The organism is Butyrivibrio sp. MC2021, from assembly GCF_000621605.1.
In the GTDB taxonomy this organism is placed as follows: Bacteria; Bacillota; Clostridia; order Lachnospirales; family Lachnospiraceae; genus Butyrivibrio.
Map to the genome: position 1 here is coordinate 1 of NZ_JHXX01000010.1, position 57,671 is coordinate 57,671.

At 46.4% G+C, this 57,671-nt stretch carries 41 protein-coding genes (1 of these 41 running past the window's edge); 6 read left to right on the forward strand and 35 right to left on the reverse strand.

Annotated elements, in window-relative coordinates:
* Window positions 1–409: 409 nt before the first annotated feature.
* The 18 genes from T359_RS0113415 to T359_RS0113500 form a co-directional block, all read right to left on the reverse strand.
* Entirely contained in the window at window positions 410–697 is a 288-nt protein-coding gene (locus tag T359_RS0113415; RefSeq protein WP_026517922.1) for a LiaI-LiaF-like domain-containing protein, read from the reverse strand.
* 1 nt (window position 698) lies between these two features.
* Window positions 699–1,313 (reverse strand): hypothetical protein, encoded by a 615-nt coding sequence (locus tag T359_RS21725; protein WP_051545412.1) that lies wholly within the window; start codon window positions 1,311–1,313, stop codon window positions 699–701.
* 17 nt (window positions 1,314–1,330) lie between these two features.
* Window positions 1,331–1,732 carry a hypothetical protein gene (locus tag T359_RS0113425; protein ID WP_026517923.1) on the reverse strand — a complete coding sequence of 134 codons (402 nt, stop codon included), beginning with the start codon at window positions 1,730–1,732 and terminating at the stop codon, window positions 1,331–1,333.
* The gene (locus T359_RS0113430; RefSeq protein WP_026517924.1) at window positions 1,729–2,253 is read right to left on the reverse strand and encodes an RNA polymerase sigma factor; all 525 of its coding nucleotides are present in this window, start codon (window positions 2,251–2,253) and stop codon (window positions 1,729–1,731) included. Before T359_RS0113430 ends, T359_RS0113425 begins: the two co-directional genes overlap by 4 nt.
* A gap of 131 nt (window positions 2,254–2,384) precedes the next feature.
* Window positions 2,385–3,893, reverse strand: coding sequence for an alpha-N-arabinofuranosidase (locus T359_RS0113435; protein WP_026517925.1), 1,509 nt, complete (start codon window positions 3,891–3,893; stop codon window positions 2,385–2,387).
* An 81-nt stretch (window positions 3,894–3,974) separates the two neighbouring features.
* Window positions 3,975–4,748: a response regulator gene (locus tag T359_RS0113440; protein WP_026517926.1), complete on the reverse strand. Its 774-nt coding sequence runs from the start codon at window positions 4,746–4,748 to the stop codon at window positions 3,975–3,977.
* A 23-nt stretch (window positions 4,749–4,771) separates the two neighbouring features.
* Window positions 4,772–7,681 (reverse strand): ATP-binding protein, encoded by a 2,910-nt coding sequence (locus tag T359_RS0113445; RefSeq protein ID WP_242839098.1) that lies wholly within the window; start codon window positions 7,679–7,681, stop codon window positions 4,772–4,774.
* A gap of 161 nt (window positions 7,682–7,842) precedes the next feature.
* Window positions 7,843–8,541 (reverse strand): LytR/AlgR family response regulator transcription factor, encoded by a 699-nt coding sequence (locus T359_RS0113450; RefSeq protein ID WP_026517928.1) that lies wholly within the window; start codon window positions 8,539–8,541, stop codon window positions 7,843–7,845.
* A 27-nt stretch (window positions 8,542–8,568) separates the two neighbouring features.
* Complete coding sequence (locus T359_RS0113455; RefSeq protein WP_026517929.1) at window positions 8,569–9,309, reverse strand: DUF6033 family protein; 741 nt, start codon at window positions 9,307–9,309, stop codon at window positions 8,569–8,571.
* A 122-nt stretch (window positions 9,310–9,431) separates the two neighbouring features.
* Window positions 9,432–12,440, reverse strand: coding sequence for a toll/interleukin-1 receptor domain-containing protein (locus tag T359_RS0113460; protein ID WP_026517930.1), 3,009 nt, complete (start codon window positions 12,438–12,440; stop codon window positions 9,432–9,434).
* A gap of 27 nt (window positions 12,441–12,467) precedes the next feature.
* Window positions 12,468–13,136, reverse strand: coding sequence for an NUDIX hydrolase (locus tag T359_RS0113465; RefSeq protein WP_026517931.1), 669 nt, complete (start codon window positions 13,134–13,136; stop codon window positions 12,468–12,470).
* A 96-nt stretch (window positions 13,137–13,232) separates the two neighbouring features.
* Window positions 13,233–13,976: a hypothetical protein gene (locus T359_RS0113470; RefSeq protein WP_026517932.1), complete on the reverse strand. Its 744-nt coding sequence runs from the start codon at window positions 13,974–13,976 to the stop codon at window positions 13,233–13,235.
* A gap of 135 nt (window positions 13,977–14,111) precedes the next feature.
* Window positions 14,112–15,710: an ABC transporter substrate-binding protein gene (locus T359_RS0113475; RefSeq protein ID WP_026517933.1), complete on the reverse strand. Its 1,599-nt coding sequence runs from the start codon at window positions 15,708–15,710 to the stop codon at window positions 14,112–14,114.
* A gap of 101 nt (window positions 15,711–15,811) precedes the next feature.
* Window positions 15,812–16,684 (reverse strand): carbohydrate ABC transporter permease, encoded by an 873-nt coding sequence (locus T359_RS0113480; protein ID WP_026517934.1) that lies wholly within the window; start codon window positions 16,682–16,684, stop codon window positions 15,812–15,814.
* Window positions 16,685–16,698: 14 nt separating this feature from the next.
* Window positions 16,699–17,589, reverse strand: a complete 891-nt coding sequence (locus T359_RS0113485) for a carbohydrate ABC transporter permease (RefSeq protein ID WP_026517935.1) — start codon at window positions 17,587–17,589, stop codon at window positions 16,699–16,701.
* Window positions 17,586–18,686: an ABC transporter ATP-binding protein gene (locus T359_RS0113490; protein ID WP_026517936.1), complete on the reverse strand. Its 1,101-nt coding sequence runs from the start codon at window positions 18,684–18,686 to the stop codon at window positions 17,586–17,588. The genes T359_RS0113485 and T359_RS0113490 overlap by 4 nt, the downstream gene beginning before the upstream one ends.
* 86 nt (window positions 18,687–18,772) lie before the next feature.
* The gene (locus tag T359_RS22840) at window positions 18,773–18,943 is read right to left on the reverse strand and encodes a DUF6472 family protein (protein ID WP_197027098.1); all 171 of its coding nucleotides are present in this window, start codon (window positions 18,941–18,943) and stop codon (window positions 18,773–18,775) included.
* 27 nt (window positions 18,944–18,970) lie between these two features.
* Window positions 18,971–20,503 carry an ASKHA domain-containing protein gene (locus tag T359_RS0113500; protein WP_026517937.1) on the reverse strand — a complete coding sequence of 511 codons (1,533 nt, stop codon included), beginning with the start codon at window positions 20,501–20,503 and terminating at the stop codon, window positions 18,971–18,973.
* 221 nt (window positions 20,504–20,724) lie between these two features.
* Here T359_RS0113500 and T359_RS0113505 point away from each other — a divergent pair, with 221 nt between their 5' ends.
* The 5 genes from T359_RS0113505 to T359_RS0113525 are packed head-to-tail and all read left to right on the forward strand — an operon-like array spanning window position 20,725 to window position 27,403.
* Complete coding sequence (locus T359_RS0113505) at window positions 20,725–21,930, forward strand: SPFH domain-containing protein (RefSeq protein WP_026517938.1); 1,206 nt, start codon at window positions 20,725–20,727, stop codon at window positions 21,928–21,930.
* 17 nt (window positions 21,931–21,947) lie between these two features.
* Window positions 21,948–23,009, forward strand: a complete 1,062-nt coding sequence (locus tag T359_RS0113510) for a hypothetical protein (RefSeq protein WP_035784531.1) — start codon at window positions 21,948–21,950, stop codon at window positions 23,007–23,009.
* A 23-nt stretch (window positions 23,010–23,032) separates the two neighbouring features.
* On the forward strand, window positions 23,033–23,905 hold the full coding sequence (locus tag T359_RS0113515) for a TPM domain-containing protein (RefSeq protein WP_051545416.1): 873 nt from the start codon (window positions 23,033–23,035) through the stop codon (window positions 23,903–23,905).
* A 40-nt stretch (window positions 23,906–23,945) separates the two neighbouring features.
* Entirely contained in the window at window positions 23,946–25,715 is a 1,770-nt protein-coding gene (locus T359_RS0113520; protein WP_026517941.1) for a GGDEF domain-containing protein, read from the forward strand.
* Window positions 25,712–27,403, forward strand: coding sequence for a GGDEF domain-containing protein (locus T359_RS0113525; protein WP_026517942.1), 1,692 nt, complete (start codon window positions 25,712–25,714; stop codon window positions 27,401–27,403). The genes T359_RS0113520 and T359_RS0113525 overlap by 4 nt, the downstream gene beginning before the upstream one ends.
* Window positions 27,404–27,445: 42 nt before the next feature.
* Here the strand turns inward: T359_RS0113525 and T359_RS0113530 are convergent, their stop codons facing one another.
* From T359_RS0113530 to T359_RS22535, 14 genes are all read right to left on the reverse strand, one after another.
* Entirely contained in the window at window positions 27,446–28,576 is a 1,131-nt protein-coding gene (locus tag T359_RS0113530; RefSeq protein ID WP_026517943.1) for an SLC13 family permease, read from the reverse strand.
* A 52-nt stretch (window positions 28,577–28,628) separates the two neighbouring features.
* Window positions 28,629–28,997, reverse strand: coding sequence for a hypothetical protein (locus T359_RS0113535; protein ID WP_026517944.1), 369 nt, complete (start codon window positions 28,995–28,997; stop codon window positions 28,629–28,631).
* Window positions 28,998–29,015: 18 nt separating this feature from the next.
* Complete coding sequence (locus T359_RS0113540) at window positions 29,016–30,839, reverse strand: glycoside hydrolase family 27 protein (protein ID WP_026517945.1); 1,824 nt, start codon at window positions 30,837–30,839, stop codon at window positions 29,016–29,018.
* 28 nt (window positions 30,840–30,867) lie between these two features.
* Window positions 30,868–32,364, reverse strand: coding sequence for a carboxypeptidase M32 (locus T359_RS0113545; protein WP_035784532.1), 1,497 nt, complete (start codon window positions 32,362–32,364; stop codon window positions 30,868–30,870).
* Between the two features lie 43 nt (window positions 32,365–32,407).
* Window positions 32,408–32,701 carry a hypothetical protein gene (locus T359_RS0113550; RefSeq protein WP_035784533.1) on the reverse strand — a complete coding sequence of 98 codons (294 nt, stop codon included), beginning with the start codon at window positions 32,699–32,701 and terminating at the stop codon, window positions 32,408–32,410.
* Window positions 32,702–33,632: 931 nt separating this feature from the next.
* Window positions 33,633–35,636, reverse strand: coding sequence for a glycoside hydrolase family 31 protein (locus T359_RS0113555; RefSeq protein ID WP_026517948.1), 2,004 nt, complete (start codon window positions 35,634–35,636; stop codon window positions 33,633–33,635).
* Between the two features lie 19 nt (window positions 35,637–35,655).
* A complete protein-coding gene (locus T359_RS0113560; RefSeq protein WP_026517949.1) occupies window positions 35,656–36,534 on the reverse strand; it encodes an SPL family radical SAM protein in 879 nt (292 codons plus the stop codon).
* Window positions 36,535–36,791: 257 nt separating this feature from the next.
* Entirely contained in the window at window positions 36,792–38,402 is a 1,611-nt protein-coding gene (locus T359_RS0113565; RefSeq protein ID WP_026517950.1) for a hypothetical protein, read from the reverse strand.
* Window positions 38,395–38,808: an IS200/IS605 family transposase gene (gene tnpA / locus T359_RS0113570; RefSeq protein WP_026517951.1), complete on the reverse strand. Its 414-nt coding sequence runs from the start codon at window positions 38,806–38,808 to the stop codon at window positions 38,395–38,397. The genes T359_RS0113565 and tnpA overlap by 8 nt, the downstream gene beginning before the upstream one ends.
* Window positions 38,801–38,983 carry a hypothetical protein gene (locus T359_RS0113575; protein WP_026517952.1) on the reverse strand — a complete coding sequence of 61 codons (183 nt, stop codon included), beginning with the start codon at window positions 38,981–38,983 and terminating at the stop codon, window positions 38,801–38,803. Before T359_RS0113575 ends, tnpA begins: the two co-directional genes overlap by 8 nt.
* The gene (locus T359_RS0113580; RefSeq protein ID WP_026517953.1) at window positions 38,970–39,557 is read right to left on the reverse strand and encodes a hypothetical protein; all 588 of its coding nucleotides are present in this window, start codon (window positions 39,555–39,557) and stop codon (window positions 38,970–38,972) included. The genes T359_RS0113575 and T359_RS0113580 overlap by 14 nt, the downstream gene beginning before the upstream one ends.
* 421 nt (window positions 39,558–39,978) lie before the next feature.
* Entirely contained in the window at window positions 39,979–46,689 is a 6,711-nt protein-coding gene (locus T359_RS0113585; protein ID WP_026517954.1) for an InlB B-repeat-containing protein, read from the reverse strand.
* Window positions 46,690–46,761: 72 nt separating this feature from the next.
* On the reverse strand, window positions 46,762–53,586 hold the full coding sequence (locus T359_RS0113590; protein ID WP_026517955.1) for an InlB B-repeat-containing protein: 6,825 nt from the start codon (window positions 53,584–53,586) through the stop codon (window positions 46,762–46,764).
* A 445-nt stretch (window positions 53,587–54,031) separates the two neighbouring features.
* Window positions 54,032–54,208 carry a hypothetical protein gene (locus T359_RS22535; protein ID WP_155840129.1) on the reverse strand — a complete coding sequence of 59 codons (177 nt, stop codon included), beginning with the start codon at window positions 54,206–54,208 and terminating at the stop codon, window positions 54,032–54,034.
* A gap of 132 nt (window positions 54,209–54,340) precedes the next feature.
* Between T359_RS22535 and T359_RS22215 the strand changes: the two genes are divergently transcribed.
* Window positions 54,341–54,796, forward strand: coding sequence for a GNAT family N-acetyltransferase (locus T359_RS22215; RefSeq protein WP_081795587.1), 456 nt, complete (start codon window positions 54,341–54,343; stop codon window positions 54,794–54,796).
* Window positions 54,797–54,803: 7 nt separating this feature from the next.
* On the opposite strand, the gene T359_RS0113610 is transcribed toward T359_RS22215, so the two are convergent.
* From T359_RS0113610 to gpmI, 3 genes are all read right to left on the reverse strand, one after another.
* Window positions 54,804–55,355 carry a GNAT family N-acetyltransferase gene (locus tag T359_RS0113610; RefSeq protein WP_026517956.1) on the reverse strand — a complete coding sequence of 184 codons (552 nt, stop codon included), beginning with the start codon at window positions 55,353–55,355 and terminating at the stop codon, window positions 54,804–54,806.
* A gap of 3 nt (window positions 55,356–55,358) precedes the next feature.
* Complete coding sequence (locus T359_RS0113615) at window positions 55,359–56,168, reverse strand: class I SAM-dependent methyltransferase (protein WP_035784534.1); 810 nt, start codon at window positions 56,166–56,168, stop codon at window positions 55,359–55,361.
* 306 nt (window positions 56,169–56,474) lie between these two features.
* A protein-coding gene (gpmI, locus tag T359_RS0113620) for a 2,3-bisphosphoglycerate-independent phosphoglycerate mutase (RefSeq protein WP_026517958.1) crosses the window boundary here: on the reverse strand, window positions 56,475–57,671 show its 3' portion. Its footprint extends 378 nt past the window's final position; the window shows 1,197 of its 1,575 coding nt (coding positions 379–1,575); its start codon lies off the right edge, out of view; it ends in the stop codon at window positions 56,475–56,477.

Sequence of the window (57,671 nt, forward strand, 5' to 3'; positions counted from 1 at the left end):
TTATCAGCACCTGCAATCATAGGGAACAACATGGTTTGTTCAAAAGAGATTTTCTTTTTTCTGGTAAAATCAGAAGCTGGATTGGTCAGAAACTCATCCCTTCGCTCCAACAAGAATGAAAAGACAGAGAAAAGATTTTTGTGTATTTCAGTAACAGTAAATGGCATGCCAGCACCTCCATAAAAATGTCTTATAATCAAGGCGCGACAACATTTTTTGGCTGACTTGTCAAGCATTTTTTACCGAAAAATGCAAAAAAATCAGATGGTATTTCACCTCTGATTTGTGATAGATATTTAATTTGTAAAGTGACGGAGCTTATCTAAATGACATTGGGACGGGGTTGTAGGGCCATTTTTTCAAAAATGACCCTACAACCCCGTCCCCCAGGTCCGTTTCCCATATTTGTTTAGACTATATACTGCATACACAAATCTGCGCAGGCCATTCCCATGGCAAAGAAGGCCACAAGGAACATCAGCACAATGGCTCCTTTGTCGTAGACTATAGTCTCCTTGGCGAAGTTGGATAGAAGAACTTCGATGCCGAGGCAGATGAGGATCAAAGGCCAGAACTTGAATATGGTTGTATAGCTCAAGGCTGAATAGAAAAGATGAATGATAAAAAGCACTCCGAAGGCAATAAAGCTGATGCCTGTGGTTATGGTGCCGACTCTGTGAGTTCTTACAGTTTCCATATCAGGCCTCCTTTGTTTCCTGGGGATTCTCAGGGGTCTCGGGCTTCTTGGGAAGCTCTGCGATGAGCTTTCCGTCGTAGTCAAAGGTGGCAGTGATCTCTTTTTTCCTGCCCTGGATCATCTTCACGCCGAGTACAATAAGAAGGATGGCAATGGCAACCTGCGGTACTTCCCTAAGGAAAGGATAGATATCATCCCAGTAAGCCTCGGGAATAAGGCGAACCATGGCGTCAAAGAAGTAGTTCCAGAGCTGTGCCACACCAATAATGATCAGAATGGCTGCAATCCACTTTTTTACAGTGTCGGAAGGAATGCGGAAGGAAAGGCTCTTCACATCACCGAGCTCATCCCATACACATCTGTCTTCCATGGCATAAAACTCTTCGTCGGGCATTCCCGCATAGTTTCTGGCATGGAAGAAGCCGTAGAACCACACAATAACTCCCACCACTGACAAAAATTCAAAGGAGCTCAAGAACACCATGGGAGCAAAGGATAAGAAAAACAGTGCCATCAGCGTGAGGCCGTTTTTCATAAAGCCCATGTACATCTCAGCCGCTCCGGGCAGGAATGAAAATATAAAGGTAAAAAACTTACTTTTTCTTCTCTGTTTCATAATATGTATCCTCCGTTTTACTCAAATAAATCATCTATATATGAATCAAAATACTTTTTCGCCTCTTCAAAATAGGTCTTGTCCCTCTCGGAAATAACTTCCTCCCTGGTCGGGGTCTGCCTGTTTCCCAGGACCGCCTCTCTTGAAGGCACATCTTTTCTCTGCCGGTAGGCCTCTTTCGGGGTATAGGCGGGAATGGAAGGAACTATGGCAAGTAAAATGATGGCTGCTGCCACACCAAAGCCGACTCTCACGCAGTAGGCCGCAAAGCTCAGGGTCTTTTTCTTCTGTCTTTCAACCAGTGTGTAGATGACCTTGTCTTCAAGATCGGCGGGGGCTTCATAGAGGCCTTCGTCTTCCACACCAGCTATCAGCTTGTTCAGTTCTTCGTCGCTGAGATAATGGATCTTGTCGCTCATGATATCAGTTCCTCCTTCCTTATTTTTTTCTTTAGCATTTCTCGTGCTCTGTAAATATGGGATTGTACCGTCTTTAGCGGCGCGTCGGTCTGCTGTGATATCTCCCTGGCAGTCATCCCCCGGTCAAAATAGAGTATCGCCGGCGTTTTATAGGGTTCCGGCAGTTCGCTGCAGCTTTTCCGGAGCCTTTCCATGGTGTCTGCCGCCACCAGCTGTTCCAGGGGTCCGTCCCTGCTTGTGGTGGGATCCTCGGGCATCTCTTCCTCTGCGGTGGCCACCGCCCGCCTTTCCGCTGCCCTCAGGTAATCTACGCATTTGTTGCCGGCAATCCTGCAAAGCCAGGCCTTCTCAGATTGTCCGTCAAACTCAGAAAGGTGCTGATATGCTGAAATGAAGGTTTCCTGGGTGATATCCTCCGCGGTAAAATAATCGCCTGTCATTTTCAGACATACAGAGAAAACCAGATCTTTGTATCTGCTCATCAGCTCTATTAACTTTTCCTTAGAATCTGTTTTCCCCACTGTATTTTCCTCTCTTCATTTAATATAACGAAATACAGATAAGAAAGTCTGCAAAATTTTTAAAAAAAATTTTTATCCTAAAAAAAGTGCCTGCCCAAAAGGACAGACACTTTAATGTTCTAAGAAATATATCAGATCTCAATCTCAAGATGAAGTACGCTGCTGGCAGGGATTGTAAGTCTGCCCTCAGACTTGCCCTCGAGCCTTATGTCATCGAAGGCCTTAACTGTTACAACATCAGGATTCTCAAAGGTGTTGTGAAGGTGGATCTCACCTCCCACGATCTCGCCCTTGATGGACTTGATCTCTGTATCTGTGAGGCTGAGGCCGATCTCGTAGCTCTCTGTTGCGGAGAGGTTGGTCACTGTTGCGTGAATCTTGCCGTCCTTGCCAAGGGATACAGACTCTGTCAGGTTAGGAACCTTGAACTCATCCACAAGACCGATCTCCTTGGTCTCGATGAAGCTCTCAAGGAGCTCTGCGTCCTGATGATGCTTGTACATGTTAAATACATGGTAGGTAGGGGTCTTAACCATTTTGTCCTTATCTGTAAGGATCACAGACTGAAGAACGTTGATCATCTGAGCGATGTTGGCCATGATCACCCTGTCACTGTGCTTGTTGAAGATGTTCAGGTTGATACCTGCAACCAGCGCATCTCTGATGGTGTTCTGCTGGTAGAGGAATCCCGGATTGGTTCCCTCCTCAACATCGTACCAGGTGCCCCACTCATCAACGATGATGCCCACCTTGTGGTCCTTGTCATATCTGTCCATAACAGCCTGATGGCCCTTGATAAGAGTCTCCATGAAAAGAGTCTTGCTGAGGGTCTGATACCACATCTTCTCATCGAAATCTGTGGCAGCGCCCTTCTTCTCCCAGTTCTCGGGAACGGTGTAGTAGTGAAGTGAGATGCCGTCCATGAATCCGTGAACGTTGCCTGGAGCCTTGTTAAAGCAGGTGCTCATAACGCCCTCTGTCCAGCCGAAATCCCCTGCATTGGCGCCGCAGGCAACCTTGTTGATGTGCTTGCCGGGACGATAATCTCTTACATAGGTCTGATATCTTCTGTAAAGGCCTGCATAGTACTCCGGAGGCATATTGCCGCCGCAGCCCCAGTTCTCGTTGCCCACTCCGAAGTAGTCAACGTCCCAGGCTTCCTTTCTGCCATTGGCTGTGCGCAGGTCTGCCATGGGGGATACGCCCTCAAAGGTCATATACTCAACCCACTCCTGCATCTCCTGAACGGTGCCGCTACCCACGTTACCGTTAACATAAGTCTTGCAGCCCAGCTGTCTGCAGAGTTCCATAAACTCATGGGTTCCGAAGCTGTTATCCTCTACAACTCCGCCCCAGTGAGTGTTGATCATCTTTTTACGATTCTCCTTGGGACCAATGCCGTCCTTCCAGTGATACTCGTCGGCAAAGCATCCGCCGGGCCAGCGAAGTACAGGAACCTTGAGCTCCTTAAGGGCCTCCAGCACATCCTTTCTCATGCCGTTAACATTTTCTATCTCAGAATTCTCGCCAACATAAAGTCCCTCGTAGATTCCTCTTCCAAGGTGCTCGGAAAAATGTCCCTGGATCTCGGGATTGATGTGGCTCTTCTTGTTTGAAGGGTTGATACAAAGCTTATACATGGCTTCTCCTTTTTTTGTCAGATTAAACGATAAACATCACTAAAATCAGCATACTATAAACCCATGCATACATCAACCACTCTAATATTTTGAAACATTTTCCAGCTTTTTCTTCTCAAAAAACTCATCTATACTTGCCAGCAGGTCCGCAGGGGGCATGGTCTTAAGTAGATACCCCTCAGGCTTAAACTTAAGAACCTGCATAACGCTCTCTTTGTCGCTTTTGACCGTAAGGAACATGACCGGGATGTTGCTGGTGGAGGATTCGCTCCGGAGCATCTCCAGGACCTTGGGCCCTGTGGTCACCGGCATCTCATAGTCAAGAAGAATGAGGTCCACCCTGTTCTTGGCAAGGAAAGTGATGGCCGCCACGCCGGAATTGACCATGAAGACCTGATAGTGGTCCGATAGCCAGGACTTGATGGTCCTAAGCATGGTTCCGTCGTCGTCCACCACAAGGATCTTCTTTTTCTGAAGACGCTCGTCCTCCTTGGCCACGACCTCCATCATCTGTACCCCAAGCTGCTTCACGTTGACAGGCCGCTCAAACACCGCAGCCACACGCTCTCTGGGGACGTTGGTAAAAATCTTGGTGATATCGTCATGGGATCCGATTATGCTTATGGATATGTCATCCTCAACGACCTTGTCCTTGATGTACACAAAGACGTCCTTCATGTCCTCCGGTTCGTCCACATAGAAAAGAAAAACCGGGGGCCTGTTCTCTATTCTCTCTATTGCGGTGACGTCAGGCTCAGTCTTGATAACCTCAAAGCCGCTGGCCTTAAGCTCATTGGCGATTGAGGTGACCATAAAGCTTTTTCCGCTTCCGATAAGTAAAATTCTGGTCTCCATAGATTATCCCTCTCTAATCTAGTTTACAATATTTCAAGCAAGCCGTCACGGTCAACCGCAGATATTAATTCCTTTACTTTTAGGTATTTCTCTTTATACTCAGCGGGGATCCTGTACCGGGACAGCATTTCCATGATGCCGTCAGCGGTGTCAAAATCATAGGCATCCAGGAGCTCCTTCATATCCCTGAAGGCACTGAGTAGCTGATCTGCCGGTATCTCCGGAAGTTCCTCCTCAGAAGGTCCCTGATCCGCTGCTGCCAGCTTCTCCTTATAACTTCGGAAAAGAGAAAGAAGCTCCGGAGTCTTCTCCTTTATCTCCGCTTCATCCTCTGCATTGCCGCAGTCCTCCAGGTGTCCTGCCATTTTCGACAGCTCCATGGCACCGATAAGCCTTGAGGAGCTCTTAAGAGCATGGACAAAAACCGTGAAGTTCCTGAAATCCTTATCCGCAGCGTACTTTTCTATGGCATCGGCCTTGGAGTCTATGGTGGTGAGATACTCTTTTACCACATTCTCAAGAACTTCGATGCTGCCGCAGTTCTTAAGAGCTTCCCTAAAGTCAACTCCCTCTATATTCCTAAGATAGGAATCCTCCGGTATTCCTGCTGCCGGATCATCACTGCTATTCTCAGCACTTTCGGCGCCGGCCTCAGATTCCTCCACAACCTGAACCTTCTCCTCCGGCAGATATTTCCTAAGCATATCCTCCAGCAAAAGACCGTTCACCGGCTTGGACAGATAGTCGTCAAAACCGGCTTCCATGTATATTTCCCTGGCCCCCGAAACCGCATTGGCAGTAAGGGCAATGGTGGGAACGCCCTTGCACAGATTCCCCTCCAGAGTCTTCATGGCTTCCAGGGTCTCTATTCCGTCCATCTCGGGCATTCTGTGATCTATGAAAATAGCGTCATAGCGCTTCTTTGTCACCTTCTCCAGGGTCTCTTTGCCGCTCTCCGCAGTATCCACCTTGATTTTGGTGGTCTTAAGAAGTCCCTTTATTACAGTGAGATTCATGACAGTGTCATCCACTACCAGAATCTCAGCTTCAGGGGCTCTGAAGGTCTCGTGATACTTCTCGGCGGTCTGAAGGAATTCCTTGTACCTTTCCTTGAAATTTCCGATCTCTTCCCAGGAAACCACCTGCTGCTTAACTTCAAAGGAAAAATCGGAGCCCTCTCCGTAGACGCTTTTTACCACAAGCTTGGTATCCATAAGGGCCAGGAGCTTCTTTACAATGCTCATGCCAAGGCCCGTACCCTCAATGGTGCGGTTCCTGATCTCCTCGATCCTCTCAAAAGGTGAAAAAAGCTTCTCTAAATCCTCTTCCTTTATGCCTATGCCTGTGTCCACAACCCTGAAGCCCAGCATGATATGATCATCGTCCGCCCTGCGATAGGTCACATTCAGGGTAACTGTGCCTTTCTCCGTGTACTTCACCGCATTGGTCAGGATATTGGTGACGCACTGCTTGATCCTGACCTCATCTCCGATAAGCTGAACAGGAATGGTCTCATCAATGTTAGTTTCCAGCTCAAGCCCCTTATCCGCCGCCTTGGCTGCCACAAGATTGATCAGGTCATTTATAGTGGAGCCGAGATGGTACTGCACCGGCAAAATATCCATTTTCCCCGCCTCGATCTTGGAGAAATCCAGAATATCATTGACTATTCCAAGAAGGGAATTGCCGGCACTTTTAACATTTGCCGCATACTCCAGAATCTGGGGATCCGTAGACTCCCTAAGGATCATCTCATTCATGCCAAGCACTGCATTTATAGGTGTCCTTATCTCATGGGACATATTGGACAAAAAGCTGGATTTGGCCTCACTGGAGCGCTTGGCTACCTCCAGTTCCTTCTCCATCTCCTGCTTCTCATTTATCCTTCCGATGTAATCCTCAACGGCATGAACAGTGGCCTTCATGGCCTCGCTGACAATTGCGATCTCATCTCTTGTGTTAACCACAATACTGTCAACCTTACGACCAACCTCAAGCTTACTCTCATCATCAGCGTTGGCGTATTCATTCATAAAATCCGCCATGACGCCCAAAGGTCCGCCAATGAATACTTTGGTATTAAAATTGGTAAAGGCTGCTAAAGGAACTCCTACGCATAACAGCAAAAGCATCATCTTAATATCAAAGGATAATGCATAGGCATCCATTCGGTATTCCATTTTTTCAAATTGCTTGACGAATTCCTGCTGTTTCGTATCCCCGGAAGACTCTGTTGCCTCTTCTTCCACAGGCTTAGCGATCATGCCTGGACCTTCCGGGTTAGCAGCGTTCTCAATACCCACGGTATCAAAACGCATCATCATCATATGCTTGATGTCCGGGAAAAGAGCTATGATAAATACGGACACGGCAATCCCAAGGATAACTTCAAGAGAAATGATCATGATAGTGATCTTGACGCTGATCCTGGTCTTACGAATCTGCTTTTGAATATCGGAATCATCAAGAAAGGCCTTGGTATAAGCAATACCCAAAGGAAACACCACCTTGAATCTGTCAGGTGTTTTTTGGAAATACAGATACAACAGAAATGCCGTTCCAAATATAAGTATCACTTCCCTTACCATATAGACTCCGATATTGGCTATGACTGCAATTCTGTAATCATTTTTGATAACAAGCATAAAGCAGCACATTTCTATTATCGACGTCATAAACAGGGTTGCCGCCGCCGCTATAAGAGTTTTTATCCTGGTTTTAAAGAAATGATACTGGGAAAATAACGAAAAACACAAAGTCGCCACCAGATAAACAGACATGATATAGGCTTTAGATGTTTCAAAAACAAGTGCACAGCCAAAAGAAATCGCAAAAGCGATCATAGATAATAGGTAGCCATAGAGCCCTCCCATTAAAAGAAAGGGAAGGAGGAAAAATGTAAAATACACTGTTCCACCTGCTTCAATCCTCATAGTTTCTCCGTGGAGAGCATGATAAATACATATAAGGGTAAGCCCAATCCATATGACCAGTCCTGTTAAAAAGACCAGATTTTTCTTGAGCTTATTTACACTGTCCTGATTTTTCATAGGCCGTCCTTTCTGTCAAAGACCAGCCCCAATACAGCAACATCTTAAAATGAGTGCTTGATGATCAGCTCACTTAAGGTCCTGTAGGTTCCTCTTGGAACCGAAAACTCTTTTCCGTCCTCCATAACCAGTGTGTCCTTGGTAATTCTCAAAACCTTGGTAAGGTTGATAATGCTTTTCACCCCAAGAGCATAAAAATATTCTTCCGTAAGCTCATCCATGAGCTCCTTTAAGGTACTTCTGACCATATAGGTGTCATTTTCCGTGGCTATCCTCTTGTAATGGTCCTCGGATTCCACGTACAGAACATCACCTATGGCAACCTTGCAGACCTGATTGCCGTCCTTTACCGTCAGGAATCTTGTGTCCTCCTTCTGGCAGGCTCTGTCCATGGCATCAAAAAAGTCCTCTTTAAGGATGGGCTTCTCCAGATAGTGAACCGCATGGATTCTGAAAGCATCCTTGTAAAAGGCATTGGAGGAGGTCATAAAAACTATATGGGCCTCTTCGTCCTTTTTTCTGATAAGATCGGCAATCTCTATGCCGTTCATCTTGTCGATATAAATATCAAGAAGATAGATGTCATAGTTCTCTTTCTCCATGGCACCTAAAAGCTCTATAGACGACATAAACACATCCACCGCAAAGGTGTGCTGTGGATGTGTTTTATTGTAATCTTCTAACAGTGCTGCTGCTTCTTTTACGCATTTCTCTTCGTCATCGCATATCGCAACTTTGTACATTTGTCCCCCAACCGACGCTCCCCCGGGTCATCCCTTAAAGTCTATGGATTGTCCCACCATTTTCTCTGCGGGCGTCTGAACGCTGTTAGCTCTCTGATTGAAATTGTAATCATCTATCTTTCTGATGAGGTCCTCGATGGAGTCTGCCATGATTATCTCATAGTCCTCCTCATCATCTGTCTTGCCGGACTTACTTCGAAGCTTCTCCTGGGCCTCTTCCTTCTGGGCTTTCTTCTCCTTGGCCTTCTCAGCTTTCTTCTTCTCGGCTCTCTTGGCCTGAAGCTTGTCAGCCATATCCTTGGAGGATTTCTGCATTACGGCAAAGAAGGAAGCGGTTCCGTTGTCATTGACCTGCATTCCGATGGTCTTGACTCCGGATTTTTCGCCCATAATGGACTTAAGCTGCGGCATCTGGGACTGAGCCTTGGAAATAAGTCCCTCATACTTGGCTCTGTACTCAGGGTCCGTAGCCATGCGCTCGATCTTCTCCTCGTCAATAAGCACAACCATTCTGTTGGCATTGCCGAAGGAGCTGGCGTTCTGCTTGGCATATTCCTTCATGTCCTTGCTTACAAGCACAAAGTCCATGCCGGAATACTTCTTCTTAAGTTCCTCATAATACTTGGCGCCTTCCTCGGAAAGCTGCACCTTGCCCAGGGTCTTGCCATAGTTACCTGTGGTCCTGGTGGTCTGTGTATCCTTAGCAGCTGCGGATTTCGAAGTTTCATAAGCGCCGGCAGCGGAAGTGATCTCAGAAATATTACTCATGGTTCCCTCCATTTCCCGGGTGTTTCCCGAATGTGCATCCCTGCATATCAAAAATGACACTAGGTCTTTTCTAATATTATATCGGAAAAATAAGTATGTTTCTTCAATCACTTTATAAAACTTTAATACAATTTGTATTTAAGTCTCTGATCGGAAGTAAGCTTGGCATCGCCGTACTTTTCCTTGGCCTCACTGACGAGATCCTCCAGAGTCTTTACCTTGAATCTGAACATCTCATTGCTCTTGATACTGATAATCTTGTCAGTATCCTCGAAATAAAGGGCGCCATACTCTGCTCTTCCCAGAATACCATAGCTATCCAGATCTATCATTGTCATGGCAGCGGTATTGACAAAGATCAGCAGATTCTTATCCGGGATTTCTCTGACATCGGAAGCATCTCTCCATATTCCGTCTGAAACAAATAAATATTCATTCTTTTCAAGGTCATAGATCTTGAAGTAATTGTCAGAACCCTGCATATAGAGTTTTTTTCCGTCATCGGAAAATCCAAGATAACTGCTTGATTCTCCGAAAAAGCTTATTTCATTCAGCATTTCCATGGAAGCAACATCAAAGACTCTTGCAAATCCGTCTCCGCACTGGATAACAATCTTGGAAAAGTCCTTGTTAAGGGCCGCGCTCTTAACTATATAGTTTTCAAAGACCTCTGAGTACTCCCCGGTTATAAAATCATAACTGTAGATGCGGCCGTACAAATCCCAGTAAAAGACTTTATCGCCAGTCTCATTAATGACACCGTCGTAGAAAAAACCGTTGTCATGCCCTTCGAAATATTTTCCTTCATCAATGAGCTTGCGACTCTCAGCATCGTATCTGCGGAATTCACTATAACAACTGGCCAGGATAACCTTTTTGTCTCCGGAAATAAGCCATTTTGGGCCGTCTTCATCAGATCCGGGAACCTCAATCATATCCCCTGACTCAATGTCAATGAAGATCAGTCCCTTTGAACCGCTTGTTATAACCAGGGTGTCATTATCCAGGAATTGAATATCCATTGTTATCACATCATCCACTGTAACATGATTGACTTCTTCATCAGTGGCAGCATCAAAAATGAAAACCTCTACTCTTTTGCTATCATAGTTGCTTTCCAGGGTGTATCCGTATTTGCTGCCGTCAGGGCTTCTCATGACTGTATAAATAGTTGAATCTGCCTGTAGCAGACTCTCTTTGGTATCATCCTCAACTGCGCTCATAACCCCAAGCTCAGGTGAACGATACCTTGATCCTATTATAATTCCGCCTCCCATCTTGATAGTGGTAAGGCTGTAACCGGTATCAATGGTATTGTCCGCATAGTTATAGCCGGTGGCGCCGTCCACTATATTGATCTTGCCATTGGCCATAGCCACATAAATTGTCTCATCGGCCATGGAAATACCATAATTGACTATGTCATCATCCGCCGCATAGGTGGTGAGGAGCTCTCCGGTGTAAAGGTCAAGAGTATACAGGTTTCTGCTGGAGGAAACCAGAAGTTCTCCCTTCTTACCCTTGGACGTATCAAGAACTCTTCCCTTAATGAATGTATAGCTGGTATCCAGACCACGATGATATCTTATAACATCTGAGCTCCATAGCTCTTCTCCGGTTCTGCGGTCAAATTTCTGAATTGTATCAAAATTCTCTCCGGATTTGATAAGAGAATCCATAGTTGTGGAGGCAATGGCAATCTGGTCATCCGGTGTAATATTTACATCAAGGATTGCTTCCTTTGCCACTGTGAAATCAGTTCTTTTGCCGTTTTCTAAATCGTATAACAAATAAGTGCTGGTTTCTGAATCAAAAGCATCAATCAACTTTCCTCCGGAGATATCTGCTGAGATGCCAAAGAGTTTGTCATCATTGCTGAACTTGATATTGGAAGAATAGAGTACCCCATCATCCTTAAAAGTTTTGACAAGCTCACCGGTTCTGGCATCATAAACTGCTGCTGAATCTCTGAAGCAGACACCCAGATAATTTCCTGAGGGGCTGAACTCGGCAAAAACAGCATAGTCCTTGCCATAGTGATGTTCATAGAGCTTGTTGCCTTCATCATCATAGCCTGTGAAATAGTGCTCGGATATTACTGCCTTGGCAGTATCATTTATGGCAACTGCCTTAATCCTATCCACTACTCCCTCATAAAATACGCTGTCTATCTTAAAAAGCAGGTCTCCGGACTTAACATCCCAATAATATACGGCCTCGCTCAGATCATATGAAATTACCCTGCTAAGGTCACTATTGACACTGAACTTGTTCACCGCCACATCATGGAGAAGAACCTTGTCCTTCTTGAGGTCCCAGCCAACGGAATAGGTGCCCAGGGCATCAGACAGGGCATACATGGCATCAGCCACAAAGGGTCTTTCGTTTCCTTCCGTGGGAAGAGCCTCAAGGGCGATCAGGGCTGCGGTCTTCCTGTCTCCGCCTTCCAGAACCTGCTGCGATGTGGCAGCCAGAACCTTGGACTCATTGGTAAGCTTCTGCTGATAGTTCTCATTTATCCTTGCCAGATTGTAGGCATTGTAAATACCGAATACAACACCAAGAGCAGCCACGCCTGCAGCGATTCCCATATATCTTCTCATGACGCGCTCTCTGTGGCGCTGCTTCAGGGTATCATAGTCGCAGTAAAGAATAGAAGCTGCCAGTCTCAGGGATTCGCTCTTGATCTTTTTTCTTATCTCTCCCTTGGAATTTCCTCTGACGTCTGCAGCCAGTGGCTCCCTTGGATTACCATAGTCATCATATAAAAGCTGTGGAGGAAAAGCGTCCGCCGGCTCGCCCTCTGCAAGAACTGCGAGAACGTTCTGTCTTCCGTGCATGGCGATAAAGGTATTTATCTCCTTCATGACCCAGGCGGATTCCTTGGTCTGTGGTGTACAGATAACCACCAGGAATTCCGATTCTGCCAGCGCTGCCTCGATGTTATCACTTAAGGAGCTGCCGATGGGGAGCTCCTCCTGATCTCTGAATACTCTCTGAATGCCCTTTTTACCCAGTTCCTTACGTATTCTCAAAGGAATCTTGGTAGTCTCAAGGGCCTTGTGAATCCCCTTTGCAACAAACATATCCCTGGGAAGATGTCTGTAGCTTATAAATGCATCATACTTCACTTTTTTCTTACTCCAATCCCAAACAAATTATTCCTTTTTCCATAAGTCGGCGGAAAAATACATAAGTGCCGCCCATGTATATACCGAGTAGAAATGCCCTCTGTCGTCAACACCTGCCTTAAGGATCCTCTGGGCATCCGCCTTGGTAACAAGCGCAAATCCGTCAAAGCACTCCTGCCCCAAAGCGCCTGACTGATCAAGCTTATCCTCCACATCCTGACGAAGGACTACGCACACAAGGCTGTTGCTCTCATCCGTCATACCCGGAGTGCTGAAAAGCAGCGGATTGATGGTTGAGATGCTGTCTGTCTTTTCATTAAAGACAATTCCGGTCTCCTCATGGATCTCCCTGATGGCTGCAGTGTGAACCGCATTGTCGCAGTCCGCATCCTCGGGATCCAAAAGTCCCGCCGGAACTCCCAGAAGAAACCTGCCCGCAGGATATCTGAACTCATAGGAAAGAAGGAGTCTCGGCTCCTGTCCCGGTGTTTCTATCACCACCACACAACTCACGGCATCGGGGAGCATCTTTTTAAACTCCTCCTCGGTCATGGGAGCCACAAGGTTCTCCTTGCTCCTTCTGGTGGCATCAAAATAGTGCTTCCCCTCCCTGTACTGCAGATCAAAAAGCCTGATAAACTTCTTATCCACAACAGTTTCAACACATTCTCCGGTGATATTCGGTGTATTCTCCATGGCATTCTCCTTTTTTTACCCCAAGATATTAACATGAAAACCCCCATAGTTCAAATAAACTATGGGGGTTTGAGGTCATTTATTTATCCAAAAAGATTATTTAACTGTTACAGAAGTGATGTGTGGGTTAACACCCTCATACCAGTAAAGGAAGCCCTCAAGATCAACGGTCTGGCCAACCTCAAGTGCCTGAACAGCCTTGTAAACTGCTGTATCCTTGTCGCAGAGGTAAGACTCTACTGTGAAGCTGTAGGTCTGTCCGTCCTTGGAAACCTTGAAGTAAAGGTCATCTCCCTCAGCGCCTGAGCCGTCCCACTTGTAAAGGAAAGCTGTCTGGCTGCCGTCTGCGCCCTCTGAAGGCTCAACGGTCATTCCCTTGAAGGAAACAAACTGGTTCTGCTTGTTGATAAGCTCATCCTTGCCAAGAAGATCTGTAACGTCCTGTGCAGGTGCTACATAGGTGTCGCCGCCAAGGATCTCGAAGTTGGCATCGATGATCTCAACCTCACCTGACCACTCTGACTTGTAACCTGTAACCTTGATCTTTGTTCCGGGAACAAGCTTGTTGTAATCATCCTGTGAGCAGGGAAGCTCATAAATGAAATATGCTCCGTCGTAATCCTGGGTGTAGATTGTTGCCTTGTCCTCCCACCAGGACTGCTTAGCCTGTACATAAGTCTCAACTACTACTTCTGAATCAAGGGGAGCTGCTGCATACTCAGCGTATGTCATAACGCCCTCTGATTTTGCGGGTGCTGCTCCTGTCTCGGCCTGCTTGCCACAGCCTGTGAAAGCCAGAAGAATTCCCATGGTAAGTACTACTGCAAGTGTCTTTTTCATAATGTCCCTCCTATGTGTTATCCGAGGTCTTCGCTGCTTTTGCCTCAGTCAAAGCCTCAAATTCAACTACAAACAATTGCATTATACTAGCGCCGCCTTAGCTTATCAAGTAATTTGTAGTAAAATAATACTTTTTTAATTATTTGTACACTTTTTAAATAATTCTCTTCCCCAGTAGATTCCTATCAGGATCCAGGTTATCACCAGTATGGATAAAAGAGCCTTTGACGCGGAAGGAAGCTCTCCAAGCTCCTGTCTGTCGGCGCTGCCGGCTTTTCTTACCATGCTCTGATCAAGATGATACAGGGCTTTGGTATCTGAAAATAAGGTGTCAAAAAAGGCGTCGTCCACAGTCTTTTTTCTCCTGACAGATTTGGTGACGTTCTCAATGAGCTGTCCTGCGGCGTCCCTGACTGAGGTGGAGCCGTTAAAGACGGGAGTTACGAAGGTCTTGTCAGGATTGTTCATAAGAAGCCTTGCGGCCTTGATCTTGACGTCGTAATGCATCTCGTTGTCACTGCCCTCTTTTGCCAGATAGTCCTGATACTCGGGGCTCTGCTGAGCCTTGGTGGTGACGGGAACGTAGCCTTCTGTCTGGGAGTAGGCTATCTGAACCTCGTTGGAGAGAAGATACTGGGTAAAGAGCCAGGATGCCAGCACCTCCTGGGGATCTGCCTTGTTAAAAATGCAGACTGAAGGGCCCTGGGATATCATGTAGGGCCTTGAGGTATCGTACTGAGGCAGCATCATAACCTCTGTCTCAAAGTCCGCAACCTTTTCCTTGGCAATGTCTATAAGTGGCGCATCGCTTCCCATCCAGGTGGAACCTGCGGTGGAATCCACAGCAAAGATGCACTGTCCCGCATTGAGGAAATTGGCGGGATAGCCGGAGATCTTGAAGGTGGAAAAAGCTCCGGTCCCAGTGTGATCTGCAACGGTTCTAAGTATGTCTTTTGTATCGTCGTTAAACAAAAGGATGTTTCCGTCGGTATCGGTATAGCCGGCGTTCTTTTGCTTGAGCATGGTAATCATCATGTTGTCGGTGGACTTATAGATAAAGGGGATCATGACATTCTGACCGTTTATCTTGTAGGTTCCGTCGCTGTTCTGGGCAAGGGCCGCCTCAGAAACCTCCCAGACAAAGTCCCAGGTAAGAATCTCCGGCAGGGTGTATCCCAGTTTCTCCACATAGGTCTTATTCACATAGCAGGCCTCAGTGGAACGCATGTAAGGAAGGGCGTAGTGGGATTCTCCCAGCATACACTCCTTCAGGAACTCGGGAACTATCTCATCTTTTCTCGGCGAATCAAATTTAAGCTCGCTCCCTCCAAGACCGTATTTCTCATCATCAAAAAGCTCATCCAGGGACACCACAGTATTTCTTCCCGTCAGGTATGTGGCTATGTGATCGGGATAGGTGATGCAGACGTTGGGTGTGGTATTGGTGGAAATATTGGTAATAACGTCGTTGTAGATCTTGCCGTAGTCGGTGTAGAGCCTGAGGTTTACGGTGATATTGGGGTAAAGGTTGTGAAAATCCTCTATGGCCTGGCTGTAGATCTTACTCTGGGTGATGTTGGTGTCGTTTTTTGCCCAGAAGGTTATCTCTATGTTCCTGCTCTCGTCAAAGGATTCCGGGATTGCGAAGTCTTCGGAGGCTTTGGCGCCGTGGCAGGCGGTTAAGGCCATGCCTATGGTCAATATTAATGCAATTACAAGTAATCTATTCTTCATGTCTACCTCTACTTTTTTCACAAGGAAGTTCTGCTCTACTCTGTATGACATCTCACCAGAACACGTTCGCACTAGGCTCGACAATACCTCACCAAGTGCTCTCAGCCTTTTGTACCACCACGTGCGACGCCCTCCATAATCTTATGGCGGAAGATCAGGAATATAACCACCAGTGGCACGGAGATGACCACCACCGCAGCCATCATGGCAGGAACGTTCTCACGGCCGAAGCCGTTTTCCCTGATCTCCTGGATTCCATTGGACACAAGAAAATAGTTCTGGTCGTCGGTGATAAGTCTTGGCCAGATGTAGCTGTTCCAGCACTCAATGACCTTCAGGATAACAACTGTCACCAGTGTGGGCTTGGAAATGGGTATCATGACCTTCCACAGATATCTGAAATCCGAGGTTCCGTCCACCTTGGCGGCCTTGTACAGCTCCTCCGGGATCTGCTCAAAGTTCTCCTTGAGAAGATAGATGTAGAACACCGAGGTCACCGATGGAAGGATCAGTCCCAGGAAGGTATTTCTCATATTCAAGTTTGTAATAGTAACGTAATTGGTGATGATGACCAGCTCGTTGGGGATCATCATCAGGGAAAGAAACAGTGAAAACACCAGGTCTTTTCCCCTGAAATCAAGCCTTGCGAAGGCGAAGGCCGACAGGATCACCACCAGCAGCATAAGGGCTGTGGTTATCACGGTAAAGATCAGGGTGTTCAAAAAGTATTTTGCCAGGGGCACCGCTGTAAAGGCCTGGATGTAATTGTCAATGGTGGGGCTTAGGGTGTAGAACTTCGGCACGTACTCCGCGTTATAGGAGCCGTAGCTCTTTATGGAAGTAAGAAGCATCCAGTAAAAGGGAAACAGCACAAGAATGGCCCATACAGACAACAGCACATATCTGACGGTGATCCTGGTCACGTCCCCGGCTCTGGATCTGGCTTCTTCATTTTTTATATCCCGGTTATTCATATCGATTCGCTCCCTTAGTTATAGTAAACAGTTTTCCTGCTGACCATGAGATTGATGGTGGTGATGGTAAATACAATGGCAAAAAGGATCAGGGCCGCCGCCGATGCATAGGAAGGATAGCCGCCGCTGTTGCCGTAGAGCATGTCGTAGACATAGCCCACGATGGTGTTCATTCCTGCGGCATTGAGGTCCGCTCCGAAAAGGGCAACCTCGTCGCTGTAGGCCTTGAAGGCACCGATAAAGCCTGTGATCACCAGGTAAAATACCATGGGAGATATCATGGGCAGTGTAATCTTGTAGAAAATCCTGAATGGCCTTGTGTCATCAACTCTGGCGGCCTTGTAATACATGGGATTCACCGAAGCCAGGGCACTGGTGAGAATCAGGATCTTGAAGGGCATAACGCACCAGATGGTGTAGAAGCACATGACAAACATCTTGGCCCAGTAGGGTCCGTCGATGAAGTCCACTCCGGGGCCTCCGAAGAACTGGATAAGAATGGAAACAAGGCCGTCGGAATAGGCGGTCTTTTTGAAAAGGACCATGAAAACCAGTCCCACAGCCAGTGTATTGGTGACGTAGGGAAGGAAATAAACGGTCTGATAAAAGTCCCTGAGAACCTTGATGTTGCTAAGTCCCAGAGATATCAAAAGAGCGATTCCCGTGGAAAGAGGAACCGTAATTATAACGATAATGAAGGTGTTTTTGAGGGCCTGGATAAAGTAGGGGTCCCTAAGCACGTAGGAATAGTTGTAAAGTCCCGTTCCGAAATAGCTCTGGGATGCGAAATTGTAGCCCTCTTCAAAGGAATAAACCAGTACATCCACCAGGGGATATACCATAAATACCAAAAGGAAAGCCACGGCAGGAAGAAGACACAGCCAGGCTGTCAGATTCTTCTTCATACCTGCACTCTGATCCTTTCTTCTGTGTTCCTGTCAAATAGTCTCACTTTGGCGGGCTTTAAGGAAAAGCTAACCCTGCCCTCCTTGGGCTCTATCACTTCCTCGGAAGGAATGATGGCCCTTATGGTCTCGCCTAAAAATCTCTCGTGATGGGCCACAACGCTGGTATCTCTGCCCATTACTTCTCGGTTAATGAAGCTGCAGGTAAGGGGGCCATTTTCGTCAACCACAAAGCCCTCGGGCCTTATGGCCACGTAAACCTCGCCGTCCGTAGCGCCCTTGGCATCCATTACAGCCTTGTCATCTATAAATACTTTTTCCCCGGATATTTTTCCCTCAAACACGTTGATCTGAGGGGTTCCAAGGAATTTGGCAACAAAAAGATTGATGGGCTCGTCGTAGATTTCCTGGGGCCTGCCCATCTGCTGAAGAACGCCGTCCTTCATAACCACGATGGTATCGGAGATGCTCATGGCCTCCTCCTGGTCGTGGGTTACAAACACAGTGGTGATGCCGGTCTCCTGCTGGATTCTCTTAAGCTCCTCCCTGGTCTGAAGGCGAAGTCTCGCGTCCAGGTTGGACAAAGGCTCGTCCAGAAGAAGGACCTGGGGTCTCTTAACAAGGGCCCTGGCTATGGCAACTCTCTGCTGCTGTCCGCCGGACATCTCGTTGGGCTTTCTGTCCAGAAGGCCGTCGATCTGCACCAGCTTTGCTGCCTCCAGCACCTTTTCCTCCATCTGCTCCTTGGTGAGCTTCTTATCGCCCCGGAGGTTCTCCAGAGGGAATCTGATATTTTCTCTTACATTGAGATGGGGATAAAGAGCATAGTTCTGGAAAACCAGTCCCACGCCTCTTTTCTCCGGAGCAAGGCCAGTTACGTCCAGGTCTCCGAAATAGATTTTTCCCTCGGTGGGTTTTTCCAGGCCGCAGATAAGGTTAAGAGCGGTGCTCTTGCCGCAGCCGGAGGGGCCCAGAAGGCCGATTAGTTTGCCGTCGGGAATCGTGAAGTTAAAGTCGTTGACCGCAATAACTTCGTCCTTTATCTTCTTATTCCTGTTAGGGAATCTTTTTGTAAGATGCTCCAATACTATTTTCATACGTTCTCCCTTTAACATCTCCTGATAATATAATGTCTGGAGCGCTACTTCCTCATGTACGTTCAGTCTTCAGATCCATATATCGCTCATATCTGATGCCTTACCACTTTATATTCATCATTGTCCTGATAGTACGGGCAGTCCTTATTGTTGCCGGACATGAGTCTGTAGTAGTCGTCCTCGTCCATGTTGACCATGCAGGTGTAGCACTCCCAGTCCTCATCATAAACATAATTTGCACAGCTGTCACAGATCATACTAAATCCTCTCTATATTCCATAATCTCAGAAGTTCATTGCTTCCAGATATTCCTCATCAAAGCTGTCTCTTGCGGCCAGCTCTATTACCTGCGCACTTTCGCAGATAAGCTGAAGTTCACGGTCTGCGTCGGTTTCAGCATCCCAGCCGGAAAGCACCGCTGCGGTATACTTTGCAGCTCCCTTAAGGGCGGTGTTGCCCACACAGGCTATCTTACCATCAAATGCCCCCGGAAACATCTTAAGATTTGCTATCTTATCCGGGTCTATGTTACTGCCAAAGCCTCCTGCGATGTAAACCTTGTCGGGAACCTCCCCCTCCAGAAGGGCCTGTATCCCTGTAAATATGGCAGCCTTTGCCAGCTGCACGTTTCTTATATCCTGCTGGGTAAAACGGATGCTGCCATCCTCCGTAAGGGGAAATCCCTCATCAAAATATTCATCGGAAAGAAGTCCCGTTTCATCGATAATACCACATCTTACCAGCTCAGAGGTTATCTCCATGACTCCTGTTCCGCAGATTCCCACGGGAGCTTTATCTTCTATGGTCTTGAGCCTTGCTATGCTGCCACCAGGTCCTATCTCCACATGGCTTATGGCTCCCGGCACCGAGGCCATGCCGCTGCTGATGCCTCCGGCCTCGAAGACAGGTCCTGCCGCTGCTGATGTTACCTTAAGTCTTTCTCCGTCATAGAAGGCCATCTCGCCGTTGGTACCAAGGTCCAGGAAAAAGAATTTTTTCCCCTCCTCAAAGGGTATTGTATAAAGGCCTGCCACGATGTCCGCCCCCACAAAGGCCGAAATCCCGGGGAGTTCGCACAGGGTCAGGTTCTCAATATTCTTAAGGACAATATCCGTGGGCCACTTCACAGAGCCCAGGGCATGGGGTGTATATGGATATCTGCCAAGGCCTGAGACGTCATAGCCGTTCAGAAGGTGCAGCATGGTGGTATTCCCGGCTATGGTTATGGTCTTAAGGTCCCGGTCTCCCGCAAGCTCTTTTACCAGAGCCTCTATATCCGCAGCTGCCAGGCGCTCCATATCCTCCGAAGCAGCCTCATCCTCTGCGGCAGCTATCCTGGATATCACGTCGCTTCCGTACTTCCTCTGGTGATTCTGGGTGGCTGCGGATGCAAGGACCTCATAGGCCCCGGTCTCCTGTTTTATCAGACAGGCTCCGATAGTGGTGGTGCCAAGGTCCACGGCGATTCCGTAGGTGCCCTGTCCGTTGTCCCTGCCTCCCACCTCAATGGTCTTAAGCTCCGACAGATCAGAGTGCATTTCTCCCAGCTCCAGAACGCAGTCACTGTCCAGAACGGTCCTGCAGAGGATCCTGTAGCCTTGCGCTTGCTCTTTTTCCGAAAGGTGGGCCTCCTCCCAGACGTAGGACATGGGGGCTCCCTCCAGGAACCTGACCTTGCAGCCGCCGCATTTGCCCTCTCCGCCGCAGGGAAGACTGTAGTCGATGCCCTCCTTGTCAAGCACTGCTCTGAGCCTTGTGCCCGCCCGGGCAGATGTCTGAAATCTTCCGCTTTTTGAAATTATTGTCACACTTATCATTTTATTCTTCATAATTCTAATAATATAAGGTGTAAAAAGTCATGAATGCTTCGGGTCATAAAGTCAAAAAGTGACTTTTGACTCCTATATCATTTTATAGTTTAGCATAATAGTAGAATTTTCCCAGCAAATATGCGAAAATAAGTACTGTCAGACAATTTGACAAATAAAAAGTAAAAAGAAAATGACATAAATTTTGTAATGTATGAAAGGAGATTGTTATGGGAATTATTTCTGCAGCACTTCAGGCAGGCGGTAGCGTTTTAGCGGATCAGTGGAGAGAATATTTCTACTGCCCTTCACTTCCTAACGACGTACTTCTTACAAAAGGTGAGAACAAGCCCGGAAGAGGCCAGAACAAAAAGGGAACCACAAACGTTATTTCAAACGGCTCAATCATCGCTGTTAACGAAGGACAGTGCATGATACTTGTTGACCAGGGCCAGATCACCGAGATCTGTGCAGAGGCCGGCGAATTCGTATATGATGCATCCTCAGAGCCCTCTGTATTCTACGGAGATCTGGGAGAGAACATCGTAAACAGCTTCAAGCAGTGGGGCAAGAGAATCGGCTTCGGTGGTTCAGCCGGAACAGATCAGAGAGTTTACTACATCAACACCAAGGAGATCCTTGGAAACAAGTACGGCACAGTTAATCCTGTTCCTTTCCGTGTTGTTGATACCAATATCGGCCTTGATATGGACGTTAGCATCAAGTGCCATGGCGAATACAGCTATCATGTGATCGATCCCATTCTTTTCTACAAGAACATCTGCGGCAACGTTGACGGCGAGTTCAGAAAGGACCGCATCGAGTCACAGCTTAAGTCAGAGCTTCTTACAGCTCTTCAGCCCGCCTTCGCCAAGATCTCAGAGATGGGCATCAGATACAGTGCTCTTCCGGGACACACCACAGAGATCGCAGACGCCCTCAACGAGGTTCTTTCCAAGAAGTGGCGTGAATTCTACGGTATCGAGATCTCTTCCTTCGGCGTAAGCTCAGTTACAGCCAACGAAGAGGATGAGAAGACCATAAAAGAGCTCCAGAGAGCAGGCGCTCTTCGCAATCCCAATATGGCAGCCGCAACCATCGCCAGCGCACAGGCTCAGGCAATGCAGGATGCTGCCCAGAATACAGCAACAGGCCCTATGATGGCGTTTGCAGGCATGAACATGGCTCAGCAGGCAGGCGGCATGAACGCAGGCCAGCTCTTCCAGATGGGTGCTCAGCAGCCGGCTCCTGCTCCCGCTCCTCAGATGGCACCTCAGGGCGCAGCATGGACATGTTCCTGCGGAGCTGTTAACAGCGGTAACTTCTGCACACAGTGCGGATCCAAGAGACCTGCTGCCGGATGGACCTGCTCCTGCGGCGCTGTTAATAACGGCAATTTCTGCCCTCAGTGCGGAAGCCCAAGACCTAACGCTTAATTATTCAGAGGAAAATAATGGCTTTACAAGAATATGAATGCCCCGCCTGTGGCGGGGCAATGGAATTTAATCCCCATACTCAGAAGATCAAGTGTCCCTACTGTGATTCTGAGTTTGATGTAAAAGACTATGTGGCCAATCACAACTCCAACAGCACAGGAGAAGCGGTAGAATCCTCCTCTTCTTCCTCTGCCCAGGGCCCGGAGACCCAGATGTTCATCTATCACTGCGGTTCCTGCGGCGGTGAGATCCTGGCTACAGAGTCCCTTGGTGCGATGAAATGTCCCTTCTGCAGCAACAACGTGGCAGTAAGCGAGAAGTTCACCGGGGAGTTCAAACCGGACTACATCATTCCTTTCAAGAAAACAAAGGAAGATGCCATAGCAGCCTATACCGGCTATGTGAAATCCAAGAAGCTCCTGCCCAAGGTCTTTTTTGAAAAAAATCATATCAATGAAATAAAAGGTGTCTATGTTCCCTTCTGGCTCTTTGATGCAACGGAGAGCTTCAGAGGATCCTATGAAGGAACCAAGGTCAGAACCTGGAGCGACAGCAATTACAACTACACTGAGACCAAGTACTACGACATTCAGCGCTCCGGCACCGAGGACTTTGAGAGGGTTCCGGTGGATGGCTCCAAGGAGATGCCAGATGACCTGATGGAATCCCTTGAACCCTTTGACCAGAGCGAGATGGTTCCCTTTAACATGGCTTATTTAGCCGGATTTTTGGCCAACAAATACAACGTCAGCGCCAAGGAATCCGAGCCCCGAGCCCTGCACAGGATCGAGACCTCCGTGGCCACTGATTTCAGAGCCACAGTTGCAGGTTACTCCAGCATAAGACCCCTTGCAGAAAATGTGGGTACAGTGAAGGCTTCCAACAAGTACGCCCTGTATCCCTGCTATATCCTGAGTACCACCTGGGAGGGCAAGAACTACATCTTTGCCATGAACGGCCAGAGCGGCAAGTTCGTTGGTAACCTCCCCTTCAGCCTCAAGGAAGCCCTGAAATACTACTTCCCCATTGCTGCAGGTATCTCGCTTATAGCTTATCTCTGCTATTATTTCATACTGTAACAGACTGGAATAGATAATAAAAAATGAGAAAAACCAATACCAAACACAGAATTAAATATCTGATGAGTCTGGCTTTTGCTTCATTCTTTTTGCTTGCAGGCTCTACTGTGTCCATGGCCTACGAGGAGCTCTGGGACTACGACTACGTCCCTTCCGAAAGGCAAAAACCCCTGGTCTATGACACGGCAGATCTTCTGTCAGACAGCGAAGAGACAGATCTTTTAGCATATTTTGAGAGCATAAGCAGCATGCATCAGTGCAATGTGGCGGTCCTTACAGTGGATTCCTACTACGGCGACATTCAGGCTTTTACCGATGACTATTTTGACTACAACGGAATGGGGGCCGAGTACGGAGACAGCGGCATTCTTTTCATGATCAGCATGGATGACAGAGAATTCTGTTATTGCACTGACGGCATAGGAAACAGTGCATTTACCGATTATGGCAAAGAAGAAATGACCGAAGCCATGTTGCCGTATCTTTCCGACGGAAATTATTACGAAGCCCTAAGGACTTATGGCTTTTATGCCGATAACTATTTACAGATGTGGGACGAAGGGCTGGCTTATGATGTTGGGGTAAAACCTCCCAAAACATCCAAAGATCTGATGGTTGGAGCCATCGGAAGCGTGATTGTAGGCCTTCTTTTAGCCATCATCCCAATCCTTGTAATGAAAGCCAAGCTGAACACTGTTCATATGAACGCATCTGCTGCGGGATATCAGTCCCACAAGGGCATAAATATGACAATGCACACGGATTCATTCAGGACCACCCGTGTTACCAAGACTCCGAGGCCCAAGGACACAGGTTCCAGGGGCGGCTCCGGAGGTACCACTCTGCACACGTCAAGTTCTGGCCACAGCCACGGCGGAGGCCACGGACATTTTTGATAATTCTTAATACTTAACTGTTTAATTGCGAGGTTGATCAGTGAAAGTAAAGACCAGAGTCACTGCATTTTTATGTACTGCTTTTGCCATCCTGATAATGACCTATGCCATATATATTCTGGGGTCGGCAGGAATCAGTACTGCAAGCCGCTACGACCTAGTCCAGCTTGAAGAAGGCTGGACTGTTAGTCGTGGCAGCGATATACATACCCCAGATGCACTTTCCCAGACTTCCATCGGAGTCATGAACACCGGTGACACCGTCATCCTGTCTTCTTATCTGCCCGAAGATGGCATCGTTCCCGCATGTATCGAATTTCGCTCCATACTGGCCACTGTTGATATTTACATTGACGGAGAGCATATTTATTCCTTCGGCAAGGATATTGCCAAAGAGTATAAAATGCTGCCGAAATATGTCCATTTTGTCCGGGTTCCCGACGACTATCACGGCAAAAAGATAGAAATCGTCATGGAAGCCAGGGAAAACAATGCCTTTTCCGGAATCTCCCCGATACTTTTCGGCAATTACAATGACATATCGAGATATCTTGTGCAGAATAACAGGATAGCCCTGGTTATCGGCATCTTCCTGACTGTTTTTGGCTTTATCCTGGTGATTCTATCACCGTTTTTGATAATATCCAGCAGAAAGGACTTCAGTATCGCTTTTGAAGGATTAATATCCGTTTTCATGGGCGTATATATCCTTAGCTACAACGATATTTTATGGTATCTCTCAGACAGGCCGGAGTTCTGCACCTTTATCGAATACTTCTCCCTGTTTGCTCTGCCGGCTACCATTATGGGCTTTATCGCATCTTCCAATAAGTTTGCCACCAGGTTTGTTATGATGTCTCTTTGCGCGGTAAACACCCTGTTCTCAGTAGGAACCACGATCCTGCATCTTACAAACCTGGTACATATCTGCCATTTTGTGCATTATCTCCACCTTATAGTAATCATTGAGGGAGTTTCAGTTATAGCTTCACTGATCCTATACTTCGTGAAAAATTCCAGGGCTGACGAATTCTTTATACAGAATAACTATTCCACCTACATGCTGCTCCTGGGACTTATCCTTTTCATCGGATGCTCCGTAATCGATATCATCAAATTCAATATTCTGAAATTCGGTTCCCTGGGAGAAGCCACAGCCAGAATCAGCTTTATGACGGTAGGCGCCTTTATATTTATCATCTGCCTTATCCTGAACTACTTTTTCCACAATATCGAATATATCCGGGAGGTCTCTGTCCAGCAAAGACTGGAGGGCCTTGCCTACACAGACGGTCTCACGGGCCTTTCCAACAGGGCAAAATGCGAGCAGGCCCTGGCCAATCTCAAAGATGAATACACCATAGTCAGTATCGACCTGGACTATCTCAAATACACCAACGACAACTACGGCCACGCCGAGGGAGACAAGCTCCTTAGCGGCTTTGCGGCTATTCTGTCGGAGAGCTTTTCCGACGCCAGGATCGTGGGCAGAATGGGCGGCGACGAATTTATCGCTATTCTTCCCTACATTGATGAGGAGCGCTGCAAAAAAGACCTGGAAACCATGCAGGAATCCATGATCTCACGAAACGCAGGAGAGGGCCCCATCCGCTACTCTGCTTCCTACGGCTATGCCTCCAGCGACGATCCCAAGTTTGAAGGCAGTCCCACAGCCCAGAACGTGTATCTTCTGGCAGATGCCCGCATGTACTCCATGAAAAAGAAGCATCACAACCAGTCTCTGGGCAGGCTCTATGATGATCTTCTGAATATCATGAACGAAAAATCGAAGGGAGGAGCTGAGCAATGAAAGCATACCGATTCCTTCGAGTAGCATCAGTAATACTTCTTTCCATTATTGCTGTTTATATCTGCAGATACACTTTTTCCTTTAAAGCAGAGTACCCCATAATGGATCTGGATAAGGGCTGGACCGTGACCATCAATAGCAAGACCTATGAAGATGTGGATATCACGCGGCTCTATGAGGTCCTTGACAGCAAACTGGCCAGAGACGACCGGGTATCCATGTGGACCACCCTGCCGGATGACGGTGATATACCTTTCCCGGTGATCCAGATCAAGACCCGCTACTCCACCCTCAGCTGCTATCTGGATGACATACTGATCTATGAAAACGGCCTTATGGCCTATGCCAATGATGAGTTTCTGGGTAAGCGTTATCATTTCATATCCCTTCCCAGCGACTATGCAGGAAAGACCGTCAGGTTCGACATGTACGTGTCTGAAAAAAATGCCTTCAACAGCTTTGAAAGTATAAAGGTGGGCTCCCAGCCGGATGTGGAGGGACAGCTCACCCACTCAAATATCCAGATCATCATAACCGGATTTTTCATGCTGGCCTTCGGCCTTGCCTTCCTGTGCATCACCTTGTTCTTTATCACCGCGGTACATGAAGTGGTAACCCTTCTTATCGGCTCCCTTTTCTGTATTTTCATGGGAACCTATATCCTGTGCTACTACAATGTGCTGTCGATGTTTATGGATGCGCCCCATGAAACCCTTATCGAATATATGACCCTGTATACCATGGTGCCCTTCTGCTATATCATGCTCTACCTGATGCAGCACGTTGAGAACAAAAAGCTGTATCTGATAGTGGCCTCCATAGGATGCCTCATTCCTGTTATGCAGTATATTCTGCATTTTGCCTTTGGTATCCACCTTAAAGTCACCCTTCCGGTGTATCATGTGGATGGCCTTGTGGGCTTTGGACTGGTGCTGTATTATGCCCAGAAGAATTTCAGGAAAAGAGATATTCCCAACGGGGATATGATCCAGATGGCGGGACTTCTGGCCTTTACCGCCTGCGCGACCATACACCTTGGAATCTACGTGCTTGGCAGCATGCATATACAGATCTATCTGCCTCTGGCAAAGGGTATAATTTCCCTGGGATGTCTGTATTTTGCCACATGCCAGCTTGCCAACTACCTGGTGAATATCACGGAGGCCTATGCCACCAAGAAGGAAAATATGTCCCTGACCCACCTGGCCTATGCGGACGGCCTTACCAATCTGGCCAACAGAGCCAAGTCCGACAGTTTCCTTGAATCTCTCAATGATTCGGAGGATGATTACTGCATTATCTCCATCGATTTGAACGGATTAAAAGCAGTCAACGATAAATTCGGACACATTGCCGGGGACAGGTATATAACTGATTTTGCTAAAGTTCTGGGAAATACTTTCGGAGATGATACCTTTAAAGCCAGAATCGGCGGTGATGAATTCCTGGTTATAATCAGGGATTCTTCAGTGGTTGATGTCAGCGCCCTTATAGAGCGAATGAATTCAGCCCTGAACGTAATGAACGCCCTGTACCCGGACTATCACAGAAGCGTAGCCACAGGCTATGCCTACCGCCATGAATGTGAGGGCAAGGGCTCCCATGAGGTCTACCTGCTGGCAGACCAGAGAATGTATGAACTAAAGAGAAAGATGCATGAGGATCTTGGGATACATACGAGGCTGTGATTATAAATATGGCCCTTCAAGAACCATCCGCTCAGCCAACCCTCAATTTAACACCATATACAGCGCTACCAGCACCGCAAGAAATGCCACATTCATCAGGGTGAATACCGCCAGGTATTTGCCCTGATTTTCTTTATATTCAAGAGTATAAGCCTTGTAGGAAATAAGGCTGGCCATGGAAGCGATCAGTGTTCCCAGGCCTCCCACATTAACACCAGTAAGAAGGGCTGTGTAATTGGATGTAAATCCTGACAGCATCAATGTTGCGGGCACGTTACTGATGAACTGGCTGGCAATAACTGAAACCGCGAACTCATGTCCCTCCACCACAGATTTCAGGAACTCACTGACAGCATCAATCCTTGCCATATTTCCTGTAAAGATAAAGAATCCGATGAAGGTCAGAAGCAGGATATAATCTGCCCTTCCGATTATCTTCTGATCCATGATCAGAACCACAGCCAGAATGATAAGTGCTGTCACAAACCATGGTATCAGACGAAGCACTGTAAGAAGCGCTATCACAAACAACACGCAGTAAATAACGATCTGCTTTGTGCTTCCTGCTTTTTCTGTGGAAAGCACGTCCTTGTTGGTTGAAAGAACACCTTTTTTCTCAGGTAAAAAGAATGTTGCGGCTCCAAGAAGCACCGCTGCTGCAAGGGTGTAAGGGAGCATTGTCATAAGGAATGTTGTTATGGGCATGCCTGTCAGGCCGAAAAGATACAGGTTTTGAGGATTTCCGATGGGAGTCAGCATGCTTCCAAGATTGGCAGCGATGGTCTGAAGCACGATCACGGGAATCATGAGCTTCTCCTTTTTGCAGCCCTTCAGGATCATAATTGCAAAGGGCACAAAGGTTATAAGAGCCACGTCATTGGTTATGAACATGCTGCTGATAAAGCAAAGGAAGATCAGCACCAGAGACAGCTGCCAGGGACTTTTTACCCTCTTTAACAGGCCTGCTGCCACCTGCTCAAACACTGAGTTCTCCTTAAGGCCCTGGACTATCACCATAAGTCCCCAGAGGATTCCCAGGGATCTGAAGTCTATATATCCGATGTAGTTCTTATCCGGATGCACAAAAAAAGCTGATATGACAGCCAGTATCCAGGCTGCAATCAGCACAGGGTCAGATTTCATTTTCTTTAAAAATGTCACAATGGAGTTCATTTTTTATCTCGATTCTCGTTAGATTTTATTCTGTAAAAAGTCACGAACTCAATCATAATTCCATTGAATATAATCTGTCAATGATTCTTTCAAGGACCTCGGGAGTCACATCCTCGGAGAGGCCGAATCTGTCCTCATCAATGGGAAGCATGATTCCTCTCTGGTAGACCTGGGCGATGGCATTGGCGCAGGATCTGCACTCGTAGATGTCTCTCAGGGTCAGGGCCTTGTCCCAGTCGATATCCGGGATATTCAGGATCCTTGTCATAAAAAGGTGTACTACTCTGGCGGCAAGTCTCCTGGGGATGACGCCGTCGTGAAGATAATACTCAAAAAGGGAAACGTCCTCATCCGTGAGGTCGTTTCCTGTCTTTTCGAAGTATGCGTTTATAAGTGCTTCAACAAATTCTTTTGATTTCATATATAGCCTACAATTGTCTTAGCAGGGAGTTACCACAAGGGTTACGTTGTCGCAGGCCTTCAGACCTTTTACGCTGAAGATTCCTGTGGTGTTTGTGGTTTCTTCCTTTGTCCAGACGTCTTTTACTTTATATTCTGAGGACTCTTTTACCTTGTCCCCAAGGAACTTTTTGATAAGAGCCATGTCTACTGAGTACTCTTCGTTCTTGTCGGTCTCAGCTACGTTGATAAAGCTGATGGCAGAGCGGTTCTCGGAAAGAGGCTTCACCAGAATGTCCACTCTGTCTATGTCTCTGATGTATTCCTTGGAAGGGTCCTCCTTGGCAAGGCTTGAGAATACTCTCTTTGCCTGGATTCCAAGGCTGTCCTGGTTAAGGGCAATTACGTCTTTGTTGGCGATTATGTTGTAGAGCTCATCGCCCTTTTCCACTCTTCTAAGGTCCAGGCCCAGCATAAGAGGTGAATTCATCATGGCCCACATGGTCATATGGGTCTTATTCTGGGTCCCGTTAAGGCCGTTCATGCCGATCATCAGCATATCCGGGTCGTTCCAGCCCTTATCAAGGCCGGCGAATTCGTCCATGATAACAGCCTTGCTATACTGGGTTGCCACGCTGGTGGTGTAATCCCCTGTCCAGGTGCCTACACCGGGATCTCCGTCGCTGCCCACTCTGAAGGTGATGTCGTTGAGGATTCTCCAGGAATCACATACCTTGTAGCCCCAGTTCTGCGGCTGGGTCTTGCCCCACTCGCAGGCGGAGTAGATGATATCGTGGTCCGGAGCCGCCTCGTTAAGGCCCTCTAAGAGTCTTGCGTAGGAATTAAGGGTGTTCTCCTGACGTCTGTGGTTCATAAGACGGATTCTGCACTTGCCCTTTTTAAGCTGAGCTTCTATGCCGGTGGTGAGAATCTCTGTGTGGGCCGGCGGGTTCTTGGGATCCTTGTTCTCCTCGGTGATCACGGGCTGTTTTCCAAAGAAATCATCATAGAGGTACAGGGTCTCGTCCTGATACTGGGCTGCCACCTGAAGCCAGCTGCCCATGCCGGACTGAGCGCCGTTTATGTGCTCAACAGAAATTGTATAAGTTCCATCCTCAGGAATCTCAACGTCGAAGTAAATCTCGCCGCTCTCTGCTCCCACGGGGGTCTGCTCAGGGCCGGTGCCGTCGAAGGTTCCTATATTGGAAAAGAAGTTCTTTCCCTCCAGAAGTTCTGTCTTTACGCCGTTTCCGCTGACCTGAAGGTTAGTTCCGCAGGTGAAGGACTCCTCTTTTGCTGCTGACTTAAGAGTGACACCGGAGATGGCGGGAGCGAAAGTGAAGCGGGCATTGGTGGGATTTGAAAAGGTTGCGTTGTCAAAAAGATAATAGCAGTTGTCCACCTTGAGGAAATCAACGCCCCAGGATACATAGCTCTTGGCGTCTTCCTTTTCATGGCCGCAGGTGCCCACAGCGGCGCCGGCGCAGAGATTGCTGCCGATGTCGTTGTACATGCCGAATTTAAGGCCTTTTTCATGGATGTAGTCGGAAAGAGCCTTGAAGCCGCCGGGGAACTTCACTTCCTCGTTGGAAAGAAGGCCGTCTACTCTCTGGTTCTTGTAGCAGCCATCGTCTAGAATGATGAATTCATAGCCCAGGTCCTTAAGGCCCAGCTCTATGAATTTATCTGCCATGGCCTTGGTGAGAGCCTCTGTATTGCCGCTTCCGAAGGCATTCCAGGAGTTCCAGCCCATGGCAGGAAGATGGTGCTTCTTTTTCCCAAGAAGCACCTTGCCGTTTGTAAAGGAGTCATATCTCCGGTCGTCGCTGAGCCTGTCCGGAGTTAAATTCTCGTATCCTTCCATTTTTTCATACCCCTCATATTATGTCTTATCAAAGATTGTAGATTTTTGTGTATTTGTCAGTGAAATACTTGATAAGAGGCTTTGCTGAAAGCTCCTGTCCGCATACCTTATCAAGAACCTCTGAAGAAATTCTTGTGGCGCCGTACTGGTGGATGTGCTCCTTGAGCCATGCGGTGATCTTCTTGATATCGCCGGCAGCAAGGATGTCATCGATGCTTCCAAGGTCCTTCTCTACTGCCTCAAGGAACATGCCGTCGTAGATGCTTCCAAGAAGGTATGAAGGGAAGTAGCCGAAGCTTCCGTCGGACCAGTGCATATCCTGAAGAACGCCCTCTGCATCGTTCCTGGGTGTGATGTGAAGAAGCTCCTCCATCTTCTGGTTCCAAACCTTTGGAAGGTCCTCAACAGTTACATTGCCCTTGAAGATCTCTCTTTCGATCTCGTAGCGAAGGATTACGTGGAGGCAGTAGGTAAGCTCGTCTGCCTCGGTACGGATGAAGCTGTTCTGAACGTGGTTGATCTCTTTGTAGAACTCCTCGATGCCGATCTCCTTAAGCTCAGGGATCATCTCGCACATCTTGGGCCAGATGGGCTTCCAGAAATTGATGTTTCTTCCGAGAATGTTCTCGTAGAATCTGGACTGGCTCTCGTGAAGTCCCATGTAGCTTATGCTGGCGCCTGCTGTTCCCTCGTATTTGTGATCAACGTTCTGCTCAAAAAGAGCGTGGCCGCCTTCGTGAATAGCGCTGAAAAGAGGCTCGATGAAGGCGTGCTCCTTGTAATGGTTGGTAATTCTCACATCGTCGATGTTCATGTTGGTGGTGAAGGGATGCTCTGTCTCGCTCTGGGCGAATCTGTTCATATCCATTCCCATGTACTCAACGATGTACTTGCAAAGCTCTGCCTGAACGTGGGCGGGAACCTTGAAGGTGAACTTGGATGAGTCGGGCTGAGGTGCGGCCACAACCTTATTTACCAGGGGAACAAGCTCCTGTCTGAGGTCGCCGAATACCTTGTCGATGGTGTCCTGGGTCATGCCCTCCTCGTAGTCGTCGATAAGAGCATCATAAACATCCTTACCGGGATCTGTGTAACTCTTAACCTTTTTTGTCATCTCGATGGTTGCTGCCAGGGGCTCCTTGTAGATGCTCCAGTCGTTGGTCTGCTTAGCCTTGGGCCAGATGATGGCGGACTTGTTGGTCACCTTAACGGACTCCTCGTAAACCTCAGCGGGAAGGCGTCTCATTTTATCAAGATCCCTCTTATTTCTCATGATGTCGAACTTCATAACATCGTCAAGCTTCTCGAACTCTTCGGGCTCAGCCAGCTTGGTAACCAGGTTGTAATACTCGTCACTGGTGGATTTCTTGAAGCTTTCTGTGGAAAAATATGTAAGGGCGTCGGAGAGCTTCTCCTTTGCTCCGTCGGGAGCTGTGGTCTCCAGATCCCAGTACATAAGGCCTGTGGCGTGGCCGAAATAGTTAAGTTCTTTCTTTTTCTCTAAATACTGTTCAAGTAATGTCATTGTATGTACTCCTTGTTTTATGTTAACTGATAAAGTTTCTCATTTATCCCTGAAGGCCGGCGGACTGTCTGATCATGTCCTCCACAACAATATCGTAGATCTCTCCTACGGTATTGCAGTATTCAAGCACCCTCCAGGGCTCATTGGTGTGAAAATGGATTTTGACAAGGTCCTCGTCGCCGGCGGCGATGAGGGAGTTGCCCTCGAAGTGGGTTGTTATGTAATCGGAGATCTCGTCCTCATCAAGGTCTTTATCTCTTCTGTCGATCAGAAGCTGGGTGTCATATCTGTAGGCGAACTGATCGTCTTCTGCATCTATACTCTTAATAGGTTCCATAGTAATACTCCTTTCCGGGCACAATGCCGCATTACAGTGATTGTAACATGACGCAGTGGGAGATACAACTTAAGCCCCAATTTCATGTTCCATATCTCAGCCCGCTTGCTCTGTGGCAGCCGGAAGTCCCCCTGGGTGATCAAGGGATGACACTCGAGGTGCCATCCCGGGGGTTAAGGGTTGGTCGCTCCATTACGTCAAGGACTTTCGCGGCATAAATCCTCGCGCGGTGCAGTATATGGCGCCCCGCGCAGCTTTTGGCGCTGCGGTTTATTCCACGGTTCCTTGACTTCATTCCCGCTCAGGGAAGAATATGGCTGCTGAAGTAGCGTTGCCCCCTTATCACTAGCAAAATAGGATAAGATACACGGGAATGGTCCATCTTATCCTATGTTTTATCGATATTGCAGCATTAAAATATCGTGTGCTCGCATTTTTTCAAAAATTATAGGATAAGACTTTGAAAACTCATTGATCTTATCCTACTTTTTCAAGAATTTACTAGGATAAAATAGCTTGAAACCTGCAATCTTATCCTATTTCTCTCAGTTTTACAGCTCATAAACACGCAAAATTATAGGGATGACCATTTTGCGTGTACCATTCAACACCAGAACCACACGTGTTTCGGAACAATTCTGTACTTTGCGTGTTAAAAGGTTGATTTTTGCCCCAAGGACTACACGTGCATAAGCAATCTTCGTATGATTGCGTGTTCAATAAACTAAACCGATACACGCATAGCATAATAAATGCTCTTTCTGCGTGTTGATTCCTGAAAAACACTACACGTAGGAATTATGTTATGTGCTCTGTGCGTGTGCTAGTCACCTTCAGTTCCCCGTTATCGGCACGATGCTTCCCCGCAGGTGGGCAAGGATGTCAAGAGGCTTTCGCAGAACGAAACGTGGCCACCAATTTTTTAATGAAGTCAGCCTTCATCCGTATATAATGTAAAGCTCCCGGGAGCGGCCTTGTATCCGATGTAGCTCAAATCCCTGAAGTTAAGTGCTGCCACATTTTGTGCAGGGGTGGTCAGCGGCAGGATGTGACCCGGGCGGAGGAATACCAGGACTTCGTTCAGGTTGGCATTGATGTAGTGGTCTCCGGCTGGAAGTTCTTCCTCATCGAAATCATTGTAGCTTCTAAAGCGGAGAAGCTTCATATCCTCCGGCAGATACACATACCGCCCGGTTTTATTCTGCTGATAAACCGGCGCGATCATAATGCTATCTCCCACCAGAATCTGGTCCTCCGTCTCCCTGGCTCTTTTATCCGTCCTGTACTCAAAGGACAGCGGCTTAATATACATTCCGTCATTCAGCGCCGCTTTCATAAACTCCGAATAAATATATGGTATAAGAGCATACCTCAGCTCTATCATGTTCTTAAAGGAATTCATATCCTTAAACCTGTACAGTTCCTGCTCCCTGGTTCCCAAGGCCGAATGGTTCCTGAACAGCGGCGTAAACATGCTGACCTGAATCCATCTCATCAACAGGTCCTCGGTGGTGTCGCAGCCAAAGCCGCCGGTATCGGCGCCGCTGTACAAAAAGCCCGTCATATTAAGGGAAGGCATCTGCCAGATATTAAGAAGAATGTGGCTCCACCAGGACATGTTGTCTCCGGTCCAGACACCGCCGTACCTGTGCATTCCGATATATGAAGCTCTTGAGAACATCAGTATTCTCTTATCTTTGTTGTTCCTCTCAAAGGCCTCCCCCGCAGCTCTTGTCATATAGAAGCCGTAGAGGTTGTGAACCTTGTCGTGGCGCACTTTTACCCCGTCGAAATCATGGTAAAAGCGCTTGTAGTCCTCCGGATTATTGGCGATGGTCTCAATAAGTCCCCTGAACTGGAAAAAGCCCCAGATATCCAACTCTTTATTCTCCAGATTCTTAATCTCAGCGAAGACTTCCTTCAGATGATCCTCGGTGTAAAAAATGGCAGGCTCATTCATATCGTTCCAAAAGCCCTCAATTCCTGCATCGGTGAGAACCTTGTACTTATCCCCGAACCACTCTCTTGCCTTGGAATTAAGGAAATCCGGGAAGTGGACTTTGCCCGGCCACACTGCTGCCACCAGGTTGGTGCCGTCCTCTTTTTTGCAGAAAAAGTCGTTCTTAACGCCCTCTTCATAAACGTCGTAGCCCTCTTCCATCTTGACTCCGGCGTCGATGATGGGAACCAGGTGAATGCCCTGATCCTTCATCTCCTGAACGAAGGCTGGGAAATCAGGAAATCTCTCGGGATTCACGGTGAAATCCTTGAAATCCTGCATGTAATCTATGTCCATGTAGATCATGTCAATTGGGATGCCCAGCTCTTTGTAGCCCTTGGCCACGGCTCTGAGCTCGTCTGCGGTCTTGTAGCCCCACCTGCTCTGGCCGTATCCGAAGGCCCACTTGGGCGGAATGTAGCTCCTTCCCGTGAGGCCGCGAAGGCCTTTAACCAGCTCTGCAGGCTCTTTCCCGTCAAAAATATACAGATCAAAATCCATGTCCTCGAACCTGATGGTCAAAAGGTCCGGATCGGTGTAGCCTATGTCAAAATCCACTTTTCCCGGGTGGTCTATGAAAAGGCCGAAACACTTTTTCCCGTCATCCAGGATAAGGAAATTGTGGGCGGCATAGAGGGACCTCTTGGCCTCCTCGTGGTGGGGCTCGTCGGAATTGTTGCTAAAGTACTGCCAGCCTCGTTTGTTAATGCCACGAATGGTCTCTCCCAGGCCGTAGACATAGAGATCTTCCGGCATGTTAAAAGAGATCTCTTTGGAAGTAAGGTCTATGCAAAGGCTCTCGCCAAAGGCAGTATTTATGGAAAAACAGCCCTTCTCATCCGCTTTAAAGTCCTCAGACACCAGCCCTTCCATCACCACAGCGCCGGTGTTAAGGGGCTTTCCGATAGTGAACTTTCTGATCTGATAATCTTCCATCTTCTTTTCCTTTCCGTTTTCACAACTCAAACAGGCTCATTTGCTTGTATTTCTCAGGAAATTCCCGCATGTATCCAAAGCAGTCCTCAGGTTTATAGAACATTCCCGCATCACGGCATTTCTTTTTAAGGAGAGAAAGAAGCGCCCGGGAATTGGGGCTTGGGAGCTCGTAGGCGTTTCCGTAGGTGTCGATGTATCTTTTCTTAAGGCCGGGAAAATGCTTATCGAGAGCGGCGTAGTAATACTCTCTGTCGCCCTCTCTTAAGGTAAGGCCCATGCCAAAGTCCATGATGCCTTTTACCCCAACTTCGATGCAGGCATCCAGGATCCGGCCCACGTTTTCCTCTGTGTCGTTGATAAAAGGGAGGATTGGTGTAAGCCAGACAAGGGTGGGAATCCCCCTCTCCTGCATCTTGGCAAGGACTTCGAGGCGCCTTTTCGTATTGCAGACGTTGGGCTCAATGATGCTGCAGAGCTCATCGCCGAAGGTGGTGAGGGTCATCTGAACCACGCATTTTGTGTCTTTATTTATCGCTTCCAGAAGGTCTATGTCCCGGAGGATCCGGTCGGATTTGGTCTGAATGGCAAGGCCGAAGCCGTATCTGTGGATGATCTCCAGGCACTTTCTTGTGAGGCCCAGCTGCTCTTCGCAGTGCATGTAGGGGTCGGACATGGCGCCGGTGCCGATCATGCATTTTTTCCGCTTGGACTTAAGTGCCGCCTCCAGAAGCTGCGGGGCGTTCTGCTTCACCTCGATGTCCTCGAAGTCATGGGTGAACTGGTAGCACTTGCTTCTGCTGTCACAATATATACAGCCGTGGGTGCAGCCCCTGTAAATGTTCATGCCGCAGCCCCCGCCGCTGGTTGTCAGAATTCCTTTTGCATCAACAAAATGCATGCCATGTCCCTCCTGTATTGAATTAATTCTGACTATACCCACGGGCAAGCCCGTGGGGTTCTGATTGGCAAGCGTAGCTTGTAATCGTACATCATTTTCAGACTTTGGAGTTACAAGTGTAAATCTGTTTGAATCAGGACTTTCATTACCAAGCAGTCCAACGACCACATTACTCTGATGACAAGTCATCATCAGAAAGCGGTAAATTTCTGCTTTTCAGCAAGGAAGTATAGTCAATCTCCCTGATTATTTAGTTGTTAAATTACGTTAATTCCACTGTTTAATATCTTGATTTTATATGCCTTGATCCAGGTGATTAAGGCATTTTCTTTATTGTATTGTGCCTCAAAAGTCTTTGCACATTTGTCTTTATCTATATTTTGCGTTTTAGGTTCATAGCAATAGAGCAGGAATGATGAATACCAATCTCTTTGTACTTCAGAGCCATCATGAAGTTTATACAATCTATCGGAGAGCTTCTTTTTTATATAGTCATCAGCCGTATGGTCATACTGTGATGCCCTGTAATTGTTTGGGACTTCAATATAAGTTCCACCTGTGGCTTTGAATTTTCTTTCCAATGTGGCCTGGAAACCACCGGGGCATCTGTTCTTTACAGACTTACCGAAACGTTTTTTCTTATTGAACTTACCTTTATCGTTTTTGGTAGTCTCTTTTGATCGTTTCATAAGCTTGCCTGCATTCTTAGGCTCAGTTACAATTATTTCTCCAAGACTTCGTAGGTGGTTAGCGTCCTCATTTATTGCAAGTTGCCTGTTAACTGCATTGATACGGCACAGCTCAGAATGTCTGACTTTCATCTTCTTATAATGATTTGAGTATTTCCAGATTTTCCGCCCCTTCTTAACAGTACCATCCTCATTATAATTTTGCGGGTTGGTTGCCCTTCTTGACCTGTCCATGGCACGATAGATCAGACGCTCTTTTCTTTCGGATGTCTGTATGCTGTCACCACGTTCAGAAAGGTTCTTTAGACCAACCTCAGTATCAGATGTATAGGCAACTGTCTGTGTTCCAATATCAGCACCTATCATACCTTTGCCATACTTATGGCGTGGATTGCCGTACTTATCATACTTAGGTTTTGCTTTGCCTTCAATAGTCAGATGCAGGTATACCCTGTATTTGCCTCTTATCATTTTGGGGACGAGAGTTGCATAGCATGGTCTGTATGTATCTATACAATAAGCATCCTCAAGTAAAGTATCCACAGCCTTTTTATCCATTATTTCTGGCTCGTTAAGATACGACAGAACGGCATTTACTTCATCCATTTGGAATCTATCGGCTATCTGTATCCCGAAAGCTTTCTTTCCAAGTTTGAATTGTAATCTGTTATCCTTTACAGAAATGGGTGTACCACGGTTCATCTGCTTTGCACGGATACATGGCAGTTCCCCATATTTTGAGAAATGAATAGTATTACCATTGCTGTAAAGACATTTTTCGATACCACGCCATACATCTTCGGCTTTTGTTAAGGCAAATACAGCGTCTATGCCATACTTTTTGCCTATCGGAATCATTGACTTTCTGCAATAATCCCATGTTACATCATATGATTTCTGCATCTCATTGAGCTGATTAGCATAATTCTTTCGTTTTGTCTTATCCTCTGTGCCGCCATACAATGATAGTAGTTTGCGATATTTCTTTGTACGCAGGAGCTGGTCGTAATTCTTTCTCATAAGACCAACAAGCTCATTACCTGCCTTGCGTATCCTATCAGAAAGAGCCACGACTTTAAGTACATCGAAATAAGGCATATCAGTCTCAGCGACTAAAATATGCCTGTCAGAAAGTTTATGGTATTGTTTCAGAATCTTATTATATTCTTCATCAATCATGATTTTTCTGTTCCTCAATGTACTTAATTACTGTAGCTTCGCTTATATGCCCCACTGTTGACACAAAATATCCCTTTGGCCATAAAACACCGCATCTTGCATAGAATCGTTTGAGTTGTGGAAATGCCTTAAACAGTTCTATTGCACTGATACTCTTAAGAGTCCTAACAACATCGCACGGTGCAACAGTCTGTGGGACATCTACAAATATATGTATATGGTCAGGCATTACTTCAAGTGCCTTGATACTATAATTATAATCATCGCAGATTTTTTGAAGTATCAGTTTGAGCGTATCTTCTACATTGCCCTTTAATACTGAAAATCTGAATTTAGGACACCAGATGATATGATACTGTATCAGATATTTACAATGTGAAGCACTATGATATTGCCCCTCACTCATTGTCTCTTACTCCTAACTGATATTTTTCCTGAATGCCCCTGCGCATAAGATCAAGGAAAGTAACGGTTTCACCTTCCTCAACTGAATAGATCCGTGCAAGGTTTTCAAGTTCCTTCTTCCATTCAGCTGGGATAGAGATATTGATTTGTACATTTTCGCTTTTAGGTCGTGCCATTAGAATTTCTCCCTTTCTTAACAATGTCTTTAAGTTGCATATCCTCAATACCAACAAATTCAGCAGCACCCATACTACAAAAAAAATCATAGGCTTTGCAATCCACATATATATCATCGAAATCACTGCAGGATTCTCGAATATCTTCAAGTTCATCATCAGAAAGATTTTCACCAAAATGATTTTCAATATGTCTGCGTATTGCAGAAAACATTATATCTGATGCCATATCTAATGTATCGTAACTTATTTCATCGCCGTATGTAAGATAATTCCAACCGCGACCGCTTTCATAAGTAGCTTTCTTATTTCCGCTATATTCGTTTTCAAGAAATTCTCCTACAGTCTGTTCGAGCGAAATATATCCGTCTTCTACAAGTATTCCAGAATGATCATAAGGATCGTAGACATATTTTATCTCATAGTGAACTGGAGTGGGTGACAATTCATCTCTTATCCGACGAATCAGCCTTGCTTTTATGAATTCTTTTGATTGGTCAAAGCACTCATTTACATATTTAGCAATTTCGTCTACATGAGAATTCACATACTCTACGCATTTCGAATTATCCATTTGTATTTTTCCTTTATGTTTAATACATAGATTATATATTTATTCTATGTGTTTGTCAAAATAGAAAAAGGCTTCATCCCACAGGCAAGCCTGTGGGTTTTCGCCTACGTTGCGCCAAAGTTTACTTTATAACGTAAATACAGATAGATTTGGACATTACCTCGGGAAAGTGGGGCAGGTGATGGCTTCCCGGGAGGTTGTGAAGGGCCAAGTTGGCAGTCCCACTTGCCCTTACGAAAGGTTTAAGTCCACTTGGTTTCACAAGAACAGAAAATGATATAGGTGATGGCAAAAAACAAGCGGCTTAATTGAGCCCGCCAACTTATGATAATCTGATGCAAATGAGATAACCGCCGAGTTTACTGATAAAGAGGCTGTGCAGTATCGCACAGCCTCTTTTGTTGTAACAGGATATTTGAATTTACTGGAATAGATTCCTGAACCACCAGATGATTCCCTTTGCTCCGATTGTGAAGCTTACAGTCTTGGTTCCGCCAAAGTCGCCTTTTCCTCTGATGACTACAGTGGCCTTGCCTTTCTTCAGATTGTTCTTATAGGTTGCAGTATCGATCTCGTAGTCCGCTGAAGTGAGCGGTTCATTCTTAAAGGTCACGGTCAGGTCCGCATCAGATAGAGTTACCGGCTTACCGGTGTAAGTCTTGGCTGCCACCTTGACCGAGGCTTTGGCAATGTCTTTTTTGACCACACGATACTCAGTGTCAATCTCGCCGGTGTATGAGCCCATGCCGGTTGCAACGGCCTTTATCACAGTTCCTGCGTTGACAACATCTGTATCTTTGAGTGGCTCGCTGCTGCCGCTTGCATAGTAGATGATCTGCTTGTCATAATCGGTTCCGGCCTTAAGGACTTTTCCGTCGGAATCAGCAAGGACAGGAGCGGATTTCCACTTGCCGGGCTTATCGGTAGCCACGACATCTTTTGCTGTCATTGTGATTCCGCCGCTTGTAAGCTCTCTGGCGGTAATCTCAAAATCAGCTGTAAGCTTGTCGCTGAAATTGCCCTTTCCGGTAACAATCACTTGAGGTTTAGCCTTGGTTGCTGCTGTAGTCAATGCCTTATTGTTCTTGTAGGAAACCGTGAAGTCTTTTCCCAAAGCAAGGTCAGTTCCCTTAAACTTAAGGGTGACTTCCGGCGTGCTTCCGCCTTTTACGAAGGGGGCAGTAGGCGCTGCAACAAGCTCAAAATCAGTATTATTCAGAGCCTTCTTGGTAATCTTAAAGGTCTTCTTGATGCTGCCTGTGTAACCGTTTATGCCTTTGTAGGTAACAGTAACGGTTCCTGCATTGAGGTTTCCTGAATAAACAGCAACATAAGCTCCGTTTTCGTCGTTCTCATCAGTGCCTTTCGCCAGCGTCTGCCCGTTCAGCGTAAGCACCGCATCCTGAACTATCTCTGTGCCGGTATATTCGATGGCTGTTTTGAAATTCGTTACCACAGCCTTTTTCAAATTCCATCCGGTAATGTTGTAAGTAGCGGTCCTTGATCCCACGTAAGCGCCCAGGCCCCTGATCGTGATGCTCTTTTTGCCTACGCTGCAGCGATCATCGTTGTAGATAATCTCATAGTCCGTTCCCTCTACAAGAGGCGTCTTATTGTATGTAAGCTCCACCTCATCCGAGAGATCACGGGCACTTCCCGTGTATTCGGAATTTGCGATCTTTCCAAGCTTAGCCTTCGATATCTGAATACGTTCCTTTGCATAGATGGCAAAAGAGCTGTCTACTCTGCCGCAGTAATTGCCTTTACCTGTAATGTGAACTCGATATTCGCCAACAGCTTTGCACTCAGTTTCTTTTTCGTCTTTATCAAGGTAAGCTGCTTCAAAGTCCTTTCCGGCTTTGAGTTTCTTTTTGCCCCTGGTTATGACAGGAACAGGTTTCTTGGCCTTACCGTCTTCCTTCTGATCGGCGATAACGACCGTCACATCAGTACCCTCGATATTCTTAGGGTAGATCCGGAAATATGCTGTTTCTTTTCCCTTGTAATTGCCCTTACCGGTGACGATTACAGAAGGTGCTTTGGAGGCGTTAAACTCAGCATCGGATTCGGTATAGGTATAAGCGTTGGTGTTGTTCTTGTAGGAGATGGTGTAGTCCTTGCCGGCGGTAAGCTTGGTAACGCCGTCATATACGGTCACTGCCGGCTTCAGGGCAGAGCCTGTGTATGTGGGATTCTCCTCAATAACAGGCGTTAAGCCATCGCGTTCCTTGAATCTGGCGGTAAGCTGTATATCTGCGTCCACACGGAAGCGGTATTCCTGCTCGTCATATACGCGGGTACCGGTCGTGTCATACCAGCCATCAAACTCTGCACCAAAGTCAGGAATGGCTGTGGCGATTACAAAGGAATTCTTCATGTAAGTACCGGATCCTACAACAGAGCCATATTCGCCGGAAATCAGATCAACATCATTCCATGCAATGTCTGTCTGAACCACAGATGCACATTCTGCGCCATCTTTTTTCAGAGAATATGTGCCATTCTCGTTGACAGTACCTGAGATTTCATCGTCCTCTGAAACACTGATATCCAGGTAGTCTACACGGGAGGTGTATCCCTCTTCCTCATCGCTCTCCAGCAGGCAGTAGTTGACGTCGCCGGAATCTGTGGCAGTAATCTTTACTGTGTAGGAGCGGTCAACGGGAAGGGAGAATATCTTTTGCCCATTGTAATCCACGTAGGGAACAACCGGACTTCCTTCAACATAGACAGCTTCGTCATCTATGATTTTTCCTGCCAGTGCTCCTGTCTCAGAGTCGTAGAGCTCAACGTCGACAGGGCAGTTGATGATGAGGGATTTGGCTTTTCCATTAGTGTATTCTTCTTCCCTGCATACCATAAGCCATGCCAGGTTAACGAGAGGATAGTGCTCCTGAATGAGAATCGTTCCGTTGTGACTGTCCCCCGAAAAGGTAGCTATAAGGTTATCAAGTCCGTTCTTATAGTATGAGATAAGAGCGCCAAATCCTCCCAGATTCAAAGAGCGATTTCCGTCGGAAAAAGAGCCGAGGAAGGATGCGCTCGGAGTTCCCAGCTGAAGGACCAGCTTTGCAAGAGTAAAGTATTCCGGATCATAGTAATCAAGGCCGTACTTTGTCTTTGCTTCATAGGGTATATTTGACAGTCCGTTTTTCAGGATATCCCATACTTCACCCTGAACAGCATCAACATACTTGTCGCGGGATAAGGCTCCGCTTAAGGATTTTATCAGGTAATCGAGCCATTTTTCCTGGGTCTTTGGTACATTATTGCCAATCGCCATAAAGGCTGACTGGTCATATTTCTCTTCCGCAATCGTATCATAGACAGATAAGAATCGGCCAAAGAGTGCGGAATATGAAGAACTCGATTCATCATTAAAATAATAGGTCTTGCCAAAATGTCTGTATTTCCAAACAGATGAAGGTACCTTGGGTACAAGATCTTTGCGGTTTATAAAGCAGAAAATATTATTATAGTCTGCACTGTTTGCTGTCGACTTGGTCGTTACTGCCGGAGGTTCAAAGCAGAAGCCATAAATATTTTCATGGGACAGAGTAATCTGCGTCAGGTCATCAAGCCCACCATCGTCCAAGAGTGAAGCAACTACATTCGCAGTGCCTCCGGCCCTACTGTAGCCCATTACCATAACCTTTATTCTTCCGGTAATGTTCTTGTTCACGATGTAGCTTCGCAGGAAACTAACTGCCTGATCAGCTGCGCTCTTAAAGCCCTGATGGTAGGAGTCTTTGCTAACCAGCACATTGCTGGACCACTCTGCTTCGTAGCCTGCACCTCTTATGGGAAGCGCTATTACGGTAATGTCCCCCTGACTGTCTGTTATAACCTTGGTAGCCGCACTGACTCCGATGGAATCCGTTGTGGGCTGTTTGGTGTACCAGTCGTTATAGGCAAAGTTTTCGAACCCGAAGTTCTCAAAGGTCCGCTGAACATTGTTATATCCATGTTCGTATCTGTGATTGTTATGTGCTTCAAAGGCACTCAGTGTAAGGCCATAGGCCACAAGTGCCAGATCCCAGTTAAATTCTGTAGAAGGTCTCAGGAAGTAGCTGTCATCAACATCGAAAACATATGGAAGCAGCTTGTCTTTTCCCGCGCCGCTTTCTTCCAGGTAATATACCCTGCTTCCGGTCTTAAATACCCAGTCACCTTTTTCTGTATACGCATATTTTGTATCGTCTTCAAATACCAGGAAGCCGTCATCAATCTCAATATAGTATCTGGTTCCGTCTTTTAATCCATCATACATGAATTTGAAATAGACTTTCGAACCATCGCCCTGAGAGGTTATCTTTACGAGTTTATCCTCTGTGGTCTCATAAATTACTGTATCTGTATCATATTCAACCAGACGGAGCGTGCCAAAATCAGTGTTTACGCCGCTTACCGGGATATCTGTAGTAAATGAGATCTCCAGATTTACCCAGCCGCCATCATCCACAAAACTGACTGTACGAGAATCTTTTGCAGGAGAGAGTGGCTTTATGGCTGCCCGATCCGCAGGGTCATAGTTTTTCCAATGACCATAGATAATAGTATTCTCTGAGAAAACAGTAAAAGTAGTGATTCTGTCTCCATCTTCAGGCAGGGTGTACCATCCGGCAAACTGCATACCTTCACGTCTTGGATGAGGAAGTGATGACAGCCTGCCCCTTCCGTTAGTAACCTGGGTAGTTGTCGCCTCCCCGTTCTGCGGATCGAAGGTAATGGTAAACTTCTTTTCTCCGGAGTTATTCAGAACAGGGTAGAGGTAAGAGCCGCTTCCCATGGACCAGATGGAGTCAAAGTCCCAGCCAACATAGGTGGACTTGGTCTTCATCTGTGAATCAGTACACTGCGTCATTCCGGAATCTGTTTCGCCATTATCGAGATGCATTCCTCCATGCCCCGTGGCAGGATAGTAGCATCCGGAAAAGGTAATACCTGTAGAATCAATTTGATGTGCTATTATGTGATATGCTCGATGATCGTATTTCGACAGGGTGCCTATGTTATAACAGTTTGTTACCGAGAGTGTGCTGTTGCATTCGTAGCAAGAATAAGTATTGATTATACCTCCAATATCGTCTCCAGAAAGACTTCCAGAATTATAACAATTGGATATCGTATTGGTATAGTTATCTTCGTTTAAATGAATATGATTAACAATACCTGCCGCATCATATACGCCCGCATCGATATCTCCTGTGTTGCTGCACTCCGATATTTCTCCGCAATGAAACGACCTTACAATACCGGCCATATCTCCATTTCCGGTCAGGGTTCCGGCATTGCTGCAATGACGGATTACGGGAAGACGTGAAGGATGATAGACATGAGTATCTGTAATCCCCACGATTCCGCCAATTGTGCCGCCATTAGGAGACACTTGCAATTTTCCGCTATTTACGCAATCTGTTATTATACCACCACTCAAAACCTCTATGGCGATTCCAGCCACAGTTTTTCCTGAAATTTCAGCCAGATTACAGCATCCTGATATTATTCCACCATAGTATACTTCTCTCACAATACCTGCTGCACAAGCTTTGCCGTAAATAGTTCCTTCGTTAGCACAATTAGAAACTGTTATTGTACTCTCTATAACCTCAGTGTCACTGTACCCATGTATTTCATCTATAATTCCAAATGCAGTTCTTCCTGAAAGAGCTCCGTAATTTGTACAATCAGAAACCTTAATGTGGACTGTTTCGTCAGAGGGAGTATAAGCTTTCTCCATTATGCCATAGACACTGTTGCCGGTAAGATTACCATAATTTGCACAGTCAATGCAGTTTTTATCATTATTGATATAAGACATTATTCCGTAAATGAAACAAGATAGTTCTTCATCCGTTATATCTGCATAATTTGCGCATCCAGAAACATCTGCAGTCCATGTAATCCCAACTCTTGTACTGGCAGAATCTAATTGTCCATAATTACTACATTTTTTTACTGTAGTCGCAGAGTGGGTTATACCGATTACATAAGAAGGTGCTGATAGAGTCGCGTAGTTTTTGCAATAGCTGCAGTTTCTTGCACTGTATGCTATACCATTAACATTTCCTTCGGGATGTTCTGAAGGTGATACAACGCTGAGTACACATTCTTTTTCCTGCTCAGGATCTCCTGTTATACAATTTTTGATGTCCTGCGTATTATACACTATTCCTGCAATGCTACCATTGCTGTTGTTCACCGTGATATTACCTGTCATTTCACAGTCAGTCACGCTATAGTCATTCCAGTTGGATGCAGAGAAAGCAATACCAGCCACCTGTGCCCAACTTCCGTTGCTGTCAACGACAATATTTCCCAGCATTTTACAATCAGATACTTTAGTGGAACTTCCTACAATTCCTCCAAATCTGAAACTGTTTGTTCCTACATAATTAACTGAGATATCACCCTTAAGCGTACAGCTGGAAACCTGCGTAAGAGTCTTGCACAATACAGCACTAGCAGGCGTAGATAGATCGCTTGAAGCAGTGGCTTCGTTTACCTTTATAACCGCATCCTCAATCTTGAGGTTGTCAATCTCTTTTGCAGCATCAAAAAGAGCAGCAGAATCATCACCCTCAATATACAAGCCTTTTATAGTGTGACCATTTCCATCGAGAGTAAAACCATTGTTAGTCGGTATGGGATTTAGCTTATTTCTAGGATTAGAAAGATCGGAGTTTACTGTAATATTATTGACGAGCTTAAACCAGCTGGATCTGGTATAGTCAGAGAAAAACTCAGACATATCCTTAAGATCCTGGAAAGTTTCGATAAGATAGGGATCTGACTCGGTTCCGCTTCCTCTAAAAAGTTCTGAGTCTCCCAGTAATTCTGAAGTCTGTTCTTCCTCTTTAGGGAATTCCTGTGAGGAAGCTTCTGATGACGAATCAACTATGGACTGATCTTCGTCGGAGATTTCTTCTTTTGATGAAAATTCCTCCGAGGCGTTTTCGTATTCAGTAGACGCCTCCTCTTCGGATGCCTCTTCTGTAAAATCCTTAGACGAAGCCTCCGAAGAAGCTTCGCTTACGATTTCATTTTCCTGGGCACGCACACTGATCCCTGACACATCAAAAGATGTCAGAAAGACTGTTGCTGCCAGTACCCCCGCCAATATTCTTTTCATTTTCCCTCCTTCACCCCCAATGACATGGGCATTTAGCTTGATAGTTTTTTAAAAAGCACTTACTCATTAGATTCACTGGAACAGGTTCCTGAACCACCAGACAATTCCCTTTGCACCAATGGTAAAGGAGACTGTCTTGGATCCGCCGAAGTCGCCTTTTCCGCGGATGACAACCGTGGCCTTGCCCTTCTTACCATTATTCTTGTAGGTAGTATCGTCAATTACATAGTCGACATCTTTTTCCAGCGGCTCTTTCTGATAGCTCAGAGTAATATCCTCATAGGACAGTGTTACCTTTTTGCCCTTGCCGGGGTAAGCCTTGGCTGCCACTTTTGCTGAAGCTTTTGAGATGTCCTTCATTACAACTCTGTAGGTGGTCTCAATGCTTCCGCTGTAGGCGCCGATACCATTGGCTACGGCCTTTATTGTGGTTCCCGCATCCACGACGGCGGTGTCGCTAAGGGGTTCGCTGCTGCCGGATACATAGTAGGTAATCTGCTTGTCGTAATCGGTTCCTGCCTTAAGGGCCTTGCCATCGGAGTCGGTGAGTACAGGCTTGGATTTCCACTTGCCTGCCTTGTCCGATGCCACCACATCCTTGGCAAACATGGTAACGCCACTGTCTACTGAGGAGATATCTCTTGGAATGATCTCAAATTCAGCAGTGAGCTTGCCTTGGAAATTGCCCTTTCCGGTAACAATCACTTGAGGTTTAGCCTTGGTTGCTGCTGTAGTCAATGCCTTATTGTTCTTGTAGGAAACCGTGAAGTCTTTTCCCAAAGCAAGGTCAGTTCCCTTAAACTTAAGGGTGACTTCCGGTGTGCTTCCGCCCTTTACGAAGGGAGTAGTAGCCGGTACCACCAGTTCGAAGTCTGTTTTATTCAGAACCTTCTTTGTGATCTTGAAGGTCTTCTGAAGGCTTCCGGTGTAGCTGTTTATGCCGGTGTAGGTCACCTTTGCGGTTCCCGCGTTAAGGTTTCCTGAGTAGGTGACTACATAATCTGCCGTCTTGTCATTAGCGCTTGTTCCCGCCGTCAGCTCTTTTCCGTTAAGGGTAAGAACTGCGCTCTGATATGCTGCGTCTCCAGTGTATTCAACCGCAGCTTGGAAATTCGTGATAGTTGCCTTCTTGAGAGAAACGCCGGTGATGTTGTAGATGGCGCTTCTTGCTCCCGCATAATCTCCAAGGCCTACGATGGTTATGCTCTTTTTGCCGACACTGGTGCGATCGTCGTTATAGTCGATCCTGTAGTCCGTACCCTCTGTTAAAATAGTCTTATTGTAACTAAGCATCACATCCTCAGAGATGTCGCGTGGATTACCGTCGTACTCAGAATCCGGTATCTTATACAGTTTTGCTTTGGAGATTGGTACACGTTCTTTTGCATAGATGGCAAAAGAGCTTTCAACTATGCCCGTGTAATTTCCCTTGCCCGTGATGCGTGCAATGTAGTCGCCAACGTCCTTACACTCTGTCTCTTCGCCGCCGGGCTTATGGTAAGTAACGGTAAAGTCAGTGTTTGCCTTAAGTTTCTTCTTGCCCTGGGTAATTACAGGCAGAGGCTTCTTGACCTTTCCGTCTTCCTTGATATCGGCAACGGCCGCAACGGTAATGTCTTCATCCGTGAGGGGCTTGGGATTTATCACGAAGTACGCTGTCTCTTTTCCCGAATAATTGCCCTTACCGGTGACAATGACTGTAGGAGCCTTGGAAGCATTGAATTCAGCGTCCTCCTCCGTGTAAGTATAAGCGTTCTTGTTGTTCTTGTACGAGATGGTGTAGTCCGTGCCTGCAGTAAGCTCTGTAACACCGTCATATACACGTACTGCGGGTTTCAGGGCTGCGCCGGTGTAGGTCATTTCCTCTTCAACGACAGCGGTCAGACCATCTCTTTCCTTGAACTTTGCAGTGAACTGCATGTCTGAATCCACGCGAAAGCGGAACTCCTGCTCCTTAGAGACCAGAGTACCGTTTGTATCGTACCAGCCCTCGAACTCTGCGCCGAAGTTAGGCTCCGCGGTAAGCAGCACATGTTCCCCGGCAGAAATCTTGCCCGCGCCCTGCACATAGCCAGCTCCATCGTTAATAACGGTCACATTGTAATCCGGAACAATGCCATCATACTCCTTTGATGGAGAAAGAGTAACAAGGTCCTGGTTCTTTAAGGTATTAACGCCGCTATCATCGACAGTTGCTGTGAGCTCGACTCCCTCATACACAGGAATATTGCAGTATATGGTCTTCTTTACATATTCCTGACCGGTAATGGAATACTCTGAAATAACATAATCCATTGTTCCTTCGTCAGTTCCGCTTAAGGAAATCCTGAAATCATCATCTCTAGGAAGAACGATGACTTTCTGTCCGTTCTCGTCTACAAAACTTCCGATGAAGCTTCCGTCAATGGAAACAGCCTTGTCATCAACTATCTGTGCCACCAGTTCTCCTGATGAATTGTAGACTGAAACATCGACAGGGCAGTTGATATATAGCACATGAAAACTTTCGGACTCGTTATGTAGTTCCTTCAGCTCCAGATTACCCTCCAGAGAAACAAGCATCGCGAAGTTAAGAAGGGGTTCGTGCTGCTGGAACAAAAGACCCAGCTTATAGCTCTTAATGTTTTTGTACAGTGTCATGACACAGTCAAGAATGTCGCTATAAAGAATGCTTCCTGACTGATCCACGATGAAATCGCAGTTTTCGGCGATCTTTTCCCATGGTGGATTGCCGCCTGTAAATGCTTCTCTAAGGCAAGGACATATCTGCTTTTGCAGGTATGCTTCGTATTGCCAGCAGGAGGGAACTGCCTGCTTAAGCTCTGTTCTAAACTTGATATTGAACATATAAAGGGGCATATTTGATGTCTTTACCCTGGTCTTTACCTTATCAAGCTTGCGGCCAATGAGGCTTTTAACATTGTCTATGGTATAGTCCGACCATACAACCTCATAGTAATCGAAAGATGAATAGTCATAGTTTAGGCCAAACTGCCTGTACTTATTTAAAAACTTCCCGCGGTATTCCCCATAGCCATTGGAATTAAGAAGTTCGTTAGGAAGATAGTAATCAATTCCATAGCGCTTATATCCCCAACCTTCTCCGTCAAGAGGAACAAAAGGTATAAAATCACTGGGATTTATTATGTTGGAAATATTAGTGTAATTCTTCTGAAGAACAGCGTCAGCGGATGATCCGGATTCGTAAGCTTTTTTGGTTGTTGCAGGACACTCAAAGCAGTAGGCATAGACATTGTCTTGGGTGATACTTACATCTGTTCCTGCAAGCTTTGTTGCCAGCTCACCGTCGTTGATGCGGGCAGCAGCAATATTGGTTGTGGCTGCGGCACGGCTGTAACCTGCCATAACGATCTTGATGTCACCGGTTATTTGTCGGTTCTTTATATATGATGCTATCTGTGACAGAACTTTTTCTGATGCTGCATAGAAGCCTTCATGTTCGGTTTCTGCGCCTACAAGACCATTACTGTACCATTCAGCTTCATAGCCGGCACCACGGGTTGCAACCGCAAGGAGTGTATAAACTTTGCCGTTTTTGTCCGCTATCCTCTTGTCACCAACGCATACCCCAAAGGAATTCTCTGTGGGCTTTGCTTTATAATCAGCATTAGGAGATAACTGGGGATCTGTCTTAAAACCAAACTGTTCCATCATTCTCTGAGCATTCTTGGATCCATTAGAGTATCCGCCCTCATAGCTCTCGAATCCGGCCATGGCAAGACCGAAGGCCCAGATGGTCCTTTGTTTGTCAAACTTAGATGCAGAATCCTCAAACAGACTGTCTTCATAGTAGAAGTCGTAGTTCAGCTCTACGTCTTTTTTTATTCCCTCAGCTTCATTGCGAATGGTTATCCTGTGGTTATATCTGGTCATGAATATCCATTCGTCCTTGTCCACATAGGCGAACTTGGAATCGTCTTCAAAAGACATGAAGCCGTCTTCTATCTCAATATAGTAATTCGTTGCAGGCTTGATGCCGCTATTAAAGAAGGAGAAATAAACCTTTGATCCGGTACCATTTGGCTTAACCTTTACAGTATTGCTGCTTTCGGTCTCGTATATCACAGTATCCGTGCTGTATTCAACAAGTCGAAGCTTTCCTTTTTTAACGTCTATGGCTTTTACAGGAACATCCGTGGTAAAAGAGATCTCGAAGTTAACCCAGCCGCCATCGTCAATATACCTAAAGTCCTTAACCTTGTGTTCGGGAGATACAGGTTTTACCTTGACTCTGTCAGCGGGATCGAAATCCTTCCACTGTGCATATATTGTGGTGTTACCTGTGAAAACAGTTGAGGTGGTTATGCAATCTCCACCCTCCGGGAGTGTGTACCAGCCACCAAACCGCTTGCCTTCATATTTAGGCCTGGGCAGCGAAGAAAGTTTTCCCCTGCTACTTGTTACCACAGTTGTTGTATCTAGCGTTCCGCCCTGAGGATCAAATGTGATGGTATATTTTTTCTCTCCTGAATTCGTTAATACAGGATATTTATAAGATTCTGTTCCCATCATCCAGGTAGAATCAAAATCCCAACCTTTATAGGTGGACTGCGTTTTCATTTCCTGATCTGTACAGCAGGTTATTCCGGATACACTTTCCCCATCTTCAGTAGGGATTCCATCGTTACCGGTAGAAGGATAGTAACAACTCGAAATTGTTATGCCATCCATATTTTCATATGGACGACTGCATATTATGTGATATGCTCCGCCACGATTGGAATTGCGGGTAAGCGTTCCTATATTGTAGCAGTTAGAAATATAGAAGGATCCTTGATAATTATCATTGGATAAATCATATATGAGGCCACCGATATTGGTTGCAGTAATACTGCCGGAATTATAGCAGTCGGTTATCATGCTGTTGTTGCTTTCTTTAGGAACACGAGCAATACATACCACACCTCCGGCATGTCCGTTTTCATACTCTGTAATAATCTCTCCGGAGTTGCAGCATTCTCTTATAATTCCTGATTCCATCGAAAATACGATACCGCCCATAGAATCAAAGCCGGAAATCTTTCCGGTATTACTGTTGTTGCTAATGACAGGAGGCATATCGGAATGCGCATAGTGGTCCTTAAGGGCATTAACAATTCCCCCAGCATTTGAATAGTCCTGAGCTGTAACCAGTTGTCCATTGTTGGTACAATTAGAGATTTCTCCGCCAGAGTAAACTGTATGTGCTATACCACCTATGCCCCTACCGGATAATTCTGCAAGATTAAAACAGCTGCTTACTTTGCCGCCATACCATACTTCCCTGACAATTCCGGAAATTTCTGATCCGGAAATTGCGCCTTCATTCACACAATTAGTAATTATGGCGTTATACTCCGAACGGCTAGCAAGTTCATCTGCAATACCGGATACCTGTGTTCCACTAAGAGCCCCATAATTAGTACAATCACTAATAGTGACATCCGAGCTTCCGTTATAAGGCAATGATACTTCGCCAACAATACCACACACTTTTCCTCCGGAGAGGTTTCCATAGTTTTCATTGTAATAGAAGGAACTACCCTCAAAATAGGGTGCTATACCGTATATTTCATTGTTTACTTCGTCGTCTTCCTCTTCTGTGATATCTGCGTAATTGGTGCAATTTGTGATATTTCCCCTAAATGCAATACCGGCTCTTAGCTGGGCAGTTAAGATCGTTCCGTAATTTTCACAATTCTTTATCCCACCGCCTTCATCTCCCCATATTATTCCAACCGCGTGGGCCCGTGAATCGAGTGTTGCATAATTTCGGCAATTAGTACAGGTGGTAGCATTATATGCAATGCCTGATACATACGTATTCTTATCTGATGTAGCTGTTATCCTGCATTCCTTTACCTCGTTCTCATCACCCGAAATACAATTATGAATATTCATGGCATTGATAGCAACACCGGCTACTTGCGCATTGCCATTGACTGTAATATTGCCTGTCATTTCACAATCATATATCTCATGGGTGTTATATCCTCCAGCGTTAAGTGAATATACAATGCCGGCTACATTGGAGTAAGATGTACTGTTTACAACAAGATTTCCTTGCATACTACAATCAGAAACCACGTTGGCTGAACAAAAGAGGCCACCAATATCACAACTACTTTTTGTTCCGTCATAGTTTATTGTGATATTGCCCTTTAACTTGCAGTTTGACACAGGTTTTTGTACATTATTGCAAATAACGGAAATATTACTATACGATGATGTTCCTGCTTCACTATCCTGGACATTTATAACTGCATCCTCGATGATGAGATCTTTAATCTCCCTGGCACCCATGAACAGAGATGCATTGTCCTCACCCTCAATATACAATCCGCTTATGGTATGTCTACCTCCGTCAATGCGTACGTCGTTATTTGACGGTATAGGTTTCAGCTTAGTTTTGGGATTAGAGATATCATCATTTACCGTAAAATCATTGGTGATTTTGATATAGCACCCGGACACGTCTTCTTCGAAATGCTTTCGCAGATTCTCCAGGTCTTTGGCACTTCCGATTTTATAGGGATTGTCTTCGGAGCCTTCTCCACTTAAATAGCCAGAAGCTCCTACCAGCTTGGAATTGTCATCATAGTTCTCAGATGCTTCAGCAGAGTTTTCGTCCCCTGCCTCGCCTATAGAAGTCTCAGATGCGGATGCATCAGAGTCGGATGTATCTGAATCATCATTGGACGCTGCAAGTTCTGAACTGTTATCACTGTTGCCAGATGCAGCACTCTCTTCCACAGAGCTGTCAGCGCCGGAGTCATCCCCCAGAGTTGCTCCCTCGGTTACTACGATGTTTTCTGCCGCACGCACACTGATCCCTGACACATCAAAAGATGTCAGAAAGACTGTTGCTGCCAGTACCCCCGCCAGTATTCTTTTCATTTTCCCTCCTTCACACCCCATAGAATGGGCGTTACCGAAATAGTCTCTTTGTGTTTATAGCCTTTTGCACCCATCCATTGTGGGCGAGTCTTTGTACTTCATTCCATCCACACCCTCGGCACCTTTATTCAGTACGACTTGCAGTTATGTTCTGTTAAGGTTATCACTAGACAATATCTGCTCCATTAGACTACTTGCGTCCATGCGTTCTTTCCTTTCCACCTCGCTTGACTCAACCACCTTTAGTCCGATTGTTTGCGGCAGGTGTTGTCTTGTCTGCAATGCGAGACATACTTGAACTTATTGGTTGTTCGCCCCTTTGCTCCATCTATTTTCATAGACTTCCTCGTTGCCTAGGTGTGTTCGGGACTTTCACCCGTTAGAGCGCGCCCATGGCGCGCAAACTCAAATGGTGTCAAAAGGTAGTTTTGACACCTGCATCATTTCATTGTTTATCTGCTATGATTGCCAGAGTCTGAGAGATATCATTCAGCGTCTGGGTTACATTCTGAATCATCAACTGCATCTTCATTGCATCCGATACATCACCACTTTTCATTCTCTCCTGCATTTCTTTGATTCTCTGCTGCTGCAGATTGGTTACTTCTGATACTCTACTCATAAAAAAATCCGCCCTTTCTTTATTAGTATTTAATGACTGGACGTCACTAAATATATTTTATCACGTTCATCAAAATATGTTATATGATAAATCTATAAAGAATTTATATGCTAAACCGGACGGAGGTTAACTATGCATAGAATGTACGAGAACGAAGATATAGTAATTTTTTGGAATTCAGATAAATGCTTCCATGCCAAGCAGTGCGTAGAAGGAAGCCCCAAAACCTTCAGGCCCGGACAAAAGCCCTGGATCTGCCTTGAGGGGTCAGACACCAAAGCGGTTTGGCAAGCCATATCCAAGTGCCCTTCCGGAGCCCTTAGCTGCCTTTACAAACATGACATTGATGTTGTCATGGAACCAGAAGCCTGCAGAAGTGTGGCTTTTGACGGCAGCAAAGAAATCGGAGAATGCGATTACATCAAGTCAGCCAAGGGCTGGAACATAGTCCACACCGGCGTTTCCCAGGAATACACCGGCAAGGGAATTGCCAAGCGGCTTGTATACAAAGTCATAGAGGAAGCGGAAAGAAACAAAGAAAATGTGACAGCATCCTGTTCTTATGCTGTGAAAATATTGGAAGAATGAGCAGCGGTCACAGTCTATCGCTTCGAATCATGGCATGATACACCCTGTCGCTGATGCCCTGGTTATTTATGGCGGCTGCCCGCAGGGTTCCTTCGTATTTCATCCCCGCTTTATCCATTACTCTGCCGGACTTGGGATTTCTGCTGTCATGGTAGGCCGCTACGAGGTTTAGGCCCACTTCGTCAAAAAGGAAATTCATCACTGCCTTCAAAGCCTCGGGCATAAGCTCTTTTCCCCAGCAGGCTCTGCTCATGCAGTAGCCGATCTCAGCTCCTTCAATCTTTTCATCAAGGTGCACCACCGAGATGTTTCCGATAACGGCGCTGGTGTCCTTGAGTTCCATGGCCCAATTGAAGTAAGTGCCATCCTGATAATTCTCTATCCACTCTGACAAAAGAGTCTTTGTGAAGGCCTCGTCCTGATGGGCAGGCCAGGTCAGATACTTTGTTACTTCAGGGTCTGAAGCCCAGTTGCTGAACATATCATGGGCATCTTCTATTGTGAATTGTCTGAGGATCAGGCTGTCGGTTTCTATGGTTTTTGTTCCTATCTTATTCATGCTTTACCCCTTCCTACAAATATACAGCAGATGGTTTGTGCTGCCCAGAAGCTCGCGCTTCTCGCAGAAGGCCAGATACCATTTTGCCAGGGCTTCGAAGTCCTCTTCGGTTACTGCGAAGTCTTCCCTGCGTTCTATGCACTCGATAATTCCGTCAACGCCGGTGGTTACAAGGTGCTCAACTTCTTTTTCTCTGAAGAGATCCTCAAAATCGACAATATCATAACCGGTGAAGAGCTGCTCTTTGAAGTGCTTGATCTTATAGTCGGAAGTGAAGTTCTCGACTTCTCCTGCAGCCCAGTTCCCCTCGAAATAGTTGGAGTACATGATTCCGAAAATAGAAAGGAATGCATAGAGGATAATGCCGTCTTTCCTGGTAACTCTGATTGCTTCGTCTATGGCTTTGTTCACATCATCTTTTTCATAGAGGTGATACATCGGTCCGAAAACCAGTGTAACGTCGAAAGTGTTGTCCTCGAATCTGCTAAGGTCAGTGCCATCTCCCTGGAACGGATGGATGCTTTTGATGCCGATGCTGTTGCTGCGAAGGACCTCAAGGTTACTCTTTACCAGCTCCACTGCTGTGACATCATATCCCTCTTTTGCCAGAGAAATTGAATATCTTCCGGTGCCGGCGCCGATCTCCAGAATTTTGGAATCTGCCTTAACATAGCGGTGAATGTAGTTCATGGTGGTGGCGAACTCAAGCCTTCCGTGAACCGTTCTGTCCAGCCTGCCGTCCTCGCTGTACTCACCGTAAAATTCGCTGACGATCTGCTGCCTTGTCTTTCCCTCTTCGATAATGTGTTCCATAGCTAACTCCTCCTTGGGTTATGTATATAATAAAAGCCCCATCAAACTTTCGGTCTGATGAGGCTCTCTCTGACTTGTTATATGCACCTGTCTATAAGCTTATACTGTGCATTTTCTCATATCCTCACCATTTGTACCACAATTAGTCCCCTGAGAATCGTTCACGGGTGAATCTGATGTAGGGACTATGGAATTATTGGTGAGGTTCATAGTTATCATTTGTGACTCCATTTACTGATTATTCTGAATTGGTAAAAAATATTTAGTTGTTAGTATAGTTGTCACGCAATTAAGTGTCAAGGGTTTTTATATCATAGATTTTTCCCAGCACGTAGGGGGTGTGAGGCCCAGTATAGCTGCCACTGTGGGGGCTACGTTGGCAAGGCCGTAGGCACCTTCTTTGATGGTAAAAGAGTTCTTTTTATCATAGATTATGAAAGGAACAGGATTCAAAGAATGGGCGGTACGAACCTGAAGCTCGCCCTTCTTGTTCTTTTCCAGCATCTCGTCTGCGTTGCCGTGGTCGGCGGTGATAAGAAGGGTCACGTTGTACTCGTCGCAGACCTTGATGATTCTGGCAAGGGCCAGATCCACGGTCTCAACGCCGATGATGGTGGCATCCATGTTGCCTGTGTGGCCCACCATGTCTCCGTTGGGGAAATTACATCTGATAAAATCGTACTTCTCGCTCTTTATGGCTTCGATGACGTCGTCGGTGATCTCCGCAGATTTCATCCAGGGGCGCTCGTCAAAAGACACTCTGTCGGAGGGGATCTCCTTGAAGGTCTCTAATGTCTCGCTGAATTTGGCGCTTCTGTTGCCGTTCCAGAAATAAGTCACATGGCCGTACTTCTGGGTCTCGGAAACCGCATACTGGCTAAGTCCCGCCTCCACCAAAAGCTCAGACAGGGTGTTCTTGATCTCCGGCGGGTTGACCAGGTAGTGCTTCGGGATAAGAAGGTCTCCGTCATACTGCAACATTCCTGCGTAGAAGCAACCGGGCTTGGGGCCTCTGTCAAAATAGTTAAAGTCCTCATAGTCAAAGGCCATGGAAATCTCCAGGGCGCGGTCACCTCTGAAATTGAAAAAGATCACACTGTCATCATCGGATACAGCGCCAACGGCCTTACCGTCCTTAGCGATAACAAAGGCAGGAAGGTCCTGATCTATAACTCCCAGCTCGTTTCTATAGGTCTCGATGGCTTCTGCGGCGGTTGCAAACTGGCGGCCTTCGCCCTTTACATGGGTCTTCCAGCCAAGCTCCACCATGCCCCAATCCGCCTGATATCTGTCCATGGTAACCTTCATTCTTCCGCCGCCGGAGGCGATAAGGCAATTGAAGCCATCGCCGTTCAGCTCTTTTATGCAGTTCTCAAGCTGCTCAACATACTGGAGAGCGCTGGTGGCAGGAACGTCACGGCCATCCAGAAGGATGTGAACTCTTGCTTCTTTTACGCCTTCTTCCTTAGCCTTTTTCAGCATTATCATGAGGTGGGAAATATT

Bases quoted from the DNA above. Each gene is read 5' to 3' on its own strand.
- T359_RS0113480 (WP_026517934.1), bottom strand. From the start codon at position 16,684: ATGAATAACCGGGATATAAAAAATGAAGAAGCCAGATCCAGAGCCGGG.
- T359_RS0113425 (WP_026517923.1), bottom strand. From the start codon at position 1,732: ATGAGCGACAAGATCCATTATCTCAGCGACGAAGAACTGAACAAGCTG.
- T359_RS0113585 (WP_026517954.1), bottom strand. From the start codon at position 46,689: ATGAAAAGAATATTGGCGGGGGTACTGGCAGCAACAGTCTTTCTGACA.
- T359_RS0113485 (WP_026517935.1), bottom strand. From the start codon at position 17,589: ATGAAGAAGAATCTGACAGCCTGGCTGTGTCTTCTTCCTGCCGTGGCT.
- T359_RS0113555 (WP_026517948.1), bottom strand. From the start codon at position 35,636: ATGGAAGATTATCAGATCAGAAAGTTCACTATCGGAAAGCCCCTTAAC.
- T359_RS0113540 (WP_026517945.1), bottom strand. From the start codon at position 30,839: ATGGAAGGATACGAGAATTTAACTCCGGACAGGCTCAGCGACGACCGG.
- T359_RS0113470 (WP_026517932.1), bottom strand. From the start codon at position 13,976: ATGAAAAAGACACTTGCAGTAGTACTTACCATGGGAATTCTTCTGGCT.
- T359_RS0113560 (WP_026517949.1), bottom strand. From the start codon at position 36,534: ATGCATTTTGTTGATGCAAAAGGAATTCTGACAACCAGCGGCGGGGGC.
- T359_RS22535 (WP_155840129.1), bottom strand. From the start codon at position 54,208: ATGAGTAGAGTATCAGAAGTAACCAATCTGCAGCAGCAGAGAATCAAA.
- T359_RS0113565 (WP_026517950.1), bottom strand. From the start codon at position 38,402: ATGATTGATGAAGAATATAATAAGATTCTGAAACAATACCATAAACTT.
- T359_RS0113515 (WP_051545416.1), top strand. From the start codon at position 23,033: ATGAGAAAAACCAATACCAAACACAGAATTAAATATCTGATGAGTCTG.
- T359_RS22840 (WP_197027098.1), bottom strand. From the start codon at position 18,943: ATGATCTGTGACAGCTGTGCAAATTATGTTTATGATGAGGACTGGGAG.
- T359_RS0113455 (WP_026517929.1), bottom strand. From the start codon at position 9,309: ATGAGTAATATTTCTGAGATCACTTCCGCTGCCGGCGCTTATGAAACT.
- T359_RS0113500 (WP_026517937.1), bottom strand. From the start codon at position 20,503: ATGATAAGTGTGACAATAATTTCAAAAAGCGGAAGATTTCAGACATCT.
- T359_RS0113530 (WP_026517943.1), bottom strand. From the start codon at position 28,576: ATGAACTCCATTGTGACATTTTTAAAGAAAATGAAATCTGACCCTGTG.
- T359_RS0113535 (WP_026517944.1), bottom strand. From the start codon at position 28,997: ATGAAATCAAAAGAATTTGTTGAAGCACTTATAAACGCATACTTCGAA.
- T359_RS0113510 (WP_035784531.1), top strand. From the start codon at position 21,948: ATGGCTTTACAAGAATATGAATGCCCCGCCTGTGGCGGGGCAATGGAA.
- T359_RS0113505 (WP_026517938.1), top strand. From the start codon at position 20,725: ATGGGAATTATTTCTGCAGCACTTCAGGCAGGCGGTAGCGTTTTAGCG.
- T359_RS0113475 (WP_026517933.1), bottom strand. From the start codon at position 15,710: ATGAAGAATAGATTACTTGTAATTGCATTAATATTGACCATAGGCATG.
- T359_RS0113440 (WP_026517926.1), bottom strand. From the start codon at position 4,748: ATGGAGACCAGAATTTTACTTATCGGAAGCGGAAAAAGCTTTATGGTC.
- tnpA (WP_026517951.1), bottom strand. From the start codon at position 38,808: ATGAGTGAGGGGCAATATCATAGTGCTTCACATTGTAAATATCTGATA.
- T359_RS0113465 (WP_026517931.1), bottom strand. From the start codon at position 13,136: ATGGAGAATACACCGAATATCACCGGAGAATGTGTTGAAACTGTTGTG.
- T359_RS0113445 (WP_242839098.1), bottom strand. From the start codon at position 7,681: ATGAGGATTGAAGCAGGTGGAACAGTGTATTTTACATTTTTCCTCCTT.
- T359_RS0113580 (WP_026517953.1), bottom strand. From the start codon at position 39,557: ATGGATAATTCGAAATGCGTAGAGTATGTGAATTCTCATGTAGACGAA.
- T359_RS0113545 (WP_035784532.1), bottom strand. From the start codon at position 32,364: ATGACATTACTTGAACAGTATTTAGAGAAAAAGAAAGAACTTAACTAT.
- T359_RS0113610 (WP_026517956.1), bottom strand. From the start codon at position 55,355: ATGAATAAGATAGGAACAAAAACCATAGAAACCGACAGCCTGATCCTC.
- T359_RS0113550 (WP_035784533.1), bottom strand. From the start codon at position 32,701: ATGGAACCTATTAAGAGTATAGATGCAGAAGACGATCAGTTCGCCTAC.
- T359_RS0113415 (WP_026517922.1), bottom strand. From the start codon at position 697: ATGGAAACTGTAAGAACTCACAGAGTCGGCACCATAACCACAGGCATC.
- T359_RS0113435 (WP_026517925.1), bottom strand. From the start codon at position 3,893: ATGTATAAGCTTTGTATCAACCCTTCAAACAAGAAGAGCCACATCAAT.
- T359_RS0113525 (WP_026517942.1), top strand. From the start codon at position 25,712: ATGAAAGCATACCGATTCCTTCGAGTAGCATCAGTAATACTTCTTTCC.
- T359_RS0113575 (WP_026517952.1), bottom strand. From the start codon at position 38,983: ATGGCACGACCTAAAAGCGAAAATGTACAAATCAATATCTCTATCCCA.
- T359_RS0113590 (WP_026517955.1), bottom strand. From the start codon at position 53,586: ATGAAAAGAATACTGGCGGGGGTACTGGCAGCAACAGTCTTTCTGACA.
- T359_RS0113490 (WP_026517936.1), bottom strand. From the start codon at position 18,686: ATGAAAATAGTATTGGAGCATCTTACAAAAAGATTCCCTAACAGGAAT.
- T359_RS0113450 (WP_026517928.1), bottom strand. From the start codon at position 8,541: ATGTACAAAGTTGCGATATGCGATGACGAAGAGAAATGCGTAAAAGAA.
- T359_RS22215 (WP_081795587.1), top strand. From the start codon at position 54,341: ATGCATAGAATGTACGAGAACGAAGATATAGTAATTTTTTGGAATTCA.
- T359_RS21725 (WP_051545412.1), bottom strand. From the start codon at position 1,313: ATGAAACAGAGAAGAAAAAGTAAGTTTTTTACCTTTATATTTTCATTC.
- T359_RS0113615 (WP_035784534.1), bottom strand. From the start codon at position 56,168: ATGGAACACATTATCGAAGAGGGAAAGACAAGGCAGCAGATCGTCAGC.